Below are 52,870 nucleotides of genomic sequence, written 5' to 3'. Positions count from 1 at the left end.
CGCGACGCGGCCGAGGCGGCGGGCGGGTAGGGATTGTCATGCGTGCGCTCGAATTCGCGGTTCTTCAGCTGCAACCAGCCGCGCCAGCCCGCCAGACCGGCGGTGACGATCATCGCCAGGCCCGCCAGGCCGGCGGTCGCGATCACGATGTAGAGATTGGTGTCGGTCATGATCCGGGCTCCCTGTCCGTATCAATGGTGATTTAACGGTCGCGCAGCCGCTCGATCTCGCGGTCGAGATCGATGCTCTTGCGTTCGTCGGTGATGACGCGCTCCAGGACCTGGATGCGCTCCTTCAACTGCTGCACTTCGGCGCGTAGTGCCTGGGTGTCGCGCGAGGCGTCGCCGCGAAGGTGCTCGACCATGTCGAGGCCGGGCGAACGGCGATGCTTGGCCTTGAAGATGCTGGCGATCATCACGATCGCGACGATCAGAACGGTCATGAACTGTCCGCCGGACATAGCGGTAACTCCCCTTTATTCTATTGTCAGTGGTCGATGCGGGCGGGCGTCTCGCCGGGGACCCGCAGACCGTCGATCTCGTCACTCAGCGCCAGGCCGCGATCGGTGATGATCCGCTCCAGCACCCGCACCCGCTGTTCGAGCCGTTCGGTCTGGGCGGCGTACTGCGCTGCCTTTTCCGCGACCATCGAGGCTTCGGTGGCCAGCCGCTTTTCGCGATAGGTGAACCAGGGGCGGACGAAGACGCCGCCGATGATCGCGACCATGCCGCAGCTGATACCGAAGAGTGGGACCAGGATGCCGATATCATTCATCGCCCTTCTCCCTCAGCGATCGCGCAGCGCGTCGATTTCGCGCGCGGTCCGCTCGGCGGGATCGGTGGCGATGCGCTCCAGCACCGCGATCCGCTCTTCCAGTCGAGAGATCTGGCCGACCAGCTTCTGGTTCTCGGCGGTCAGCAGTTCGACCTTGCGGCTCTCTCCAAGGTCGCCCTTGTGGGTCATGCCGCCCCATTCATTTTCCAGGCTGTAGCCGTGCTTCGCACGGATCCAGGTGGTGACCACCCACGCGATCATCGAGATCGAGATGATCGCCAGGACGAAACCGGGTCCTCCCGAAGACATAATCCATACTCCCATAGGATAGTTGATGTGTCAGCGCGGTCTCAGCGCAGGCTGTCGATCTCGTCGGCCAGTTGGCGGTTGCGGCTGGTATAGTGCAGTTCGATATCGGCGAGGCGACGGTCGAGATCGCGGAACTTCGAGCGGACCTCGGCGGTCGAGCGGCGCGGGTTGCTGCGCACGCCCTGCCAGAACTTGGCATCCTCGTCCGACTGGTAGAGGCCCAGCGGCTTGGCCGTCGCCATCCACGCGATCAGCATATAGGCGAGCGGGACCCAGGGCATGCCGACCCCGGTTAGGGTGAGCAGGACCGCGGCGACGCGGACCCACATTACATCGACGCCGGTATAGTCGGCGATGCCCGAGCAGACGCCCTTGAACTTGGCATTCTGCTTGTCGAGGTAGAAATTGGTGCGGCTGGCGGTCATCTCAATTCCTCCGATCGAGGCTGTAGTCGGTCTGGCCGAGGCGCGGTTCGGGGCGCCATTCGGACTGGAGACCGGGTTTGAAGTTGGGATTGTCGGCGGCGACGATCCGTTCGACGGTGTTCACCCGGTCCTCCAGGCGGCGCGCGAGCAGGTGAAGCTCGTCGAGCAGCTGCTCGTCCTCATGGGTGATCTTGGGTGCCTGCTTCCACTTCGTCATATAGTGCAGGATCAGCCAGGGCAGCGCGATGAAGATCGTGGTGATCGCGATGCCGGGGGTGATGATATCCTCCATCTCACTCTCCCTTGTTCAGGCGCGCCTTGAGCGCGGCGAGTTCGGCATCGACCCGGTCCGAGGCGCGCAGTTCGGCGATCTCGTCCTCGAGCGTCTTGGGGTTCGCGCCCAGGCCCAGCGCTTCGGCACGGCCCTCGGCCTCGTCCACCTTGCGCTCCAGCACGTCGAAGCGGCTGAATGCGTCGTGCGTCTTCGGCCCGTTCCACATCTCGCGCAGGCGATAGCGGTTGTTGGCGCTTTCCAGACGGGTCTGGACCGCATTCTGCTTGGTCCGCGCCTCGCGCAGCTTGTTCTGCAGCTTGGCGATGTCCTCTTCTGACGCGCGCAGCGCATCGTCGAGCACCTGGACTTCGGCCTTCAGCTGGTCGGCCATGTCGGCGGCCTTCTGGCGTTCGATCAGCGCGGCCTTCGCCAGGTCCTCGCGGTCCTTCGACAGCGCCAGCTCGGCCTTTTCGGTCCAGCTGTCCTGAAGCTGGTCCAGCTTCATGATGTGGCGGCGGATTTCCTTCTGGTCGGCGATCGTGCGGGCAGCGGAGGCGCGCACCTCGACAAGCGTTTCCTCCATTTCGAGGATGATCATGCGGATCATCTTCGCGGGGTCTTCCGCCTTGTCCAGCAGGTCGGCGAAATTGGCGGCGACGATGTCGCGGGTGCGGGAGAAAATGCCCATCGGATACTCCTTGATGGCGGCTATTCGGGGATTATGCGGTCGGTGCCTCGATCGCCGCAACCGAAGTCTGTGCGGTGGCGACATGCGCAGGGGCGAGGGCGCCCATCAGGCAGGTGGCGCTCATCACGACGGTGCAGGCGATGGCGGCGATCTGGCGGCTGAAGGTGGTGGCGAACATGGTGGAAACTCCCTGATTATCTTATCTCGGTCCGCTCATCGGCGGGATGCCATGTGCTTTGCAGGGAGCGTGCCAGTTTCAAAAACGGCGGAAATCCGCCATTTCCCGATTTGGTTGCGATGCGATAACGATTGCCCTCTTGCCAAGCCTTGGGAAAATCCGCCACCTGTTGGGAATGGAGCGAACGAGTCAGGTCATCGGCCAGTCGGGGGCCTTTCTGGACGCGCTGGAACGGGCCAGCCGCGCCGCTGCGCTCGACCGTCCGGTCTTGGTTATCGGCGAGCGCGGGACCGGCAAGGAACTGGTCGCCGAGCGTCTGCACCGCCTGAGCGGGCGATGGGACCAACCCCTGGTTATCATGAATTGCGCCGCGCTGCCCGAGACGCTGATCGAGGCCGAGCTTTTCGGCCATGAGGCAGGGGCCTTCACCGGCGCGACCAAGGCGCGGGCGGGGCGGTTCGAGGAGGCGAGCGGGGGCACACTGTTCCTCGACGAACTCGGCACCTTGTCGATGGCGGCGCAGGACCGGCTTTTGCGTGCGGTCGAATATGGCGAGGTCACGCGGATCGGTTCTTCGCGGCCCTTGCGGGTCGATGTGCGCATCGTGGCGGCGACCAACGAGCATCTGCCCGACAAGGTCGCCGCGCATCAGTTTCGCGCCGACCTGCTCGACCGGCTGTGCTTCGAGGTCGTGACGCTGCCTCCCTTACGGGCGCGCAAGAGCGACATCATGGTGCTGGCCAATCATTTCGGGCGGCGCATGGCCGCCGAGATCGGCTGGAATGAGTGGCCCGGCTTCGGGGCGGCGGCGACGGATGCACTGATGGAGCATCGCTGGCCCGGCAATGTCCGCGAGCTTCGCAACGTCGTCGAGCGCGCCGTCTATCGCTGGGACCGCGAAGGGCCGGTCGATGCGATTGAGATCGACCCGTTCCGCTCTCCCTATCGCCCGCAGGGCCAGTCACCCGCCGCCGCCCGCAGCGATCAGGGGAGCGCGCCCGCCTCCGCCGATCCGGTGAGCGACGGCGACGAGGTGGCGGCCTGCGACGTCGGTCCGTCCGACTTCAAGTCGCGCGTCGCCCGGTTCGAGCGCGAACTGCTGACCAAGGCGCTGGCCGACAACCGCTTCAATCAGCGCACGACCGCCGAGGCGCTGGGCCTGTCCTACGACCAGCTTCGTCATGCGCTTCGTCGTCATGATCTGATCGGAACGGTTGCGTAACCGCGTCGGGGGAGCCATTTGAGGCGCCCGGCGTTGCCACAGGCAAACCCCAAAGGAGCAATCACAATGGCTTTCGAACTGCCGCCCCTTCCGTACGACTATGACACGCTGGAGCCGGTCATCTCCAAGGAGACGATGACCTTCCACCATGACAAGCATCATGCCGCCTACACCAACAAGCTGAACGAGGCGGTTGCCGCCGATACGTCGCTTCAGGGCAAGTCGATCGAGGATATCCTGGCGAACATCTCGTCGGCCCCGGCGGCCGTCCGCAACAATGGCGGCGGCTTCTGGAACCATGACTTCTTCTGGAAGATCATGACCAAGCCCGGCACGACTCAGCCCTCGGGCAAGCTGGCCGAGGCGATCGAGGCGTTCGGCGGTCTCGACAAGCTGAAGGACGAGTTCAACACCAAGGGCGCGGGCCAGTTCGGTTCGGGCTGGGCCTGGGTGATCGCGGATGCCGAGGGCAAGCTGAAGGTCACCTCGACCCCGAACCAAGACAACCCCCTGATGGACGTCGTGGCTGAAAAGGGCACGCCGATTCTGGGTAACGACGTGTGGGAGCACGCTTATTACCTGACCTACATGAACGACCGTCCGGGTTATCTGAAGGCCTGGTGGGACGTCGTGAACTGGGACGAGGCCGGTCGCCGGTACGAGGCGGCGGTCGCGTAATTTCGCGGCGATCCGTCGCGGATAAGGGAAAGGGCGGCTCCGATGGGGCCGCCCTTTTCTCTTGCTCCCAAAACCTTCTTTGACCCCGGCGAAGGCCGGGGCCCAGATGCCGCCAAGCCGGTGGCGCGCCGGACGGATGAGGGGGAGGCCATTGGCACCGTTCGATATTGCCTCCCACGCAAAAGCCGGTTCGCTCCCCCCAACTTCACTGAAACTGGGCCCCGGCCTTCGCCGGGGTCGAGCTATGATTCCGTCTGGGGGGACTATTCCACCGGCGGTTCGTCGACCTTCGCGCCTTCGGCATTCAACCCATGCTGCAACAGCATCGGGATATTCGCGATGGCGAAACCCAGCGTCAGCGGCATCGCGCCCCACAGCTTGAAGCCGACCCAGAAATCCCAGGTCGAATTGCGCCATACCGCTTCGTTTAGCACCGCCATGAAGGCGAAGAAACAAGCCCAGTTGCGGGTCAGCTTGCGCCAGCCCAGCTCGGTCAGCCCCGGATAGACATTGCCCAGCACCATCTGGATCAGCGGTCGCCCGGTCGCCAGCCCGAAGAACAGCAGCGCGGAGAACATCGCATAGACGATGGTCGGCTTCATCTTGATGAAGCGTTCGTCGTGGAAATAGAGGGTCAGGCCGCCGAACACGACGACCAGGATGCCCGACATCCAAAGCATCGGCGAGATGCGGCCCAGCTTCACCTTGCTGACGATCATCGCCACGACGGTCGCCGCCATGAACACGCCCGTCGCGACCAGCACGCGGGTCAGCGGGCCGATCGGCGCGAGGAAATTGACCGCGAAGAACAGGACCAGCGGGCCGTATTCGATGCCCGCCTTCAGGCCGGGACCGGCTTCGCTCTTGGGAGAAGTGCTCACTTTCGACCTCCCTCGATGCCTGCGATGATGCGGCTGACTTCGTTGGCGTCGAAGGGGCGCAGGTCGGTCATGCCCTCGCCGACGCCGATGGCGTGGATGGGCAGGCCGTATTTCTCGGCGGCGGCGACCAGCACGCCGCCGCGCGCGGTGCCGTCCAGCTTGGTCATGACCAGCCCGGTGACGCCCGCCACGTCCTTGAACACCTCGATCTGGTTGAGCGCGTTCTGGCCGGTGGTCGCGTCGAGGACCAGCAGGATGTCGTGCGGCGCTTCCGGGTTCAGGCGACCGAGCACGCGGCGAATCTTGGACAGCTCGTCCATCAGCTCGCGCTTGTTCTGAAGGCGTCCGGCGGTGTCGACGATCAGCACGTCGATGCCCGTCGCGGTCGCCTGTTTCACCGCCTCATAGACGATGCCCGCCGCATCGCCGCCTTCCTTGCCCGACACGATCGGCACGCCGACCCGCTCGGCCCAGGTGGCGAGCTGTCCGATGGCGGCAGCGCGGAAGGTGTCGCCCGCCGCCAGCATCACGCCATAATCCTGCTCCATGAACAGATGTGCCAGCTTGGCGATGGTCGTGGTCTTGCCCGACCCGTTGACGCCGATGACCAGGATCACCTGCGGCCGGGGAAAGGCGTCGATCTCCAGCGGGGTGGCGACCTTGGCGAGCGCCTTCTCGACCTCCTCGGCGACGACCAGGCGGATGCCGAGGTCCTCCATGTTCCGCTCGAAACTGCCCTCGGCCAGCCGGGTGCGGATATGGCCCGCCGTTTCGGGGCCGAGGTCGGAGGCGATCAGCGCTTCCTCGATCTCGTCCAGCGTGCCCTCGTCGAGCCGCGCGGTGCCCAGGCCCGCCAGATTGCCGACCAGCCGGTCCGAGGTGCGACGGAAACCGCCGAGCAGCTTGTCGTGCCAGGAGGAGGAAGAACTCATGCCAATTGTCCGATCAGATGGGTTTCGGTCGCCGCCGTGATCCGAACGCGGGCGATGCGGCCCGGTTCGGTGGCGGGGGTAAAATGAATGTCGGCGAAGTCGGGGGCATGGCCGCGCGTGCCCGGCCGCTCGACCAGCACGTCGCGGGTCTGGCCGACTTGGGCGGCCAGCCAGTCACGGCGACGACGCGCGGCGGCCTCGCGGAGACGGGCGGCCCGTTCGCGGCGGATCGGATGCGGCACTTGCGGCATCCGCGCGGCGGGCGTGCCGTCACGCGCCGAATAGGGAAAGATATGGGCGTGGACGATATGGGCATCGTCGATCAGCGCCAGCGTGTCGGCCGCCATGGCGTCATCCTCGGTCGGGAAGCCCGCGATCAGGTCCGCACCGATCGCGATCTCCGGCCGGGCGGTCAGCAGCCGCTCGACGATGGCGACCGATTGCGCGCGGCTGTGGCGGCGCTTCATGCGCTTCAGGATCAGGTCGTTGCCTGCCTGCAGCGAAAGGTGGAGATGCGGCATCACCCGTGCCTCGCCCGTCACCAGCTCGAACAGCCGGTCGTCGATCTCGATCGAGTCGAGCGACGACAGCCGCAGGCGGGGCAGGGTGGGGACATGGGTCAGGATACGCTCGACCAGCAGGCCCAAACTTGGCTGGCCGGGCAGGTCGTGGCCATAGCTGGTCAGGTCGACGCCGGTGAGGACGACTTCCTGGTGACCGAGTTCGACCGCGCGTGCTATCCGGTCGATCACCAGCCCGGCGGGTACCGATCGGCTGGGGCCTCGCCCGGTGGGGATGATGCAGAAGGTGCATGAATGGTCGCAGCCATTCTGAACCTCGACGAACGCCCGCGCATGGCCCGCAAAGGCCGACACCAGATGCGGCGCGGTTTCGACCACGCGCGACATGTCGGTGACCAGCATCGGTTCGGCCGAAGCCCAGCTCTCGGGGCGCAGCTTGTCGGCATTGCCCAGCACGCGCGCGACCTCGGGCATGGCCGCGAAGCTGGCCGGATCGATCTGCGCGGCGCATCCCGTCACCACGATCTGCGCATCGGGCCGCGCCTTGGCCGCGCGGCGGATGGCGACGCGGGTCTGTTTCACCGCCTCGTTGGTCACGGCACAACTGTTGACGACGACCAAGTCCTCCCGCCCGACGGCAAGCGCACGGATCGTTTCGCTCTCGGCGATGTTGAGGCGGCAGCCCAGACTGATGATCTCGGGCCCGGATGGGGACGACATGGCTGCTGATCTAGGGATGGATGAACGACGTGTCCACGCGAAGGCGCGGGACATAGTCGACTTCTGGTTCGCCCTGCCACCTGAAAAGCATTTTGCCAAGGACGATGCGCTCGACCGCGAACTCGCCGAGCGGTTCGGCGTTCTGCGCGATCAGGTGCTGGCGACCGGGGCGATCGGCTGGCGGGATGATCCCGACACGCTGCTGGCGGCGATCCTGCTGCTCGACCAGTTTTCGCGTAACCTGCACCGGGGATCGGCGCAGGCCTATGCCGCCGATCCGCTGGCGCTGAACCTTTGCCTGGCCGCGATCGATGCGGGGTGGGAGGATCGCTATCCGCCTGAAAGATTGGCCTTCGTCTATATGCCGCTGATGCACGCGGAGTCCCGTGCGATGCAGGATTTGAGCGTCGCCAAGTTTGCCGAACTGGGGCGGGAGGAGAATCTTTCCTTCGCCCGCGATCATCGCGATGTCATCCGGCGTTATGGCCGTTATCCCAGTCGCAACGCGGCGCTGGGCCGGGCATCGACCGAGGCGGAGCGCGACTATCTCAGCCAGCCAGACGCGGGATGGTGAGCGAGGAGGGGGAGATGCCCGCCAGCAGCCGCTTTTCCGCCAGCATCTGACGCACCTGCGCCAGATCGAGCGGCGGGCCATAGAGCGAGCCCTGCCCATGGGCGCAGCCGATATCGCGCAGCCGCATCTCGATATCCAGATCGCGCACGCCCTTGGCGGCGATCGGCAGGTGCAGGCTGTCGCCCAGATGGACGATCGCGGTGACGATGGCGCAGCAATCGGGGTCAGCGGCCATGTTGCGGATGAAGTTCGGGTCGATCCGTACCCGGTCGAAGGGCAGGGCACGCAGATGCGCCAGGCTGGAATAGCCGCGCCCGAACGCATCGAGCGCCAGGGCGATGCCCTGGTTCTTCAGGCTGATGACGATCGACTGCGCCAGCGCCAGATTGGCGAACAGCGCATTCTCGGTAATCTCGATCTCCAGCCGGTGCGCGGGGAAACCGCATTCGGTCAGCGTCTTGATGACCTTCTGCGCCAGCCACGCGTCCTGGAATTGCGAGGCGGCGAGCGGGATCGACAGGGTGATCGACGGGTCCCAGTCGCGTGCGGCCGCCATCGCCTGCCGCATCAGCAACAAGGAGACTTCGCCCGACAGGCCGCAGGCTTCGGCGACGGGCATGAAGCGTTCGGCGGTCATCGGGCCCAGGCTGGGATGATCCCAATAGCCCGACACCTCGAACCCGGTCAGGCGCGCGGTGCCCAGATCGACCTGCGCCTCGAAGCGGGGCTGGATATCGCCATTCGCTAGGGCGGCGCGCAGGTCGGTGATGATGGCGTTGCGCTCGGCCATCGCCTCTTCCATCGCGGGGGCGAACCAGAGCGGCTTGCCGTCGCTGCGCGCCTTGGCGGCGATCAGCGCCAGATCGGCCTGGCGGACCAGCCGGTCGACCGTCGCGGCCCCGTCATCGATGCGGGTCAGCGCGATGGCGGCGCGCGGCGTCAGTTCCTGATCGACCAGCTTGACCGGCTGGCTGAGTCGCACCGCCAGCCGATCCGCCAGCCGCTCGACCCGATTACGGCCACGCGGGTCGAAGGGGATCAGGCAGCCGAAGCAATCGCTTTCGAACCGCGCGACGATCGCCTCGGACGGCGCTTCGTCGCGGATGGTCTTGGCGACATGGCGGAGCAGCAGGTCACCCGCTTCATGGCCCAGCGACCCGGCAATGGCACGGAAACGGTCGATATCGACGAGCATCAGTGCAATGCCGCGCTGGCGGCGCTGGACATTCTCGATCATCGCCTGCCCGACATCATGGAAATAGCGGCGATTGGTCAGCCCGGTCAGCGGATCGATCTGCTCGACATCGGGGGAACGGACCGACGATGCGGGAAGGCACCAGTGGACAAGGATGGCGGCAATGGCCGTCGCGGACAGCAGAAGTTTCGCGGGAAGGACCAGGCCCAATTGGATCAGGGCGATCGCCACGGCGAGCAACGCGATGCCAACCGCCACCGCCGCGCGCATAAGGCCCGCGGAAGCAGGGATATTGGCAACAGGCTGGCGCGACCCGGACATGGCATAGCGGTCGCATGCCAGGAGTGTACAAGAGGTTAACGTCCACGCCGCACCGAGTCCGGTCGCGTGTGACTTGCGCCCATCACCATTTTCCCATAAGAGCCTGCTCAAGTTCCGTTTCGGAATGTGAAAGTGAAGCGCCCAAGGGTGCACGCTGGCCGGCGAGGTTTCGCCCGCCGGCGCTTTTGCGTTTGGCGGTGCGACACGGGTTTTTGAGCCGGGCTCTCCGGCTCGGGTTTGACGAGGTGAGGCGATGTTCGACAGCTTGAGCGATCGGCTTGGCGGCGTATTCGACCGCCTTCGCGGCCGTGGCGCGCTGACCGAGGCGGATGTCCGCACCGCGATGCGCGAAGTGCGCGTGGCCCTGCTGGAAGCCGACGTCGCGCTGCCCGTCGCGCGCGATTTCGTCGACAAGGTCACCGAACAGGCGATCGGCCAGAACGTCCTGCGCTCGATCACGCCGGGCCAGCAGGTCGTCAAGATCGTCCACGACGCGCTGGTCGCGATGCTGGGCGCCGATGCCAGCGAGCTGCTGCTCGACGTCACGCCGCCTGCCGTCGTCATGATGGTCGGTCTTCAGGGCTCGGGTAAGACCACGACCACCGCCAAGATCGCCCGCCGCCTGTCGAGCGGGGCGATGGGCCGTGATCGCAAGAAGGTGCTGATGGCGTCGCTCGACGTCAATCGTCCGGCCGCGCAGGAGCAGCTGGCGACGCTGGGCACCCAGGTCGAGGTGTCGACCCTGCCGATCATCGCGGGCCAGCAACCGGTCGAGATCGCGCGCCGCGCGATGCAGGCCGCCAAGCTGCAGGGCTATGACGTCCTGATGCTCGACACCGCCGGTCGTCTGCACGTCGACCAGGCGCTGATGGACGAGATGAAGGCCGTGGCGGAAATCGCCCAGCCGCAGGAAATCCTGCTCGTCGTCGACTCGCTGACCGGCCAGGACGCGGTGAACGTCGCGACCAGCTTCTCGGAGCAGGTGCCGCTGACCGGCGTGGTGCTGACCCGTATGGACGGCGATGCGCGCGGTGGTGCGGCGCTGTCGATGCGCGCCGTCACGGGCAAGCCCATCAAGTTCGCCGGCGTCGGCGAGAAGATGGACGCGCTGGAGGCCTTCCACCCGGAACGCGTGGCGGGCCGCATCCTCGGCATGGGCGACGTCGTGTCGCTGGTCGAGCGCGCCGCCGAGACGATCCAGCAGGAAGATGCCGAGCGCATGGCCATGAAGATGGCCAAGGGTCAGTTCGATCTGAACGACCTGCGCGGCCAGCTGACCCAGATGCGCCGCATGGGCGGGCTGGGTGCGCTGGCGGGTATGATGCCGGGCATGAAGAAGGCGCAGAACGCGCTCAATGATGCCGGTGGCGACAAGATCCTGCTCCGCATGGACGCGATCATCACCTCGATGACCGTCAAGGAGCGGGCCAAGCCCGAACTGGTCAACGCCAAGCGCAAGATCCGCATCGCCAAGGGTTCCGGCACCACGGTGCAGGACGTGAACAAGCTCCTGAAGATGCATCAGGAAATGGCCACGGCGATGAAGAAGATCAAGAAGATGGGTGGCATCAAGGGCATGATGGCCATGCTCGGCAAGGGCGGCCTCGGCGGCCTGGGCAATGCGCTGGGCGGTCCGCAGATGGGCGATATGCTCAACAAGGCGGGCGGCGGTGGCGGCCTGCCGGGCATCGGCGGCATGGGCGCGGGCGGCGGCAAGCTGCCCGAGGGCATGCCGAAACTGCCCCCCGGCTTCGAAAATCTTCTGAAGAAGAAATAACCCCCGCGCCGGACGGAATGCCGGTGGATTTGAACGTTTTAACTCAAGGACTGAAATATGGCTCTCAGCATTCGTCTGTCGCGTGGTGGCTCGAAGAAGCGCCCTTACTACCGCATCGTGGTGGCAGACGCTCGTGCACCGCGCGACGGCAAGTTCATCGAGAAGATCGGCAACTACAACCCGCTCCTCGCCAAGGACAATGACCAGCGCGTGCAGCTCGACGCCGAGCGCGCCAAGCACTGGCTGGCCAATGGCGCGCAGCCGACCGACCGTGTCGCCCGCTTCCTGGACGCCGCCGGCGTTCGTGAGCGCGCCGCTCGCAACAACCCGAACAAGGCGAAGCCGGGCGAAAAGGCCACCGAGCGCGCCGAAGAGCGCGCCGAGAAGCTGAAGGCCGCGCAGGAAGCCGCCAACGCTCCGGCCGAAGAGACCGCCGAGGCCTAATGGCTTTCGGCTTTGCGCTGCCTCGGTCGATCGCGATCGGGGCAGCGCAAGGCACCGGATACGGGGTCATGCGTTTCTTCAGGTCTAATGGCTTCAGGAGATATGCGCATGACCCCGCCGACCGAACCCGATCCCCGGACCGCACCCGACGATCATGACGACGCGACCAACCAAGGCGTCTCCGCGCCAGACCCCGCCGAAGGCGGAGACGACGCCCCCAACGGGGACGGCAACTCGCCCAACGGGTGAGCCGAGCGTCACGCTGGCCGTCATCATCGGCGCGCACGGCATTACGGGCGAGGTTCGGCTCAAGGTCTTCGCCGACGACCTGTCGGACTATCGCTCGTTCAATGACGGCGCGCTGACGCTGAAGTCGGCGCGCGATGGCTCGAACGGCGTCATTGCACGCTTTGCCGAAGTTACAGACCGCAACGCCGCCGAGGCGCTTCGCGGCACGGAACTGACAGTGCCGCGCTCCGCCCTGCCTCCGCTGGAGGAGGGCGAATATTATCATGCCGACATTATCGGGCTGTCCGCCATTGCCAGCGATGGCGAGGAACTGGGCCATGTCGCGTTGATCGAGAATTTCGGCGCTGGCGATGTGCTGGAAATCGAACGCCCCGATGGCCGCCGGTTCATGGTGCCGATGAATGCGCAGGCCGTACCCGAATGGGATCAGGACCGCCTGATCGTGGACCGCGCCTTTATCGCCTGATCGTCGACTGCTCGTTCAGCAGATTGCGGATCGTCGTGGCCGCGACCCCGGCCTCACCCATGGCGTGGCTGATTTGATCCAGCCCTTTTACCACATCCCCTGCCGCGAACAGGCCGGGCACCGACGTCCGCTGATGGTCGTCGACTTCCAGGCATCCGCTCGGGTCCGCTTTCGCACCCGCCGACACCGCCAGTTCCGACCGGATGCGCGAGCCCATCGCCGGATAGACGCTGTCGAAGCGCATCCGCCCATTCGCCGTATCAAGCGCGATTTGATCGCCTTCGATGGCCCAGCCGCCGCAGGGGCCGTCGATGCGCGCCACGCCAGCTTCGTCCAAAGCCTTGGCGCATTGGGGGTCGAGCTCATGTGCGGCATCGGGCGCGATCAGCGTTACGTCTTGGGTAAACCCGCGCAGGAACAGCGCCTCGCGCATGCCATGGTCGCTGGTGCCGATGACGCCGACACGCTTGTCGGTGACCTCATAGCCGTCACAGACCGGGCAATAGCGGATCAGTCCCCGCTCCAGCGCCGGGTCGTGCACCTCGGGCAGGAGCTTGCGGGGGCGGTGATTGACCACGCCCGTGGCGAGGAGGACGGTTCGGGTGCGATACTCCGCCTCATCGGTGACAACGCGGAAATGGCCGTTTTCGGGTTGGATCGCCGAAACCCGGTGCGGCGTGCAATGCGCGCCGTAGCGGCGGGCCTGATCGTGCATCCGCGCCAGGAGCGCCTTGCCGCTGATGCCTTCGGGGAAACCGGCATGATTATGGGTACAGGGGATCATCGCCGCCCGGCTCGATCCGCTGTCGAACATATGGATGCGCAGGTGATAGCGCGCCAGATAAATCGCGGCCGTCAGCCCGGCGGGGCCCGCCCCGATGATGATGCAATCGTCCATGGCGGGGGCAAAGCTCCAGACGGCGCAACGTTCCTTGGCATTTTCCGGTGCGTGATGTATATACATGGCGTATATACGGAGTCGTTATGGGCAAGGATTATCAGGCAAAGGTCTTCCGATCGGGCAACTCACTGGCGCTTCGCCTGCCCGCCGCCTTGGGCTTGGCCGAAGGAACGGAGATGACCCTGCGCGAGGAACAGGGGCGCTATGTGTTCGAGCCCGTCCAGGCCCCGCGCAAGACGATCGATCTGACCGGCATCGCAGGCTCTATGCCGTGGCTGAAGCCGATCGATAGGGACGAGCGAGAATTTGACGATCCTGAACGGCCTTGGCACCTGCTGAACGACAAGAACGCATAAGGTCGTGCGTTATCTGATCGACACCAACTGCTGCATTTTCCTGTTTGCCGGAGAGTATCCGGCACTGCTGCAACGTGTCGCCGCGACACCGGTGGGCGAGATCGGCTTGTCCAGCATCGTCTTTGCCGAACTGGCACTGGGTGTTCGGAACGGTAAGCCGCCGTTAGAGCGGCAATTGGAGCAGTTGGCGACGCAGATGCCGATCCTGCCATTCGACGAAGCGGCGGCGCGCTGCTATGCGACCCTTCCGTTTCGACGCGGACGGTTCGACCGGCTGCTCGGTGCCCATGCGCTGAGCCTGGGCAGCACCGTCATCACCGATAACGAAGCCGACTTCGCCGACATTCCCGGCCTGACTATCGAGAACTGGACGCTGTGACCTTTCGCGCAACGATATTGACGCTCTATCCGGAGATGTTTCCCGGACCTTTGGGCCATTCGCTGGCGGGGCGAGCGCTGCGCGAGGATCGCTGGGCGCTGGAGACAGTGCAGATCCGCGATTTCGCCAACGACAAGCATCGCTCGGTCGACGATACCCCGGCGGGCGGCGGCGCGGGCATGGTGCTGCGTGCCGATGTGCTGGCGGCGGCGGTCGATTCGGTCGCCGACGACCGGCCCGTGCTGGCGATGACGCCGCGTGGGTCTCCGCTCACCCAGCCGCGTGTTCGCGAAATCGCGGCGGGACCGGGCGTCACCGTGCTGTGCGGCCGGTTCGAGGGCTTTGACGAACGCCTGTTCGAGGCGCGCGGCATCGAACAGGTGTCGATCGGCGACTATATCCTGTCGGGCGGCGAGATGGGCGCGCTGGTGCTGCTCGACGCTTGCGTTCGGCTGCTTCCCGGCGTAATGGGCGCGGCTTCCAGTGGAGTCGAGGAAAGCTTCGAAAGCGGCCTCCTCGAATATCCGCAATATACCCGACCTGCTGAGTGGGAAGGGCGCACGATCCCTGAAGTGCTGCGATCGGGGGATCATGCGAAAATCGCAAGATGGCGTCATGCCAGGGCTTGCGAGGATACACGGTCAAGGCGGCCAGACCTTTGGGAACGTCATGAGGGCGTTCGGGTCGGTCGCCCTCTGGCGCGCGGCGACGATTGAGGAATGAAGTCATGAACGTGATCCAGCAGATCGAAGCTGAGCAGATCGCCAAGTTCAACGAGACGAAGAAGATCCCGGAATTCCGCCCCGGCGACACGCTGAAGGTCGGTGTGAAGGTCGTCGAAGGCGAGCGCACCCGCGTCCAGTTCTATGAGGGCGTCTGCATCGCCCGCTCGAACAAGGGCATGGGCTCGTCGTTCACCGTCCGCAAGATCTCCTTCGGTGAGGGCGTGGAGCGCGTTTTCCCGCTCTACTCGCCGAACGTCGACTCGATCGAAGTGGTTCGTCGCGGCGCCGTGCGTCGTGCGAAGCTCTATTACCTGCGTGGTCGCACCGGCAAGTCGGCGCGTATCGCCGAGCGTCGCGATCCGCGTCCGGCCAAGGGCACCGCAGCCGCCGAGTAATCGGTGCAGCGGACCGTCCAGCGGTTCGACAGGGAAGGGGCGGTGGCATCAAGTGGTGCCGCCGCCCTTTTTCTTTTCCGATCCTCCGGCCTGCCGGGCCAGAATGACTGTTCCCCCGTTCAGCCTGAGCGAAGTGCGGAAAGAAGCGATCACCCCCCGAAATTGTACAGCCACATCTTGGGCTCCTTGGTCGGCTGCGGCTTGCCGTCCAGTCGCTTGGCGTTGATCAAGGTGACGGGCTTGAAGATCATCTGCCCCTTCATCGCGTCTTGTCCACCGCCCGAGGGTTTGGCGAGAATCTTCTTCACCGTGTCCATCCCTGCGATCACGCGTCCGAATGCGGCATAGCCGTCATAGCCCGGCCGCGCGTCCATGCCGGGGGTCGGCCCGACGGTGATGAAGAAATTGCCGCCCGCCGAGGACGGTGTCGTCCCCCGCGCCATCGAGATGGTGGCGTCGAGATGCTTGATCCCGGTCTGGCTCGTCTTCTCCAGCGGGAAGGGAGGCAGGATGCGCCGCGCATCGGTGCGGATGCCGCCCTGCACGAAGCCCTTTTTTGGGTCGCGCTTGTCCCGCGCCGCGCGGTAGAAGCTGGTGCCGTCGAACCGCCCGTCATCGACATAGGCAAGGAAATTCCGGCTCGTCGCAGGCGCATGGCGCGTGTCGAGCGCGACGACGATGGGGCCTTCGGACGTATTGAGCCGCACCCGGACGGTGCCGGGGCGGGGAACGTTCTGATTGGCGGGCGTAGCGGCGGTCAGCAGGGCGAGCAGCGGGAGCAGGCGGTTCATCCGGTGGCAAATATCGCCCTTGAGCGCGATTGTGGAGCCCAAAGCCATCGGATGCGCCGAGCGGGAGCACCGATCAGGTGGTCAGATCGCGCGTGAAGAACTGATTATATGGGCTCGGCTCATAATCGGCAAAGGCGTCGCAGGATCGGAAGCCCGCGCTGCGATAGAGCGAAATGGCGGGCTGGTATGGCGGCGTGGTTCCCGTTTCCAGGCTGATTCGATGATAATCGCGGCGCTGCGCCTCCGCGATGACATGGTTGAGCAGCGCACGGCCGATACCCAGACCCAGAAAGCCGGGCGCGATCCGCATCGATTTTACCTCGCCATGTCGGGCGTCCAATTGCTTCAGCGCGCCGAAACCGGCCAGTGCGGGGCCGTGCCAGATCGTCCAGAACGAAATGCAGGGATCGGCCAGCGCGGAGGCGTCAAGCGCGAAAGAAAATTCCTCCGCCCCGCTGCGCATATCGCGCAGGTGATAGGCGAGCAGGTCTGCGACATGTGGCGCAGTCGGATCGTCGAGGCGAATATCCATGACACTCCCTTGGCCCCCGACGCACGAATGGCGAGTGGCAGTGCAGCCTATCGCGGTTCAGGCGGGCGCAACATGGCCTATTCGACAAAAAGCCGTCGACCTGGCGGTCGACGGCTTTGCGCATTCGTTTCGAAATGACCCTTACTGGTCGAGGAAGCTGCGCATCTTGCGGCTGCGGCTGGGGTGCTTCAGCTTGCGGAGCGCCTTGGCCTCGATCTGGCGGATGCGTTCGCGGGTGACCGAGAATTGCTGGCCCACCTCTTCCAGCGTGTGATCGGTGTTCATGCCGATACCGAAGCGCATGCGCAGCACGCGCTCTTCGCGCGGCGTCAGGCTGGCCAGGACGCGAGTGACCGTTTCCTTCAGGTTCGCCTGGATCGCCGCGTCCACCGGGATGACCGCGTTCTTGTCCTCGATGAAGTCGCCGAGGTGGCTGTCTTCCTCGTCGCCGATCGGCGTTTCGAGCGAGATCGGTTCCTTGGCGATCTTCATCACCTTACGGACCTTCTCCAGCGGCATGGAGAGGCGCTCGGCCATCTCTTCCGGGGTCGGTTCGCGGCCCTGCTCGTGCAGGAACTGGCGGCTGGTGCGGACCAGCTTGTTGATCGTTTCGATCATATGGACCGGGATGCGGATGGTCCGCGCCTGGTCCGCGATCGAGCGGGTGATCGCCTGACGAATCCACCAGGTGGCGTAGGTCGAGAATTTGTAACCGCGGCGATATTCGAACTTATCGACCGCCTTCATCAGGCCGATATTGCCCTCCTGGATCAAATCCAGGAACTGCAGGCCGCGATTGGTGTATTTCTTGGCGATCGAGATGACGAGGCGGAGATTCGCCTCGACCATTTCCTTCTTGGCGATCCGCGCCTCGCGCTCGCCCTTCTGCACCATGTTCACGATGCGGCGGAATTCGGTCAGCGCCATGCCGGTCTGCTGCGAGATGTCGGCAATCTCGCTGCGGATGCGGTCGACGGTGGCGGCTTCGTTGGTGGCGAAGTTGCCCCACTTCTTGTCGACGCCGCGCACGGTATCAAGCCAGTTCTCGTCCAGCTCGTGACCCAGATAGCGGTCGAGGAAGTCCTTGCGGTTGACCTTGTGGCGCTCGGCCAGGCGCAGCATCTGGCCGCCCAGCGCGGTCAGGCGGCGGTTATAGGCATAGAGCTGGTCGACCAGGAACTCGATCTTGGCGTTGTGGAACTGAACGCTCTCGACCTCGGCGGTCAGCTCTTCGCGCAACTTGTGATACTTGCGCTCCTCGGCCGCCGACAGCTCGCCGCCCAGCGCCATGGACTCCAGGCGCTGCTGCTGAATCTTCGAGAATTTCTTGTAGATCGCGGTGATATTGGCGAACTTCTCCAGCGCCTGCGGCTTGAGCGTCTCCTCCATCTGGGCGAGGCTGAGGGTGTTGTCCTCTTCCTCATCCTCGGCGCGGGGCCCGCGACGTTCGCCGCCCTCGCCGTCCTCGTCATCGACGGACGGCTCTTCGGGCTCTTCTTCTTCCTTGAACTGCGGACCGGCGTTCTTGGCGCTGATCTCGCCATTGTCGTCCTCGTCCTCCTCGCCCAGATTTTCCGGGCCGGCGTCCTTGGACAGCATGGCGTCGAGATCGAGGATCTCGCGCAGCTGCATCGTGCCTTCGTTCAGCGCGGTCGACCAGTCGATGATCGCGTTGAAGGTGATCGGGCTTTCGCACAGCCCCAGGATCATCGTGTCGCGACCCGCCTCGATCCGCTTGGCGATGGCGATTTCGCCCTCGCGGCTCAGCAGTTCGACCGCGCCCATCTCGCGCAGGTACATGCGGACCGGATCGTCGGTGCGATCGACGGTTTCCTTCTTCTTGGCCTCAGGCTGCGGGCCGCCATCGGAATCGCTGTCCGTGGCCTCGGCGTCGTCGGCCTCTTCCTCGGACTCGCCGTCCTCGCCCTGCTCTTCATTTTCGACGATATTGACGCCCATCTCGTTGAGGGCGGCCATGATATCCTCAAGCTGGTCGGAGGACATCTGGTCCTGCGGCAGCGCTTCGTTCAGCTGGTCGTATGTGATGTAGCCGCGCTTCTTGGCGCGCGCGATCAGCTTCTTGATCGACGCCTCGTTCAGGTCGATCAGCGGCGCATCGCCCGTTTCCGTGGTATCGGTCGTATCCGCCGCCATATTCGCCTTCGCCATCAAATGCCCTCAGGGTTCCGTGCCCGGCCTCTGTCACACCGCTCGCAGGTGATGCAAGCGGGTGAGGGGGCCATGCGTAATTTTCCAGTGCGGGCGTGGGTCGCCCAATATGCCCCAGATATGGGGCGGGAGAGGTGCTGTATCAAGCGGCCTCCCCGGCTTGCTTTTCCGCCAGATCTCGTGCCGCCTCCAGCCAGCGATAGAGTTCGTCCAGCGATTGCGCGTGCGCCGCATGGCACCGCGTCTGTTCGGCGAAGCGATCCTCGGTCATGTCGGTCTGGAACGCCTGCACCGCGCGCTCACGATTGGCGCGGGTCTCGCTTTCCTCCAGCATGACCTCGATGATCTTTTCCAGATCTCGGACCGCAATGGCGGGATCGCTGGCCTTGCTGAAGAAACTGAACGCCAGGTCGCGGGTATAGTCGCGCGCGTCGATCGGGTGGACGTCGGTGGTCGCCATGATCTGTTCGATCAGGCTTTCGGCCTCCGCCGCATCCTTGCGGGACAGATGCGGATCGTTGACCGCCGCGTCGAGCAAATGGTGCCGCCAGTCGTTGAGATAGCGGTCGCCCATGTCCAACCGGCTGATCTCGTCCATATAGCGGCACAGGACATGCGGATAGCGCATCAGGCCGAGCAGGACCGCCCGCTTCAGGCTGTATTCAACCCCGCGCCCGACATGGCGATTGGCCTCGGCCACCGCCTGGTGCACCGCCGCCGCATTGACCCGGCGGATGCCGAAGATGTCGAAATAGCGCGACATCATCGCGCGCTTGTACTCGTAGGCGAGATCCTTGTGCGGGATCTGCTGCGCCAGTTCCTCCAGCCGCTGCTTCAGCGCGGCGCGGCCCTCGGGCGTGTCGGTCTGGGCCTGGGCGATCTCCGACTGCCAGAGCAGGTCACTAAGCGGCGTCGCCCGGGTCAGCACCGCCTCGAATCCCGCCGCGCCCTTTTCCTGGACCAGATCGTCGGGGTCCTGCCCCTGGGGCAGCGTGACGAAGGACAGGCTCTTACCCGGCTGGAGCAGGGGCAGCGCGCGGTGCGCGGCACGGATCGCGGCCTTCTGCCCCGCCGCATCGCCGTCAAAGCACAGCGTCGGCACATCGACCATCCGCCACAGCCGCTCCAGCTGATGCTCGGTCAGCGCGGTCCCGAGCGGCGCGACCGCTTCCTCGATCCCGGCCTGGGCGAGGGCGATCACGTCCATATAGCCCTCGACCACCAGCACGCGGCTGGACTTGCGCACGGCGGGTGCCGCGCGGTCGAGATTGTAGAGCGTGCGCCCCTTGTCGAAGAGCGGGGTATCGGGGGAGTTGAGATATTTCGGCTCGCCCTCGCCGATGATCCGGCCGCCGAACGCGATCACCCGGCCGCGTGCGTCGCGGATCGGGATCATCAACCGGCCGCGGAACCGGTCATACGGGTCCTTGCCGTCGACCTTGATGAGCAGCCCGCACTCGATCAGTGCCGGGTCGCCATAGTCCTTGAGGGCGGCCTTCAGCTTGCCCCGGCTGTCGGGCGCGAAGCCCAGGCCGAAGGCGCGGGCCGTCTCCGGCGTGACCCGGCGGCGGTTCAGCAACTCGCGTGCGTCACCGCCCGACAGGCCGCCCAGCTGCTCGGCGAACCACGCGGCGGCATCGGCCATCGCGTCATGCAGGCCCTTGGCGCGCTCGGCCTTCTGCGCGGCGCGGCGATCCTGCGCGGGCATGTCGAGCCCGGCTACCTGCGCCAGTTCCTTCACTGCATCGATAAAGGGCAGCCCACGCTGGTCGGTCATCCAGCGAATGGCATCGCCATGCGCCGAACAGCCGAAGCAATGGTAAAAGCCCTTATCGTCGTTGACGTAGAAGCTGGGCGTCTTTTCGTTATGGAAAGGGCAGCAGCCCTTATATTCCCGGCCCGCCTTTTGCAGCTTCACCGTCTTGCCGACCAGGGCCGACAGACTGGTGCGAGCACGAAGCTCGTCAAGGAATTGCGGGGTCAGGCTCATGGCGTCCGCGCGATTATAATGGGTAGCGGAGCAGGGGGTTTTTGGCAAGGGGTGGGGGCTGTGCCGCGGGTCCGGGTTTGCCCTCCCCTCGGTCCCCTCCCGCCTGCGGGAGGGGATGCGTTTGTGGCGGAGGGCAATCCTCTCCGTCGAGCGCTACAGGCTCCCCTCCCGCAGGCGGGAGGGGCTGGGGGAGGGCTTCTCCGCGAGCGCACGCTCGATGGTCGCGACGACGCCTTCCAGATTGCCCAAGACGTCGTTGTTCCAGAAGCGGATGACGCGCCAGCCTTGTTTTTCGAGGTGGCGGGTGCGGGCATCGTCATAAGCGGCTCGGCCGTTGTGTTGGCCGCCGTCCACTTCGACGATCAGCCTTTCCGATCGCGCGGCGAAGTCGGCGATGTATGGGCCGATCGGCACTTGCCGGTTGAAGCGGACGCCCGTGATCTGGCGTCTCGAAAGCGCCCGCCATAATCTTCGCTCGGCATCGGTCGGGTTGAGGCGCAATTCCCGCGCTTTTCTCGTCGGGCGGTTTTCGCGGAAAGGCCGCGGGCTCTCCCCTCGGTCCCCTCCCGCTTGCGGGAGGGGATGCGCTTGTGGCGGAGGGCAATCCTCTACACCAAGCGTGACAGGCTCCCCTCCCGCAGGCGGGAGGGGCTGGGGGAGGGGACACCGCTCGCGATCTTGCCGATCCACCAGCCCCACTTCCCCCACTCAAATCACGCCAGCGCCGCCTTCACCAACCCGCTCGCCTTGCTCATATCCAGCACCGCCGCATGCCGCGCCTTGAGCTCGGCCATGACGCGCCCCATGTCCTTCATGCCCGACGCCCCGATCTCGGCTTTGATCGCCTCGATCGCGGCCTTGGTCTCCTCCTCGGTCAACGTCTGCGGCAGGAAGCGCTCGATCACCGCGACCTCCGCCTTTTCGGCATCGGCCAGTTCCTGGCGGCCGCCCTGTTCGTACATCGCGATCGATTCGCGGCGCTGCTTGACCATCTTTTGCAGCACTTCGATCACGACCATGTCGTCATCGGCGGGCGCGTCGCCGGTGCGGAGTTCGATGTCGCGGTTCTTGATGGCGGCCTGGATCAGGCTGATCGCCGCGCGGCTTTCCTTGTCGCCCGCTTTCATGGCGGCCACCTGCGCGGCCTTGATGTCGTCGCGAATCATGTTTTTTCCGTCTTGTCTGAAAGGCGGGGACGATAGCCGATGGAACCAATTCCGTGAACCGGTTGACGCGAACGCCCGATGGCCCTAGCGGACGCCACTTAGCGACATTGCAGACATTTTAGCAGGAGTGCCCGCCGATCATGGCCGACGCCAAGCCATTCGCCATGCCCGAAAAGCCTGAAGGCGCCACGGGCGTTCTCGTTCTGGCGAACGGAGACGTGTTATGGGGGCGCGGTTTCGGCGTCGAGGGTGATGCCGTCGGAGAGGTGTGTTTCCACACCGCGATGACCGGCTATCAGGAGATCATGACCGACCCGTCCTTCGCGGGCCAGATCATCACCTTCACCTTCCCGCATATCGGCAATGTCGGGGCGAACCCCGACGATATCGAAGCGGACGCGCCGCACGCGCTGGGCATGATCGTCCGTGAGGACCCGACCGCCCCGTCCAACTTCCGCGCGATGGAGAACCTCGCCGGATGGATGGCGCGGCACAACCGCATCGGCCTGGCGGGCATCGACACCCGCGCGCTGACCCGCCGTATTCGTGCGGCAGGGGCTCCGAACGGCGTGATCGCGTATTCGGCCGCCGGTGAGTTCGACATCGCCGCCCTGCTCGAAAAGGCGAAGGCCTGGCCGGGGCTGGAAGGCATGGACCTCGCCAAGGACGTGTCGACCGAGCTGCATTATGGCTGGGGCGAGACGCGCGAAGGCGGGTTGTGGCGGTTGGGCTTCGGCTATGCCGGTGCCGAGGGCGAAGATCGCCCGCACGTCGTCGCGATCGATTATGGCAGCAAGCACAACATCTTCCGCAACCTGGTTCAGGCAGGCGCGAAGGTGTCGGTGGTCCCCGCCACCGCTTCTTACGAGGACGTGATGGCGCTGAACCCGGACGGCATCTTCCTGTCCAACGGCCCCGGCGATCCGGCGGCGACGGGCGAATATGCGGTGCCGGTGATCCGCCAGTTGCTCGACACGGGCAAGCCGCTGTTCGGTATCTGCCTGGGCCACCAGCTTCTCGGTCTGGCGGTCGGTGCCAAGACCACCAAGATGCACCAGGGCCATCGCGGCGCGAACCACCCGGTCAAGCGCCTGTCCGACGGTCTGGTCGAGATCACCAGCATGAACCACGGCTTCGCGGTCGAGCGCGAGACGCTGCCCGCGAACGCGCGCGAGACGCATGTGTCGCTGTTCGACGGGTCGAATGCGGGTCTGGAACTGACCGACCGCCCGGCCTTCTCGGTCCAGTATCACCCCGAAGCCTCGCCGGGCCCGCAGGACAGCTTCTATCTGTTCGAGCGGTTCGTGGGGTCGCTTCGGAAATGAGGTTCGTGGCTTCCGCCGTTGCCCTGATCGCGTCTGCCATGCTGGCCGGATGCGCAGGGCAATCAGGAGGAATGCCGCTTCTTACTCCAAAGGTATTTGCCCGTGCCGCTGCGAAATGTGGGGTCGTCACGACCCATGTCTCCCGCAGGCGGAAGGGCAGGATCCCTTACGCGTCCTATAAAATCCTCGGCCCTGCCGGGGAGGTGCGCTCGGATGACGGAAAAAGCCGAGCCTGCCTGACGGACGCACTTCGCGGCTATCGATACGATTATCTGGGTGAGCAGTTTCCAGACACCTAGCACTGTGACGACAGCCCTATCCTGCATTCCTTTTAAATGGTCATCGCCCAATGCCAAAACGCACCGACATCTCCTCCATCCTCGTCATCGGCGCTGGTCCGATCGTCATCGGTCAGGCGTGTGAGTTCGACTATTCGGGCACGCAGGCGATCAAGGCCCTGAAGGAAGAGGGCTATCGCATCGTCCTGGTCAATTCCAACCCGGCGACGATCATGACCGATCCCGAGCTGGCCGACGCGACCTATGTCGAGCCGATCACGCCCGCCGTCGTCGCCAAGATCATCGAGAAGGAGCGCCCCGACGCGGTCCTGCCGACCATGGGTGGCCAGACCGCGTTGAACACCGCGCTGGCGCTGTTCCATGACGGCACGCTGGAGAAGTTCGGCGTCCAGATGATCGGCGCCGATGCCGAGGCGATCGACAAGGCCGAGGACCGTCAGAAGTTCAAGGTCGCGATGGAAAAGATCGGGCTGGAATCGGCCCGCTCGGCGATCGCGCATTCCGAGAAGGAAGCGCTGGAGGGGCTGGAGAAGGTCGGCCTGCCCGCCATCATCCGCCCCAGCTTCACGCTGGGCGGCACCGGCGGCGGCGTCGCGTACAACCGCGAGGAATTCATCGCGATCGTCCGCGCCGGGCTCGACGCTTCGCCGACGACCGAGGTGCTGATCGAGGAATCGCTCCTCGGTTGGAAGGAATATGAGATGGAGGTCGTGCGCGATCGCAACGACAATTCCATCATCATCTGCTCGATCGAGAATATCGATCCGATGGGCGTCCATACCGGCGACTCGATCACCGTCGCGCCCGCGCTGACCCTGACCGACAAGGAATATCAGATCATGCGCAACGCCAGCCTGGCGGTGCTGCGTGAGATCGGCGTGGAGACGGGCGGCTCGAACGTGCAGTTCGCGGTCAATCCGAAGGACGGCCGCCTGATCGTCATCGAGATGAACCCACGCGTGTCGCGTTCCTCGGCGCTGGCGTCGAAGGCGACCGGCTTCCCGATCGCCAAGGTCGCGGCCAAGCTGGCGGTCGGCTATACGCTGGACGAGATTGAGAACGACATCACCGGCGCGACCCCGGCCTCGTTCGAGCCGACGATCGACTATGTCGTCACCAAGATCCCGCGCTTCGCCTTCGAGAAGTTCAAGGGTTCCGAGCCCGTCCTGTCGACCGCGATGAAGTCCGTCGGCGAGGTGATGGCGATCGGCCGCAACATCCACGAGTCCATGCAAAAGGCGTTGCGCGGTCTGGAGACGGGCCTGAGCGGCTTCAACGATGTCGAGCATCTGGTCGGCGCGCCTCGTGCCGAGATCGAGGCGGCGCTGGCCAAGGCGACCCCCGACCGGCTGCTGGTCGCGGCGCAGGCGCTGCGCGAAGGTTTCACCGTCGCCGAGGTCCATGCGATCGCCAAATACGATCCCTGGTTCCTGGAGCGGATCGCGGAGATCGTCGCGGCCGAGGCCGAGGTCATGCAGAACGGCCTGCCGCAGGATGCGGCGGGGATGCGCCGCCTGAAGGCGATGGGCTTCTCCGACAAGCGGCTGGCCTATCTGGCGCTCCAGTCGGCGAACCTGCGCGGCATGGATCGCGGCATCGCGCGTGGCTCGGGCCTGATCCACGAGGTCGTCAAGATGATGACCGGCGGCGTCACCGAGCAGGAGGTGCGCGAGCATCGCCAGAAGCTGGGCGTGCGTCCGGTCTTCAAGCGGATCGACACCTGCGCGGCCGAGTTCGACGCCAAGACGCCCTATATGTACTCGACCTACGAAGCCCCGACCTTCGGCGAGCCCGAGGACGAGGCGGTGCCGAGCGACCGTAAGAAAATCGTGATCTTGGGCGGCGGTCCGAATCGGATCGGGCAGGGCATCGAGTTCGACTATTGCTGCTGCCACGCCTGCTTCGCGCTGGCGGATGCGGGCTATGAGACGATCATGGTCAACTGCAACCCGGAGACGGTCAGCACCGACTATGACACCTCGGACCGGCTGTATTTCGAGCCGCTGACCGCCGAGGACGTGCTCGCCATTCTCGATGTCGAGAAGTCGAAGGGCGAGCTGGTCGGCGTGATCGTGCAGTTCGGCGGCCAGACTCCGCTGAACCTCGCCCGCGCGCTGGAATCGGCGGGTATCCCGATCCTGGGCACCAGCCCCGACGCGATCGACCTGGCCGAGGACCGCGAGCAGTTCGCGGCGCTGGTCGACAAGCTGAAGCTGCACCAGCCGCGGAACGGCATCGCGCGCAGCCGCGAGGAAGCGCTGGTCGTCGCCGAGCGTGTCGGCTATCCGGTGCTGATGCGCCCCAGCTTCGTGCTGGGCGGTCGCGCCATGGAGATCGTCGACGGCCCGCAGCAGCTGGAGGATTATATCCAGACGGCGGTGAAGGTGTCGGGCGACGCCCCGGTCCTGATCGACCAGTATCTGCGCGACGCGATCGAGGTGGACGTGGACGCGATCTGCGACGGCGACCAGGTCGTCGTGGCGGGCGTGCTCCAGCATATCGAGGAAGCCGGCGTCCATTCGGGCGACTCCGCCTGCTCGCTGCCGCCCTATAGCCTGTCGGCCGAGATCATCGCCGAGATCGAGCGTCAGGCCGAAGCGCTCGCGCGCGGCCTGAACGTGCGCGGCCTGATGAACATCCAGTTCGCGGTGAAGGACGGCACGGTCTACCTCATCGAGGTCAACCCGCGCGCCAGCCGCACCGTACCCTTCGTCGCCAAGGCGATCGGCACGCCCATCGCCAAGATCGCCGCGCGCGTCATGGCGGGCGAGAAGCTGGCCGACCTGCCGCAGATCGACCGCCACATCAATTATTACGCGGTCAAGGAAGCGGTCTTCCCGTTCGCGCGCTTCCCCGGCGTCGATCCGGTACTGTCGCCGGAAATGAAGTCGACCGGCGAAGTCATGGGCATCGACCCCGACTTCACCACGGCCTTCGCCAAGTCGCAGCTGGGGGCGGGCACCGTCCTGCCGACCGAGGGTGCGGTCTTCATCAGCGTGAAGGACGGCGACAAGGAACAGATCGTTCCCGCCGCCCGGATGCTGTCGGAGGCGGGCTTCGCCATCGTCGCCACGGGGGGCACCGCCGATTATCTCGACCGCGCAGGCGTGACGGTCGAGAAGATCAACAAGGTGGCGCAGGGACGGCCGCATATCGTCGACCGGATCAAGGACGGCGGCATCACCCTGATCTTCAACACGACCGAGGGGTGGCAGAGCCTGAAGGACTCCAAGCCGATCCGCGAGGCCGCGCTGGGTCAGAAGATTCCGTACTTCACCACGGCGCCCGCCAGCGTCGAGGCGGCGAAGGCGATTGCGGCGTCGGCGACCCGTGGTCTTGAAGTACGTCCCCTGCAATCCTACTATTCGCGTTCGCACAACTGATCCCGACATGAGAACATGATGTGCTGGCGGACCGCTCTCCCGGTTTGGGAGGGCGGTCCGTACCGGGAATGCGTAAGAATTGGGGACTAGGAATATGGCGACCGTCGAAAAGATGCCGATGCTCCAGGAGGGCTATGACAAGCTCACCCAGGACCTGCGGCGTCTGAAAGAAGAGCGGCCGCTGATCGTCGACGCGATCGAGGAAGCGCGTGCACACGGCGACCTGTCCGAAAACGCCGAATATCATGCGGCCAAGGAACGGCAGGGTCAGGTGGAGGCGACGATCGCCGACATCGAGGACAAGCTGAGCCGTGCGCAGATCATCGATCCGAAGGATCTGTCGGGCGACAAGATCGTGTTCGGCGCGACCGTCACGCTGCTCGACGAGGACGACAAGCCGGTCAAGTATCAGATCGTCGGCCAGACCGAGGCGGATGCCAAGACCGGCCGCATCAGCTACAACTCGCCGCTCGGCCGTGCGCTGATCGGGCGCAAGCTGGACGAAGAGGTCGAGGTGACGGTGCCGTCGGGCGACCGTTATTACGTCGTCAGCAAGATCGAGTTCATCTGATCCGATGAACTGGGCAGCGGCACGGGCCACGACGGCCATCGCGGTCGTCACGGCGGCCGTGTCGCTGATCCTCATCCTCACCGGCATGGTGCCGGATGCGGCGGTGGCGGGCGGCTTCATACCGCTGCGCTTCGAAGGTGCGGTGCTGCCGCCCGATTTCGGCTTTGCGGTGCCGACGCTGCTGACCCCGCTCAGCGCGACGCTGATCCATGGCGGGTTCGCGCATATCGCCTTCAATCTGGTGATGCTGGTCTATTGCGGCGCGCAGACCGAACGCGCGCTGGGGCCGCGTGGCATCGCCATCCTGTATGTCGTGGGCGCCTATGCCGCCGCGATGGCGCAATATTTCCCCGATCCTGCCTCGCCCATGCCGATGATCGGCGCGAGCGGTGCGATCTCGGCCATTGTTGGCGCCTATGCGCTGCTGTTCGGGCGGCGGCGTGCGACCAAGGGTATCGCCGGGCTGTCGGCGGAGTTCACCCATGTCCTGTGGCTGGCGGCGGGCTGGATCGGTATCCAACTGCTGCTCGGCTATGCGGGCATGGGGATGGGCGCGATCGCGGTCGCCGCGCATATCGGCGGGTTCATCGCCGGGCTGGTCTTTGCCAAGCCGTTGCTGCTGTGGCGTTATCGTAACGCCTGAAGCGAAGGCTACTCCACCCTCCGTTCCGCCTGAGCGAAGTCGAAGCCCATGCCCCGACCTCGCCCAAAGTCCGATCAGTCGAGCGTCGGTTCCAGCAGGCGGTGCAGGTGCACGACCACGAACTTCATCTCGGCATCGTCGACGGTGCGCTGCGCGGCGGCGCGCCAGGCTTTTTCGGCGCTGGCATAGTCGGGAAATACGCCGACCACTTCCAGCCCGGCGGGATCGACGAAATCGAGGGTCTGCGGGTCGCTGACGCGGCCGCCGAACACGAGGTGCAGCTTGCTCATGGTGTCTCCTGAGGATTTGCGCTTTCCCCTAGCGGCAAGTGCGCCACGATTGAAGACGCTCTTTCGCAGCTGCAACGCTTTGTCATGGTCATTGGCAGCCGCCGTCGATCCATCCTAGGGGATAGGCCATGACCGATATGCACCATTCCTCTTACGACATCGTTATCGTCGGCACCGGCCATGCGGGTGCGCAAGCCGCCATCGCGCTGCGTCAGGAAGGGTTTGGGGGCACGATCGCGATGATCGGCGAAGAGGCTTGGCCGCCCTATGAACGCCCGCCGCTGTCCAAGGAGTATCTGGCCGGGGACAAGCCGTTCGAGCGTATCCTAATCCGTCCCGAGCGTTTCTGGGATGAGCGCGCGATCACGCTGCGGCTGGGCGAGCAGGTCGTCGCGGTCGATGCCGAGGCACGGTGCCTGACCACCGCGGCGGGCGCGCTGATCGACTATGGAACGCTGATCTGGGCGGCGGGCGGCCATGCCCGGCGACTGAACTGCGGCGGCCATGACCTGACCGGCGTGCACGGTGTCCGCACCCGCGCCGATGTCGATCGGCTGATTGCCGAACTGCCCGACGTGGCGGAGGTGGTGGTGATCGGCGGCGGCTATATCGGTCTGGAGGCCGCCGCCGTGCTGACCAAGTTCGGCAAGGCCGTCACCATCGTCGAGGCGCAGGACCGCGTGCTCGCGCGCGTGGCAGGCGAGGCCCTGTCGCGCTTCTACGAAGCCGAACACCGCGCGCATGGCGTGACGGTGCGGCTCAACGAGAGCGTGGCCTGTATCGAGGGGGATGGCCGGATCGGCGGCGTCCGACTGGCCGATGGCACGATGCTGACCGCACAGATGGCGATCGTCGGCATCGGTATCGTGCCTGCGGTCCAGCCCCTGATCGCGGCCGGAGCGGCGGGCGACAATGGCGTCGCGGTCGATGCGCAGGGACGCACCAGCCTGCCCCATATCTATGCGATCGGCGATTGCGCGGCCCATACCAACGCCTTTGCCGACGGTGCCGTCATCCGGTTGGAATCGGTGCAGAACGCCCATGATCAGGCGACGGTGGTGGCGCGCACGATCATGGGGCGCGAGGTCGCCTATCACGCGGTGCCCTGGTTCTGGTCGAACCAATATGACCTGAAGCTGCAAACGGTCGGCCTGTCGATCGGACATGACCAGGCGATCCTGCGGGGGGACCCGGCCACGCGCAGTTTCTCGGTCGTCTATCTGCGGCGGGGCCGGGTGATCGCGCTCGATTGCGTCAATGCGATGCGCGAATTCGTGCAGGGCAAGGCGCTGGTCGCCGATGGCGCCACGGTGCCGGTTGAGGCGCTGGCCGATGCCAGTCGCCCGCTCAAGACACTTTGGCCGCCCGTCGTCCCTTAAGCTTCCGAAACAAGCGCTTGCATCACGACCCTGCGCTATGTCAGACTTAATGCAAAGGTTTGCAGGAGAGGTGTGATGCGCTGGCGGAATGCGGTTCTGGCAGGGGTGGGTCTGGCTGCGCTGGCGGCGCCCGTCTCGGCGAAGGTGACGGCCCCGGCGGGCGCGAAGGTGTTCCGGCTCGACGGCGGCGGCGTCACCTATGCGATGGGGGTGGACGAAAAGGGGTACCTCCAGCCGCTTTACTGGGGATCGGTGCTGGCGGCGGGCGATCCGCTGATCTCGGGCGATCCGGTCAAGACGGGGGACCCGATCGTCCTGAAAGCGCCGGGCGAACTGTCGGGCTTCGACCCTGCGGGATCGGTTACGCTTCAGGAATATCCGGGGCAGGGCGAGGGGGTAGTCAGCGAGCCGGGCGTCAAGGCGCTGTTCGCCGACGGCAATCGCGATCTCGTCCTGAAATATCGCAGCCACAAGGCCAACGGGGAGACGCTGACCGTCGAGCTGGCCGATATTCGCCGGCCTCTGTTCGTCACCCTGACCTATACGATCGACCCTGCCACGGGCATCGTCGCCCGCTCGGCCAGGGTGCGCAACGGCGATGCGAAGCCGGTGCGGGTCGACCAGCTGGCGGCGGCGGTCCTGTCGCTGCCGGTCGGCGACGATTACCGCCTTCATTACCTGACCGGCCGCCACGCCGCCGAATGGACGCAGAAGACGGTGCCGGTCGAGGCCGCCGCGACCATATTGGAGAGCCGTCGCGGATCGACCGGCCATGGCAACAACCCCTGGTTCGCGATCGGCCGCGAAGGCCTGACCAGCGAGGAACATGGCCCCGTCTGGTACGGCGCGCTCGCCTGGTCGGGGTCGTTCCGGATCACCGTGGCGTCGGACAATCTAGGCCGGGTGCGGATCGCGGGCGGCTATAATCCCTACGACTTTTCCTGGACGCTGAAGCCGGGCGAGACGCTCGACACACCGATCTTCTATGCGGGCTATTCCGGCGACGGGCTGGGCGGGGCCTCGCGCACCTTCCACAAGTTCGAGGTCGCCAATATCCTGCCGCACGGGACCAAGGCCCGGCTCCGCCCGGTCCTCTACAACAGCTGGGAGGCAACCGCCTTCGACGTCACCGAGGCGGGGCAGATGGCGCTGGCCGAAAAGGCGGCGAAGATCGGCGTCGAGCGCTTCGTCGTCGATGACGGCTGGTTCGGCGCACGCAACAACGACAAGGCGGGCCTGGGCGACTGGACGGTCAACCCGACCAAGTTCCCCAATGGCCTGAAGCCCCTGATCGACCGAGTGAAGGGGCTGGGCATGGACTTCGGCCTGTGGGTCGAGCCCGAGATGGTCAATGTCGACAGCAACCTTTATCGCGCGCATCCCGACTGGGTGCTGAACTCCCCCGATCGGCCGCGTACCGAGGGGCGCAACCAACTGGTCCTGAACCTCGCGCGTACCGATGTCCGCGATCACCTGCTGAGCGTGCTCGACAAGCTGGTGAGCGAGAACGACATCGCCTTCCTGAAGTGGGACTATAACCGCAACTGGACCGAGGCGGGCTGGCCCGAACAGCCGGTCGCCGACCAGCAGCGCGTCTATGTCGAATATGTCCGCAATCTCTATTATATCCTGTCCGAGTTGCGGCGGCGGCATCCCAAGCTGGAGATCGAGGCTTGTTCGGGCGGCGGCGGTCGGGTGGACCTGGGCATCATCGGGCTGAACGATGAGGTCTGGCCCTCGGACAATACCGATCCCGCCGACCGGCTGACCATCCAGGACGGCTTCACCCGCGCCTATCCGGTGGCGGTCATGATGGCCTGGGTCACGGACAGCCCCAATTGGGCGAACACCCGGGTGACCAGCCTGGACTACCGGTTCCTGTCGTCGATGCAGGGCGGGCTGGGGATCGGCGCGAACCTCGACAAATGGGCCGACGCCGACTTCGCCACCGCACGCAAATGGGTCGCGGCGTACAAGACGATCCGCGAGACGGTGCAGCGCGGCGCACTCTATCGCCTGGAATCGCCCAGCGGCGACAACGCGACCTCGGCGACCATGTATGTCGGGCAGGACAAAAGGCAGGCGGTACTGTTCCAGATGCTCCACTCGTCGATGTGGCGCGACAATCCCGCCGCCATCCATGCCCAGGGGCTGGACCCGGCGCGGGTCTATACGGTGCGGATGCTCGACGGATCTTCGCGGCCAGCGGGTGTGCCCGAGCGGGCATCGGGGGCCTATTGGATGAACCGAGGCTTGCGCGCGCCGCTGAAAGGGGATTTCGTCGGCACGGCCTTCGTGTTCGAGGCGGTGGGATAGGCTTGACGGTCGCTGGGCAATCGGGTGACCCTGACTTCGGGTTAACGGGGGGTGAGTCATGAGGCGAACGATCGCGGCGGTGCTGGCGGCGGCATGTCTGGTGTCGTGCGATCAGTCGTCCGTCCGCAAGACAACCGAGAAGCTCGAGGCTTTCGATGTCCAAGAGCCAGACCCGGCTCCCGCCCCTGCGGCTGCCGGAGCGCAGATCGCCTATAGCTATACCGTTTCCTATGTTTTCGATCGGCCGACGGTCGCGCAGGTGCAGGGCGAGCAGCTCGCTTTGTGTCGTGGCCTCGGCAATGCCCGTTGTATGGTGGTGCGCTCGACCCTGCACGCGCCCGGCATCGGCGGCGGTACCAATGCCGGTGTCGCTGCCGATGTCGCTGCCGATGTCGCCGCAGGTGCCGCCGACGACGTGGCGATGCTGCTGGTCGATGCGCGCCTGGTGACGGGTTTCAACCAGCGCCTCGACGCGCTGGCCAGGGCGGGCGGTGCGCATCTGTCCGAGCGCCAGTCGACGGCCGAGGACGTGACGCGGCAGGTGATCGACGCGAATGCCAAGGTCCGCGCCAAACAGGCGCTGGCCGATCGATTGCTGACCATCATCCGCTCGGCCAAGGGCAATGTCGGCGAGCTGGTGCAGGCCGAACGCGCCTATGCGACCACGCAGGAAGAGCTGGATGCGGCGCGGCAGGAACAGGCCAGCCTGGCGCAGCGTGTCGCCATGTCGCCCGTAACGATCAACTATCGCTATGACGATCCGTCGGCGTCGCGAGGCGTGATCGCGAACAGTCTTCGGTCGGCAGGCGATACGCTGGCGAACAGCCTGGCGGCGATGATCGATGTCATCGTGGCCGCGCTGCCCTGGCTGGTCTTGGGCGGGGGGTTATGGCTGCTTATGCGTCGTATCGCGCGCAAGCGGGGCTGGCGTCGTCCGCGATGGGGGCGGAAGGCGTCCGGGGACATTTCACCGCCCACGGACGGCTGAGACCGTCTTTACGGCGTTAGCGCGCGTTCCGTATCCTCTCGGGCCTGTTCGACCAGGACGATGGTCGCGGCGCGTGCCGCCGACGCATCGGCGTCGGCGATGGCGGCGAACAGCTGGCGGTGTTCAGGCATGGAGTCGCGGGGCAGTTTGGCGCTGCGATGCTTGTAGAGCGTGGTCCAGCGGACGGCCGCCCCGATGCTGCCCGATAGGCTGATCAGCAGTTCGTTGCCCGTCGCCTCCAGGATGATGTTGTGAAACAGCTGGTCGGCGGCGCGACCCTGTTCGGTGTGGAGGCCATGGTCACCCATCGCCTCCAGCGCGGCCCCCATGCGCGACAGCTGGCGCGTGTCACGCTTGAGCGCGGCCAGTTCGGCGGCGGCGGGTTCGACGATCAGGCGGAGCTGGAACAGGCTGGTGACGAAACCGGCGGGCGGCTCTCCCTCGAACATCCAGGCGAGCAGTTCGGGATCGAGCAGGTTCCATTCCAGCCGCTCACGCACCCGCGTGCCCGCCTTGGGCTTGCTGACCACCAGCCCCTTGGCCGACAGCATCCGCAAGGCCTCTCGCACCACGGAGCGCGACATGCCGCGCTGTTCGGCGATCTCGACTTCGCCGGGCAGGGTCGATCCGGTGGGGATGCGGCCGGTCACGATGGCGACACCGATATCCCGCGCCAAGGCACTATGGGCGGGGCCGCGCCGCTTCAAGGTCGTCACTCGGTAGGGTCCTCCCCGGATCGCGGGGCCGCACCCCGTTGTTGTCAGACCATATTATGGAGAGACACGCCGAAAGGGAAGCGCAAGGCGTGGCATACATCCCGGTTGCGTCTGAAATGATACGATGTATCATGAAAGCCGCCAGTTGCCCCCGACCCCATGTCGCGGCACGATGCGGCATCCACCGATCCATGAGGGGGTCCGTTTTTCCATGCGTTTTCACTCATTTCTGCTCGCCGCCAGCGCGCTCGCCGTCCTGACGCCCGCCACCGCGCAACAGGGGCCCGCGACCGGCGCATCGCCGGTCAAGGTCGTCACCGACTCCACGGTCAGCGACATTCCCGCCCGCTTCACGCCGCCGACCAATGTCGCGGAGCGTGATTACGACAAGCGCGAGATCATGATCCCGATGCGCGACGGGACGAAGCTCTACACCGTCATCGTCGTGCCCAAGGGCGCGGTGAACGCCCCGATCGTCCTGACCCGCACGCCCTATAACGCGGCGGGCCGGGCCAAGCGGTCGGACAGCACGAAGATGATCGAGGCACTGCCGCTGGCCGACGAGGCGTTCGTCAAGGCGGGCTATATCCGCGTCTATCAGGATATTCGTGGCAAATACGGCTCGGAAGGCGACTATGTCGTGACGCGCCCCGTCATCGGCCCGCTGAACGCGACCAAGGTCGATCATGTCACCGACGCCTATGACACGATCGACTGGCTGGTAAACAAGGCGAACCTGCCCGAATCCAATGGCCGCGTCGGGATGATCGGGTCGTCCTATGAGGGCTTCACCGTCGTCATGGCGCTGTTGAACCCGCACCCCGCGCTGAAGGTCGCCGCGCCCGAAAGCCCGATGATCGACGGCTGGATGGGCGATGACTGGTTCCATTACGGCGCGTTCCGCCTCGCCAATATCGGGTGGATCGGGTCGCAGACCGGCTACAAGGGCGAGGGCAAGGCGCCACCCAGCGGCGGTTACGACGATTATGAGAATTTCCGCTACGGCTCGGCGAACGACTGGGCGAAGAAGTCGGGTTATGACCAGCTGCCCATGTGGCAGCGCGTGGTGCAGCACCCGGCCTATGACTTCTACTGGCAGGGCCAGGCGCTGGACAAGCTGCTGGCGGCCAACCCCTCCAACGTGCCGACCATCTGGGAACAGGGACTGTGGGACCAGGAGGATATGTACGGCGCCATCACCGCCTGGGAAGCGCTGAAGGCCAAGGGCAAGCTGGGCAACAACTTCCTGGTGATGGGCCCGTGGCGGCACAGCCAGATCAACCGCACCGGCACCAGCCTGGGGCCGTTCCAGTGGAATGGCGACACCGCCAGGCAGTTCCGCGAGGACATGGTCCTGCCGCTGTTCAATCAGTATCTGAAGGACGGCGCGCCCGCCAACCTGCCCAGCGCCGCCATCTACAATACCGGCGAAAATCATTGGGACAAGCTGACCCAATGGCCGCTCGCCTGCCAGAGCGGGTGCGCCGCGCCGCTGACCCCGCTCTATCTGGCAGATGACAAGGGCCTCAGCTTCGACAAGCCAGGGGTGGGCCAGGACGCCTATGTCTCCGATCCGGCCAACCCGGTGCCGCATCTGTCGCGTCCGGTGAACTTCAATGACGGCCGCTGGGGCGACTGGCTGGTCAGTGACCAGCGGCATGTCGATGGCCGCACCGATGTCGTGACCTATACCACCCCCGTCCTGACCAAGGCGGTGCGGGTGTCCGGCGCGCCGATCGCCGACCTGTTCGCGCGGACGACCGGGACGGACGGCGATTTCGTCGTGAAGATCATCGACGTCTTCCCATCCGAAAACGCGATCGACGAAAAGATGGGCGGCTATGAACTGCCGATCAGCCTCGACATCTTCCGCGGCCGCTATCGCAACAGCTTCTCCAATCCCACGGCCATTCCGGCGGGCAAGGTGCAGGAATACAAGTTCCGCCTGCCGACCGTGAACCATGTGTTCCAGCCGGGGCACCGGATCATGGTCCAGGTCCAGTCCAGCCTGTTCCCGCTTTACGATCGCAATCCGCAGACCTTCGTGCCCAATATCTTCACGGCCAAGGCGGGCGATTACCGGAAGGCGACGATCACGCTGGAACGCGGCGGCGCCAATGCCAGCCGCGTCTGGCTGCCGGTCGTACCGCTTGACCAGTCGGCGGTCGCGGCGCGCTGACCCGCCCGGGGCGGGATGACCTCCCGCTCCATGGATTTATCTGAAACGACCCTTGGAGCCACGGGCCGTTGGCGTTACGCTGACGCCCGTGGCTCTCCCCCCACCTTCATTCCCGCCTTTACCGCTGTCCGGCGAAGCGAACGGGGCGGCAGCCGCCGACCCCGCCGATGCGCAGCGTTATCTGTCGCTGGTGGTGGCGGCGACCGACCGGCTGATGGCGGCGGATGATCCCGCCGCCATGATCGACTCGCTGTTCGCGCTGATCCGCGACGAATTGCGCCTCGACGTCTTTTTCCACTTCCGCCGCGATGGTGAAGCCATCCGGCTGGAGACCGCAGGCGGCCTGACCCGGGCCGAGTGGCAGGCGGCGGCCGGTCTGGACATCGGCCCCTCCGTCTGCGGCCAGGCGATGCGTGAGCGACGCACGCTGCACCTGACCGATATCCAGACCAGTGGCGAGGAACGGACGGAGTTCGTTCGGTCGCTGGGCGTCCAGGTCTATCTGTGCATGCCGCTGCTGCACGGGGACGAGTTGTTGGGTACGCTCGGCTTCGGGCGGCGCGCGGCGCGGCCGTTCGACGAGGAGGAGCGGCGGCTGTTATTGTTGCTCTGTCATTATGCCGCGTTGGCGCAGCATCGGTTGCGGATCGAGGAGGCGCTGCGGCGCGGGCTCGATACCCAGGCGCGGTTGCTGGCCGAGCTGAACCACCGGGTCCGCAACGCGCTGCAGGTGGCGATCGGTCTTGTCTCGCATGAGGGGCGTCAGGCTCCCGATACCGGCACGCGCCGCGCGCTGATGCGGGCGGCCGAACGGTTGCAGGTGCTGGCCAGCGCGCACCGGCCGCTCTACGCCACCGCCGATCCGGGGCTGGTCGACTTGCCCGCGCTGTTCGGCGACGTGATCGTGCAGCTGCGCGGCGAAACCGGGGACATGCCGATCACGGTCGACGGCCCGGTTGCCGTGTCGATCGAGCGGGCGGTGGCGGCCGCGTTGCTGCTCGATGCGCTGATGGCGCAAGCGGCGGGGGTGCCGCACATCGGCTTTACGGTGAACGGAGCGCCGGGGAACGAAATGCTCCGTATCTCGTTTCAGGCGACCGGATGGGGACGTATCGCCGATGTGGTCGACCGGGATCGATTGGTGGTGAGGCTCTGCCATCAGTTGCGCGCGACGTTGACGAACGAGGATGATGGGTGCCTGATCTTGGTCATGCCGCATGACGGCGGCGCATACGGGGCTCGCTCCGCATCCTGACGAATGGGTCGGTGACGATCGCGACGACGAGACCCCGCTCAACCTCCTCGTTATCGAGGACGAGGCGCTGGTCGCGATGCTGGTCGAGGACGCGCTGACGCTGCACGGCCACCGCGTCATCGGCATTGCCGATACCGTCTCCGCCGCCCTGGCGATCGCGGATCAGGAGCGGCCCGACCTTGCGCTTTGCGATGTGAAGCTGGCCGATGGCGATAGCGGGCTGACGGCCGCGCAATTGCTCGCCGATCGCGGCATTCCCTGCATCTTCCTGAGCGGCAATTGTCCGGAGCGCGGCGGCCATCCGCTCGTCATCGGCTGCATCGCCAAGCCGTTTCGCGCCGGCAGCCTCGGCGCCGCCGTCCGTGCCGCGCATGTGGTGGCACAGGGCGGGCGGCCCAGCGATCCGCCCGCCGCGCTGCGTTTCTATGGCGAGCGGATCTGATCGCGGTTTTGATCGCCGGGCGAACCCTCGATCGCCTGTTCCATCTTGTCGAGGACTCGCGCGAACTGCCCGACCTCCTCGTCGTTCAGCAAGCCGAAGGCCTGGGCGATCAACGTCCGCCGCAGCGGCTCGGTCTGGCGCAGGACTTGCCGCCCGTGATCGGTGATGTCGAGCCGCTTCGCCCGCCGGTCGTCCGGGTCGGGCACGCGCACCACCAGCGAGTCGCGCTCCATCGTGTCGATCGCCTGCGTCACCGTGCGCGGCGCCAGATCGAACCAGTCGGCGACATCGGCGGCACGAACCGGCGCGTTGTTCGCAATGAAGTGGAGCATCTTGGTCCGCGCCAGCGAAGCGCCCTGCGCGGCCATCTGCCGGTCGAGAAGGCGGTGGAAACGCAGATAGATGCGGCTGTAGCGAAGCGCCAGGGTTTCATAATCGCACATAATATGAGGTAGCTCAATAAATGGTCTTGCCTTATTGTGCAAGTGCGAGCAAATGCACCATCCAGTTCTTTTGATTCCATCGACAGGGAGGCCGGTGTGGCCGACGCAAACCAAGTGAATGAGGGGCAGGACGCCGAGCGCCAGGATGCGGACGCGGCGGAGGACAAGACCCCCGTATCGCCCGCCAAGAAGCGGCGCATCCGCGTCATCCTGCTGGTCGTCGCGGCCGTCGCCGTGATCGGCGGCGTATTCTGGTACGCCAATTACAAAAGCGTCGGCCAATATATGCAGACGACCAACGACGCCTTCATCCAGGCGGATGCGGTGACGGTCGCGCCCAAGGTCTCGGGCTATGTCGACAAGGTGTTCGTCGGCGAAAACCAGAATGTCCAGGCGGGCCAGCCGCTGCTCCAGATCGATACCCGCGACTATCAGGCGCAGACCGCGCAGATTCAGGCGCAGATCGGTGTCGCCCGCGCCAATGCCGAGGGCGTTCAGGCGCAGATCAAGGAACAGCAGGCCGCGATCGACCGCGCCGAGGCCGATCTCCGCGCCGCGCAGAGCGACGCCGCCTTCGCGCAGGCCGAGGTGACGCGCTACACGCCGCTCGCCGCGTCGGGCGCCGAAAGCCGTGAGCGTCTGTCGCAGCTTCAGAACCAGGCGCGTCAGGCCAATGCCAAAGTCGCCGCCGCTTCCGCCGCGCTGGCCGCGTCGCGTCGCCGCATCGGCACGCTCGACGCGCAGGTGCAGCAGGCGCGTTCGCAGGGGCAGGCTGCCAAGGCGCAGCTGGACGCCGCGGAGGTCAATCTGGGCTCGACCACGATCCGCGCCTCGATCGGCGGTCGCGTGGGCAACAAGACGGTGCGCGTCGGCCAGTTCCTGCAGGCGGGCACGCGAACCATGTCGATCGTGCCGGTCAGCCAGCTGTACATCAATGCGAACTTCAAGGAGACGCAGCTGGGCCTGATGCGTCCCGGCCAGCCGGTGAAGATCGATGTCGATGCGCTGCCGGGCGTCGAGATCAAGGGCCATGTCGAGAGCGTGGCACCGGGCACCGGGGCGCAATTCTCGCTGCTGCCGCCGCAGAACGCGACCGGCAACTTCACCAAGATCGTGCAGCGCGTGCCCGTCCGCATCGCGGTCGACGCCGATGCGCAGACCCGCGCGCTGATGGTGCCGGGCATGTCGGTCGAGGTGACCATCGACACCCGTTCGGCCAAGGGCGCGCTGAAGCACATCGCCGAGCAGCAGGACCAGCATAACGAAGCGCGGCAGGGGGCGCAGGGCCGGTGAGCGCCGCCGCCGCCCCCGCTCGGGGCAATAAGGCCGGTTCGGCCGCCCAGGGGGGCGGCGCACCGGCAAAAGCCGACCTGACCGCCTGGCTCGCTGTCGCGGCGGGCAGCATCGGCGCGCTGATGGCGACGCTCGACATCTCGATCGTCAACTCGGCGCTCCCGACCATCCAGGGTGAGATCGGCGCGAGCGGGACCGAGGGGACGTGGATCGCGACCTCCTATCTGGTCGCCGAGATCATCATCATTCCGCTGTCGGCATGGCTGGAGCGGCTGCTCGGCCTGCGCACCTTCCTGCTGATCGCCTCAATCCTGTTCACCGGATTTTCGGTGGTCTGCGGCCTGTCGACCAACCTGACGATGATGATCATCGGACGCGCGGGGCAGGGCATCACCGGCGGCGCGCTGATCCCGACCGCGCTGACCATCATCGCCACCCGGCTGCCGCGCGAGCAGCAACCGATCGGCACGGCGTTCTTCGGGGTCACCGCCATTCTGGGGCCCGTGATGGGGCCGCTGATCGGCGGCTGGCTGACCGAGAATGTCAGCTGGCACTATGCCTTTTTCCTGAACATCCCGGTCGGCGCGGTGCTCGTCACGCTGCTGCTCGTCGGCTTGCCGCATCAGAAGCCGCATCTGTCCGAGCTGGCCAAGGCCGACTGGCTGGGCATTGCGGGCCTCGCGCTCGGGCTGGGCGGCTTGACCGTCGTGCTGGAAGAGGGACAGCGCGAGCAGTGGTTCGAGTCGCGCGAGATCATCGAGCTGACCGCGCTGTCGATCTTCGGCTTCGGCCTGTTGTTCGCGGGCCAGTTCGTCGCATCGCGCCCGGTCATCCGGCTGAAACTGTTGCTCGACCGTCAGTTCGGCAGCGTGGTCATCATGGGGATCGTGCTGGGCATGGTGCTTTACGGCACCTCATATGTGATCCCGCAGTTCCTCGCCTCGATCGCCGGCTATAACGCGTTCCAGGCGGGCAAGGTCGTGCTGCTCAGCGGCATTCCCAGCCTCCTGATGATGCCCTTCACCCCGATCCTCATCAAGAAGGTCGACATCCGCATCGCGGTCGGCCTGGGGCTGGGCATCATGGCGCTGAGCGCGGGGATCGACACGGTGCTGACCGCCGATTCCACCGGCAGCTCGTTCACCGACAGCCAATTGTTGCGCGGTGTCGGCACAATCCTGGGCATGTTGTTCCTGAACCAGGCGGCGATTTCGTCGGTGCCGCCGTCGCAGGCGGGCGATGCGGCCGGGCTGTTCAGCGCGGCGCGCAACCTGGGCGGCTCGTTCGCGCTGGCGGGCATCGCCACGGTGCAGGACCAGCGCAGCTTCCTGCATGAGCGTCGGCTGGAGGAATCGCTGTCGGCCAATTCGGGTTCGACCCAGGGCTGGATCGACTCGCTGACCCAGCAGTTCGGCAGCGCCGATGCCGCGTTGCGCATGATCGGCAACACGATCCGGCAACAGGCGCTGGTCATGACCTATAACGACCTGTTCTTCATCCTGTGCGTCGGCATCATCATGGTGATGCCGCTTGTCCTGTTCCTCCGCCCGCTGCCCAAGGGCGGCCCCGTGGCGATGCATTGAGACCCATGATGCGCAAGCAGCTTTCCCTCATCCCGCTCCTCCTCCTGGGGGCCTGCACCGTCGGGCCAAACTATGCCGGACCGCCCAAGGCCATCGGCTCGGCCGCGAGCCCGCCCGCCGGGTTCGCGCGCGCCGACACCACGCTGGCGACGACTGCCCCCGCGGTCGCCGACTGGTGGACGACGCTGAACGATCCCATGCTGACCTGGCTGGAGCAGCGGGCACTCGAGTCCAACCCGAACGTCGCGGTGGCGCAGGCCCGGCTGAAGCAGGCGCGTTCGGCGCTGCGGCTGGAGCGGGCCAACCAGGCCCCCAATGCCAATGCCAGCGCGACCTATCTTCACGCCAATCTCCCCGAACTCAACCTTGGCGGTAGTAGCGGGGAGCAGGGCGGCGCCAATGGCGGCGCGTCCGGCGGTTCGGCGAACGGCTCGGGCGGTGGCACCAATGTCGACTTCTTCAACCTGGGCTTCGATGCCAGCTGGGAGATCGACCTGTTCGGCGGACGTCGTCGCACCGTCGAGGCGGCCCGCGCCAGCGCCGAGGCGGCGGAGGCCAATGTCGCCGATGCGCAGGTATCGCTCAGCGCCGATGTCGCCCAGGCCTATATCGGGCTTCGCGACGCGCAGCAGCGGCTGATCCTGGCGCGCGAGGCGTCGAAGATGCAGCGCGATACGCTGAACCTGACGCTCCAGCGCTTCAACAACGGCACCGCCTCGCAGCTGGAGGTCGAGCGGCTGCGCAACCAGGTGGAGAGCACCGATGCGCAGATCCTGCCGCTGTCTTCCTCCGTCGAGACCTATCTCAACGCGCTCGCCATCCTGATCGGGGAAGCGCCGGGCACGCTCGATCAGCGGTTGAGCCAGCCGGGGCAGGTGCCCTTGCCGCCAGCGCAGGTGGCGGTCGGCGATCCGACCGCCCTGCTCCAGCGTCGCCCGGACATCCGTGCCGCCGAGCGCAATCTCGCGGCCCAGACCGCGCGGATCGGCGTGGCGGAAGCGGCGAAGTTTCCGCGCCTCAACCTGATGGGGATCATCGGCATCGGCGGCACCTCGCTCGACGCGCTGACCGATCTCGACAATCTGGTGACGCTGGGCGCGCCGATGCTGCAGTGGAACGTGCTGAACTTCGGCCTCGCCAATGCGCGGGTCGGTCAGGCCGAGGGCGCGCGCGACGAGGCGGAAGCGCGTTATCGCGGTGCGGTCCTGTCGGCGTTGCGCGATGCGGAGGATTCGCTGTCGCGCTTCCGGGCGCGGCGGAACACGGTGGCGACGCTGGCCCGGGCCAAGGCGTCGGCGGATCGCTCGGCGGTGTTGATGCAGCAGCGCTATCGGGCGGGGGCGGCCACGCTGATCGACACGCTGGACGCCGAACGGCAGCGGGTGGCGGCGCAGCAGTCGCTGTCGCAGGCGGTCGCCGGGCTGACGAACGACTATGTGGCGCTGCAAAAGGCGCTCGGCCTGGGCTGGCGCGCGCCGACGGAGGCTTAATTCCTAATTCCTCCCCTGCAAGGGGAGGGGGACCAGCGAAGCTGGTGGAGGGGTGACCCCGCTGATGGTGACACCCCTCCGTCAGTCCTGCGGACTGCCACCTCCCCTTGTAGGGGAGGAATAGGAGGCGGCTACGTCCCCGCCTTCGCGATCCGTTCGCGCGCTTCGCGTTCGATCGTCTCCAGTTCGTCGACCGTCTGGACCAGCGCTGTCATCTGCTGGCGGAGTTCATCGACCCGCTCGCGGCACCGCTCGGCTAGCACGCGCATCTGTTCGACATGCTGCGGATCGGCATCGTACAACCGCAGGAATTCCTCAATCTCGCGGAGGGAAAAACCCAGCCGCTTGCCGCGCAGGATCAATTGCATCCGGCCCGTCTCGCGCTTGGAATAGACGCGCGCCGTGCCGACGCGGCGCGGCTCGATCAGTCCGCGATCCTCATAGAAACGCAGCGTGCGCGTCGTCACGCCCAGGCTGTTCGCGACATCCTGGATGCCGCGAAGCTCCTCATTTTCCCCCACCGTCTATTCCCCCACGGGCCGCACCGCCGCCGCAGCGGCCTTGGCCAATTCTTCCTCAACCAGTTCCTTCTTCGACAATTTGCCGATCAGGGTCTTGGGCAGGCTTTCGCGGATTTCGACCTCGCGGGGAAGTTCGATCTTGCTGACCTTGTCCTGAAGGAACACACGCAGTTCCTCGGGCGTGGCGTGGTGATCGGCGGCGAGCTTGACGAACGCTTTGGGCGACTGGCCGCGATAGGGATCGGGTATGCCGATGACGACGGCTTCGGCGACCGCGGGATGTTCGTACAGCGCCTCCTCGATCATACGCGGATAGACGTTGTAGCCGCCGCACAGGATGACGTCCTTGATCCGGTCGACGATGAACAGATAGCCGTCCTCGTCCAGATAGCCGACATCGCCGGTGCGCAGCGCGCCGTGGATGAAGACCTGCTCGCTCTCGGTCGGCTTATTCCAGTAACCGGACATGACCTGGGGGCCGCGCGCGCAGATTTCGCCGACCTCGCCCGGCGGCATCAACCAGTCGGGATTGTCGCGGTCGCGGATTTCGATGACCGTGCCGGGGAAGGGCTGGCCCGCCGATCCGCCCTTGTTCTCGCCGATGATCGGGTTGCAGGTGATGATCGGCGACGCTTCGGACAGGCCATAGCCCTCGACCAGCTTGCCGCCGGTCGTGTTCTCGAACGCAATACGCACCTCGGCGGGCAGGGGGGCACCGCCCGAGATACAGGCCTTGATCGCCGACAAGTCGACCTTGCGCGCTTCCGCCACGCCCGCGATCGCATTGTAGATGGTGGGGACGGCGGGGAAATAGGTCGGTCGGCTGCGCGCGATGGTCTTGAGCACCTGGTCCAGTTCGAACCGGGGAAGCAGGATCATCTCCGCGCCGACCCGGATCGCGAAGCTGAGCACGGTGGTCAGCGCAAAGACGTGGAAGAGGGGGAGGACGCCCAGGATGCGCTCCTCGCCGATCATCTCCTCGCCGCCGGTATGGATGACCATCGCATCGGCATTGGCGACGAGATTGGCGTGCGACAGCATCGCCGCCTTCGGGCTCCCGGTGGTGCCGCCGGTATATTGCAGCACCGCCACATCGTCGGGGCTGGCCGATACCGGCGTCAGAGCACCGCCGCGCTTCATCAGCTGCCCGAAGGTGAGGTGGCGGGGCGAGGGGCCGGGGGCGGCGATCATCGAATGCTTGAGCAGGCGATAGGCCAGGCCCTTTACGGTCGGCAGCGCACCCGCGACCGGGCAGGAGATGACGTGGCGCAGGCCCAGCTTCTCGGCGACATGAGACACGCGGCCATAGATGTCTGGAATGTCGCAGGTCGCGATGATCTCCGCGCCCGAATCCTCCAGCAGATGGCATAGTTCGCGCTCGACATAGAGCGGGTTGACGTTGACGACGATGCCCCCGGCCTTCAGCGTCGCGAAGTAGAGCACCGGGTAATAGATGATGTTGGGCAGGCAGAGCGCGACGCGGGTGCCCTGTTTCACGCCCAGCGCCTGAAGCCCGGCGGCGGCCTTGTCGACCATCGCACCCAATTCGTCATAGCGGGTGATTCGACCCATGAAGTCGATGGCGGGCCGCGACCCATGCCGCCGTACCGTGGTCTCGAACATGTCGGTCAGCAGCCGCGGCTCGAAGACCAGAGGGCGTCCCGTCGCCTGACCCGGTACACCGCCTGTCGTGGTTTCCCCGATGGCTCCTGCCGTCATCGCGTCGCTCTCCTATATCTTTTTTCGACCATACCCGGTTGTCGATTGCGGTCGAGTTGCTTATTGTGTTGACGTATAGGGTAGGTAACGCACCTTAACGTTAGGCCGCAAGCCCATAAAGAGAGGATTGGATGACCAACATCGTGATCGCAGGCTATGCCCGCTCTCCCTTCACCCAGGCTGGCAAGGGCGCGCTCGCACGGGTTCGTCCCGATGACCTGACCGCGCAGGTGATTCGTGGCCTGATCGACCGGACCGGCGTCGATGCCTCGCAGATCGAGGACATCATCCTGGGCTGCGCCTTTCCCGAGGGCGAGCAGGGGATGAACGTCGCGCGGCTGATCGGTCTGCTGGCGGACCTGCCGCTCTCGGTCGGCGGCATGACGGTGAACCGCTTCTGCGGATCGTCCATGTCGGCCATCCACATCGCCATGGGCCAGATTCAGATCGGCGCGGGCGAGGCTTTCATCTGCGCCGGGATCGAGTCGATGAGCCGGGTGCCGATGGGCGGCTATAACCCGCTTCCCAATCCCGAACTCGCCGCTGCCCGGCCGGGTGCCTATATGGGCATGGGCCAGACCGCCGAGAATGTCGCGGAGAAGTACCAGATCACCCGCGCCGAGCAGGAAAAGTTCGCGGTCGCCAGCCAGAAAAAGGCTGCCGAGGCACGCACCGCAGGCCGTCTGGCCGACGAGATCGTGCCGATCCACACCAAGGCTGGCGATGTGACCGAGGACGGCCTGATCCGCCCCGACACGACCGAGGAAGTTCTGTCCGGCCTGAAGCCCGCCTTCGACAAGGACGGCACCGTGACGGCGGGCACCGCCTCGCCGCTTACCGATGGTGCGGCCGCGGTGCTGGTCACCTCGGAAGAGTTCGCCAAGCGCCACGGCCTGAAGATCCTTGCCCGCATCAAGGCGGTCGGCATTTCGGGCTGCGAGCCGGAGACGATGGGTCTCGGCCCGATCGGTTCGTCGAAGAAAGCGCTGGAGCGCGCGGGCATTTCGGCCGGCGACCTCGATGTCGTCGAGATCAACGAAGCCTTTGCTAGCCAGGCCATCGCCTGCATCCGCGACCTGGGCCTGAAGGACGAGACGATCAACAAGGACGGCGGCGCGATCGCGATCGGCCATCCGCTGGGCGCGACCGGTGCGCGCATCGTCGGCAAGGCGGCGGCGCTGCTGGCGCGTGACGGCGGTCAGTATGCGCTGGCGACCCAGTGCATCGGCGGCGGGCAGGGCATCGCCACGGTTCTGGAGCGTGCATGATGGCTGAGACGATCAACAAGGTTTGCGTGATCGGCGCAGGCGTGATGGGGGCTGGCATTGCGGCGCAGGTCGCCAATGCCGGTGTGCCCGTCCTGCTGCTCGACATCGTGCCCAAGGACGGCGCCGACCGCGATGCGGTGGCCAAGGGGGCCGTGGCGAAGATGCTCAAGACCGAGCCCGCGCCCTTCATGTCGCCCACCGCCGCCAAGCTGGTCGAAACGGGCAATATCGAAGATCACCTCGATAAGGTCGCCGAATGCGACTGGATCGTCGAGGCGGTGGTCGAGCGGCTGGACATCAAGCAGGCGCTCTATGCTCGTCTTGAAGAGCTGAAGCGTCCCGGCACAGCGGTGTCGTCCAACACCTCGACCATTCCGCTCGGCCATCTGGTCGAGGGGCGGTCGGAGCAGTTCAAAAACGACTTCCTGATCACCCACTTCTTCAACCCGCCGCGCTATATGCGGCTGATCGAGATCGTGACCTCCGAGCACACCGATGCCGGTGTCGCCGCCAAGGTCGAGCAGTTCGTCGATCACCGCATGGGCAAGCGAATCGTCCGCGCCAAGGATACGCCGGGCTTCATCGCCAACCGCATCGGCACCTATTGGCTGGCTGTCGCGATCAATGCGGCGATGGACCAGGGGCTGACCGTCGAGGAGGCCGACCAGATCGGCGGCCGTCCGATGGGCGTGCCCAAGACCGGCATTTTCGGGCTGATCGACCTGGTCGGCATCGACCTGATGCCGCTGCTCGCCAAGTCGCTATCCTCGACGCTGCCGGAGGGCGACGCCTATTTCGACACGATCCGCCCGCTGCCGCTGGTCGACAAGATGATCGCGGACGGCTTCACCGGCCGCAAGGGCAAGGGCGGCTTCTACCGCCTCGATCGCAAGCCCGACGGCAGCAAGGCCAAGCAGGCGATCGACCTGAAGACCGGCGAATATCGCGCGGAGAAGAAGCCCGAGCGTCTGCCCGGTCGCGCCGAAAAGGACTTGGCCGCACTGGTCGCGACGCCGGGCAAGGTCGGCGACTATGCCTGGGCGGTGCTGGGCCCGGTGCTGTCCTACGCCGCCGGGCTGGTCGGCGAGGCGGCGGACGATGTGGTCGCGATCGATGACGCGATGAAGCTGGGCTATAACTGGAAGTTCGGCCCGTTCGAGCTGATCGACCGCATGGGTCCGGGCAAGCTGGCCGAGCGGCTGCGCGCCGAGGGTAAGCCGGTGCCCGCGCTGCTGGAGACGGCGGGTGACCGCCCCTTCTACCGCGTGGTCGATGGCAAGCGTCAGTATCTGACCCTAGGCGGCGAATACGCCGATGTCGTCCGCGCCGATGGCGTGCTGCTGCTCGAGGACATCAAGCTGCGCTCCGAACCGTTGCTCAAGAACGGTTCGGCCTCGGCCTGGGATGTCGGTGACGGCGTTGTCGCCTTCGAGTTCACCGGCAAGATGAACGCGCTCGACGAGCAGGTGCTGTCGCTCCTGCAGAAGACCATCGCGCTGGTGAAGAGCCAGTACAAGGCGCTGGTCATCTATAACGAGGGCAGCAACTTCTCGGCGGGTGCGAACCTGGGTCTCGCCATGTTCGCGGTGAACATCGCGGCCTGGGGCGAGGTCGACAAGCTGGTCGTCGCGGGGCAGCAGGCGTACAAGGCGCTAAAATACGCGCCCTTCCCGGTGGTCGCCGCGCCCGCGGGCATGGCGCTGGGTGGCGGGTGCGAAATCCTGCTCCACGCCGATGCGATCCAGGCCCATGCGGAGAGCTATATCGGGCTGGTCGAGACCGGCGTCGGTCTGGTCCCCGGCTGGGGCGGCAATGGCGAGCTGATCGACCGTCTCGCCAAGTCGCCCAAGACGCCGAAGGGGCCGATGCCTGCCGCGATGAAGGCGTTCGAGACCATCTCGACCGCGCAGGTGTCGCGCTCGGCGGCTTTGGCCAAGGACCTGGGCTATCTGCGCAAGGACGATGGCATCACCATGAACCGCGACCGTCTGCTGGCCGATGCCAAGCAGAAGGCGCTGTCGCTCGTCGAGGGCTATCAGCCGCCCGAAAAGCCGGTCTTCCGCCTGCCGGGTGCGGCGGGACGGGTTGCGTTCAACGGCGCGGTCGCCGACTTCGCCAAGAAGGGCGTCGCCACGCCCTATGACGTGGTGGTCGCTGGCCGCCTGGCGAACATCGTCACCGGCGGCGAGGCCGACATCATCGACGAGGTGAGCGAGGATCAGCTGCTCAAGCTGGAACGCGCAGCCTTCATGGAAAGCGTCAAGGACGCGCGGACCCAGGCACGGGTCGAGCATATGCTCGAAACCGGCAAGCCGCTGCGCAATTGATCGGGAGAGGATAATCCCATGCAAGTCTATAACGCACCGCTACGCGACATGCGTTTCGTCCTCCATGAGCTGTTCAAGGAGGACGAGTTCGGCCCCGTCGCGGGGCAGGACGAATTCGGTCCCGAACTGTACGACGCCATCCTCGAAGAGGCGGCGCGCGTCACGCAGGAGGTCCTGCTGCCGCTGAACGCCACGGGCGACATCGAGGGCTGCAAGCTGGAGAACGGCGTCGTCCGCACGCCCGCCGGTTTCAAGGAAGCCTATAGCCAGTTCTGCGAAGGCGGCTGGGCCGCGCTCGCCTCGCCGGTCGAATATGGCGGGCAGGGGCTGCCCGAGGCGGTGAACAAGCTGGTCGAGGAGATGATCTGCGCGACCAACCTCTCGTTCAGCCTCTATCCCGGCCTGACGCACGGCGCGACCACCGCGCTGATGGGCCATGGCTCGGAGGACCTGAAGAGTTTCTACCTGCCCAAGATGATCTCGGGCGAATGGTCGGGGACGATGTGCCTGACCGAGGCGCATTGCGGCACCGATCTGGGTCTGCTCCGTACCCGCGCCGAGCCCCAGGAGGATGGGTCGTACCGTCTCACCGGCGGCAAGATCTTCATCTCGGCGGGTGACCATGACCTGACCGACAATGTCATCCACCTCGTCCTCGCGCGCACGCCCGACGCGCCTAAGGGGGTGAAGGGGATCAGCCTGTTCCTGGTGCCGAAGTATCTGCCCAAGGATGACGGCTCGGTCGGTCCGGCCAATGGCGTCAGCGTCGCGGCGATCGAGCACAAGATGGGCCTGAAGGCGTCGGCCACCTGCCAGCTGGAGTTCAACGATTCCAAGGGCTGGGTCGTGGGCGAGCTGAACAAGGGCCTGGCCGCGATGTTCACCATGATGAACACCGAGCGCGTCTCGGTCGGCATCCAGGGGCTGGGCATCAACGAGGTCGCGTACCAGTCGGCGGTCGCCTATGCGAAGGACCGCTTGCAAGGCCGTGCCCTGGGCGGGGCGGCGCGGCCCGACCTGCCCGCCGATCCGATCATCGTCCACCCGGACGTGCGCCGGATGCTGATGACCATGCGCGCCTATGCGGAAGGCTGCCGTGCGCTGGGTCAGTGGGCGGCACGCGGGTTGGATGCCGAGGCGAATGCCATCGACCCGGCCGACCAGTCGCGGGCGGCGGATTTCGTCGCGCTGCTGACCCCGGTCGTGAAGGCGCTGTTCACCGACCTGGCCTTCGACGCGGCGAACATGGCGGTGCAGGTCCATGGCGGCCACGGCTATATACGCGACCATGGTATCGAGCAGTTCGTCCGCGACGCCCGCATCGCCCAGATCTATGAGGGCACCAACGGCGTCCAGGCGCTCGACCTCGTGGGCCGCAAGATGCCCGCGCATATGGGCCGTTACATGCGTCCCTTCTTCCATGCCGTGTCCGAACAGGTCGAGGCGCTGGTGAAGCATGACGACAAGGCCATCACCGGCTGGGCGGCGGGGATGCAGCAGGCGTTCGGCGCACTGCAACTCAGCACCGGCATGATCGCGCAGAAGGGGATGAAGGACCCCGAGGAGGCGGGTGCGGCGGCGACCGATTACCTCCGCCTGCTGGGCCTGGTCGGCATGGGGCATTGCTTCCTGAAGTCGGCGCGGATCGCGACCGAGCGGCTGGCCGAAGGCACCGACGAGGCGGGATTCTACAAGGCCAAGCTCGCCACCGCCGGGTTCTTCTTCGACCGCATCCTGCCGCAGGCGACGGCGGCGTTCCTGGCGATCAAGTCGGGCAAGCGCTCGACGATGGCGCTGGAACTGGAGGCGTTTTGAGGTGATGTGATGCCGGTTACGCTTGATTGCGGTTAACCGGCATCGTACGCATGACATGTTGTTCTCCTATGCGTCATATTGCGGACGTATAGGGTAATGAAGGCATAAGGGAGCGACCGGCTAAAAAGCCGGCGCTTCGGCCCCGACAAGCGGGTGTGGAGAGGAGAAGAGGCATGTTGTTGACCCTGACGGCGATGGCCCTTGCAGCGGCCGGTGTGAATGCGGACTCGGTGGTCGGCCGCTGGCAGACCCAGACGCGCGGCGGCGTGGTCGAAATCCAGAAATGCGGCAGCTCGGTCTGCGGACGTATCCTTTCGTCCGAGGGGCTGCGCACCAATCCGAATTTGACGGACAAGAACAACCGCGATCCCAAGCTGCGCAACCGTCCGATCAAGAACTTGCTGATCCTGCAGGGCTTTTCGCAGGATGGAGTGGCCTGGGGCGGCGGCACCATCTACAATGCCGAGGATGGCAAGACCTATGGCGCCAAACTGACGCCCGAAGGGGCGGACACGCTGAAGGTGCGCGGCTGCGTCTTCGTGCCGCTCTGCAAGACGCAGACCTGGACCCGCATTCGCTAAATCATAACGCAATCAAAAGAATTTCCGGGGAGTATGCTCATGACCAAGTCCCTCAAGGCACCGCTTCTGGCGACCGCTATCCTGTCCTCGTCCTTCGCCTTTGCGGGGGCGGCGCATGGCCAGGCCTTCTACCTTCAGGAGCAGTCGACCCGTGGCCAGGGTCGCGCCTTTTCGGGTGAGGGTGCCGATACCGGTGCATCGTCGCTCTGGTGGAATCCGGCCGCGATTGCGGGCATGGAGCGCGGCGAGGCGGTTCTGGGCGCATCGGCGATCATCCCCAAGGGTGATGTGGTCGACAATGGTACGCTGATCCGTCGTCCAGGTCAGACGACCTTCCAGCCGGTCGGTGGCGACCGGGTGTCGAGTGATCCCATCAATCGCGGCATCGTGCCGTCGGGCGCGGTCGCCATTCCGCTGAACGATCGGGTCGCCGTCGGCCTGGCCGTCACCTCGCCGTACAGCTTCACCACCGAGTATAATGCGACCAGCTGGGCACGGTACAGCGCACTGAAGACCGAATTGCGCACCATCGATATCCAGCCGTCGGTCGGCGTGGCGCTACTCGACTGGCTGCGTGTCGGCGGCGCGTTGAACGTCCAATATACCAAGGCCGAATTGGGCAACGCGCTGCCCAACCTGTCTTCGGCTTTGCCCGATGGGTTCCAGCGGCTGAAGGGCGATGGCTGGGATCTGGGGTGGACCGCGGGTGTCCAGCTGCACAATGACTGGGCGACAGTCGGCATCAGCTACAAGTCGCGGATCAAGCACAATCTGAAGGGCAGCCTTGAAGTGGGCGGCCTGCTCGGCCCGCTCGCTGGGCAGAACCGGACGATCGATGGCGCCACCGCGACCTTCTACACGCCCGCGCAGATCATCGTCGCCGGTCGCTTCCGCGCCACTGACAAGCTGACCCTGAACGCGCAGGCGGTGCGCTTCACCTGGGCTGATTTCGACGCGATCCGTCTGGGCGCGCCGATCAACACCGCCATTCCGGAAAATTACAAGAACAGCTTCTCGCTGGCGGGCGGCTTCGATTATGCGGCCACGGATCGCCTGACCCTGCGAGCCGGTGCACAACGGGGTATCACCCCGACCCAGAACGGTAATCGCGACGCACGCGTGCCCGATGCGAACCGTTGGAATTACTCGATCGGTGGTTCGTACCAAGTGACCCCGCGCTTCACGCTGGATGCGGCGGGCAGCTATATCGACTTCACCAATGCCAGCATCGACCGCCGCACCGCCGCCTATGCGGGGACGGCCGTTCAGACGCCGATCCTGACCAACGGTCAGGTGCAGAACGCGCGTGCGTTCGTCGCGTCGATCGGCGGCCGCTTCAGCTTCTGATTGAGAGAGTGGACATGAAGATCGTCGTGCCCGTGAAGCGGGTGTTGGACTATAACGTAAAGCCGCGCGTGAAGGCGGATGGGACGGGCGTCGATCTGGCGAACGTAAAGATGTCGATGAACCCGTTCGACGAGATCGCGGTGGAAGAGGCGATCCGGCTGAAGGAGAAGGGGGCGGCGACCGAGGTCGTCGTCGTCTCGATCGGCGAGCCCAAGGCGGCGGACACGCTGCGCACCGCGCTCGCCATGGGCGCGGACCGGGCGGTGCTGATCACCGCCGAACAGGCGGTCGAACCGCTGGGCGTCGCCAAGCTGCTAGCCAAGTTGGTCGAGGAGGAACAGCCGGGCCTCGTCATCCTGGGCAAGCAGGCGATCGACGGCGACAACAACCAGACCGGGCAGATGCTGGCCGGGCTGCTCGGCTGGGCGCAAGGGACGTTCGCGTCCAAGGTCGAGATCGATGGCGAGACCGCCAACGTCACCCGCGAGGTCGATGGCGGGCTGGAGACGGTGGCGCTGACGCTGCCCGCGATCGTGACGACCGACCTGCGCCTCAACGAGCCGCGCTATGCTTCGCTCCCCAACATCATGAAGGCCAAGTCCAAGCCGATGGCGACCAAGACCGCCGCCGATTACGGCGTCGATATCGCCCCGCGCCTGACGATC

Annotated in this window: 51 protein-coding genes and 1 pseudogene; 29 read left to right on the top strand and 23 right to left on the bottom strand. The window is 65.7% G+C overall.

The annotated features are described in order from the left end of the window. Nucleotides 1–202: 202 nt before the first annotated feature. From NS355_RS12945 to NS355_RS19025, 7 genes are read right to left on the bottom strand one after another with little or no spacing between them, the layout of a single operon-like run. On the bottom strand, nucleotides 203–442 hold the full coding sequence (locus NS355_RS12945; RefSeq protein WP_244489674.1) for a hypothetical protein: 240 nt from the start codon (nucleotides 440–442) through the stop codon (nucleotides 203–205). Between the two features lie 44 nt (nucleotides 443–486). Then, on the bottom strand, nucleotides 487–774 hold the full coding sequence (locus NS355_RS12940; protein ID WP_058746090.1) for a hypothetical protein: 288 nt from the start codon (nucleotides 772–774) through the stop codon (nucleotides 487–489). Between the two features lie 12 nt (nucleotides 775–786). Continuing rightward, the gene (locus tag NS355_RS12935; protein ID WP_058746089.1) at nucleotides 787–1,083 is read right to left on the bottom strand and encodes a hypothetical protein; all 297 of its coding nucleotides are present in this window, start codon (nucleotides 1,081–1,083) and stop codon (nucleotides 787–789) included. A 41-nt stretch (nucleotides 1,084–1,124) separates the two neighbouring features. Beyond that, entirely contained in the window at nucleotides 1,125–1,508 is a 384-nt protein-coding gene (pspC, locus tag NS355_RS12930) for an envelope stress response membrane protein PspC (protein ID WP_058746088.1), read from the bottom strand. Nucleotide 1,509: 1 nt separating this feature from the next. Next, nucleotides 1,510–1,800 (bottom strand): envelope stress response membrane protein PspB, encoded by a 291-nt coding sequence (pspB, locus tag NS355_RS12925; RefSeq protein ID WP_056433936.1) that lies wholly within the window; start codon nucleotides 1,798–1,800, stop codon nucleotides 1,510–1,512. A gap of 1 nt (nucleotide 1,801) precedes the next feature. Continuing rightward, on the bottom strand, nucleotides 1,802–2,470 hold the full coding sequence (pspA, locus tag NS355_RS12920; RefSeq protein WP_007404037.1) for a phage shock protein PspA: 669 nt from the start codon (nucleotides 2,468–2,470) through the stop codon (nucleotides 1,802–1,804). A gap of 31 nt (nucleotides 2,471–2,501) precedes the next feature. Continuing rightward, nucleotides 2,502–2,648, bottom strand: coding sequence for a hypothetical protein (locus NS355_RS19025; protein ID WP_167345451.1), 147 nt, complete (start codon nucleotides 2,646–2,648; stop codon nucleotides 2,502–2,504). A 175-nt stretch (nucleotides 2,649–2,823) separates the two neighbouring features. Between NS355_RS19025 and pspF the strand changes: the two genes are divergently transcribed. Further along, nucleotides 2,824–3,870: a phage shock protein operon transcriptional activator gene (gene pspF, locus NS355_RS12915; protein WP_058746087.1), complete on the top strand. Its 1,047-nt coding sequence runs from the start codon at nucleotides 2,824–2,826 to the stop codon at nucleotides 3,868–3,870. A 66-nt stretch (nucleotides 3,871–3,936) separates the two neighbouring features. Then, nucleotides 3,937–4,548 (top strand): superoxide dismutase, encoded by a 612-nt coding sequence (locus NS355_RS12910; RefSeq protein WP_058746086.1) that lies wholly within the window; start codon nucleotides 3,937–3,939, stop codon nucleotides 4,546–4,548. 263 nt (nucleotides 4,549–4,811) lie between these two features. Here the strand turns inward: NS355_RS12910 and NS355_RS12905 are convergent, their stop codons facing one another. The 3 genes from NS355_RS12905 to mtaB are packed head-to-tail and all read right to left on the bottom strand — an operon-like array spanning nucleotide 4,812 to nucleotide 7,602. Next, on the bottom strand, nucleotides 4,812–5,429 hold the full coding sequence (locus tag NS355_RS12905; protein ID WP_058746085.1) for a septation protein A: 618 nt from the start codon (nucleotides 5,427–5,429) through the stop codon (nucleotides 4,812–4,814). Beyond that, nucleotides 5,426–6,361 (bottom strand): signal recognition particle-docking protein FtsY, encoded by a 936-nt coding sequence (ftsY, locus tag NS355_RS12900; protein ID WP_056433924.1) that lies wholly within the window; start codon nucleotides 6,359–6,361, stop codon nucleotides 5,426–5,428. The genes NS355_RS12905 and ftsY overlap by 4 nt, the downstream gene beginning before the upstream one ends. Next, the gene (gene mtaB, locus NS355_RS12895; protein WP_058746084.1) at nucleotides 6,358–7,602 is read right to left on the bottom strand and encodes a tRNA (N(6)-L-threonylcarbamoyladenosine(37)-C(2))-methylthiotransferase MtaB; all 1,245 of its coding nucleotides are present in this window, start codon (nucleotides 7,600–7,602) and stop codon (nucleotides 6,358–6,360) included. Before mtaB ends, ftsY begins: the two co-directional genes overlap by 4 nt. Here mtaB and NS355_RS12890 point away from each other — a divergent pair. Then, nucleotides 7,601–8,176 carry a DUF924 family protein gene (locus tag NS355_RS12890; RefSeq protein WP_058746083.1) on the top strand — a complete coding sequence of 192 codons (576 nt, stop codon included), beginning with the start codon at nucleotides 7,601–7,603 and terminating at the stop codon, nucleotides 8,174–8,176. The two genes, mtaB and NS355_RS12890, sit on opposite strands and share 2 nt — an antisense overlap. Here NS355_RS12890 and NS355_RS12885 read toward each other — a convergent pair. Continuing rightward, nucleotides 8,151–9,629 carry a putative bifunctional diguanylate cyclase/phosphodiesterase gene (locus NS355_RS12885; protein WP_167345450.1) on the bottom strand — a complete coding sequence of 493 codons (1,479 nt, stop codon included), beginning with the start codon at nucleotides 9,627–9,629 and terminating at the stop codon, nucleotides 8,151–8,153. The genes NS355_RS12890 and NS355_RS12885 overlap by 26 nt on opposite strands. Before the next feature lie 316 nt (nucleotides 9,630–9,945). Between NS355_RS12885 and ffh the strand changes: the two genes are divergently transcribed. From ffh to rimM, 3 genes are all read left to right on the top strand, one after another. Beyond that, the gene (gene ffh / locus NS355_RS12880; RefSeq protein ID WP_058746081.1) at nucleotides 9,946–11,469 is read left to right on the top strand and encodes a signal recognition particle protein; all 1,524 of its coding nucleotides are present in this window, start codon (nucleotides 9,946–9,948) and stop codon (nucleotides 11,467–11,469) included. Nucleotides 11,470–11,526: 57 nt separating this feature from the next. After that, entirely contained in the window at nucleotides 11,527–11,913 is a 387-nt protein-coding gene (rpsP, locus tag NS355_RS12875) for a 30S ribosomal protein S16 (protein ID WP_007404083.1), read from the top strand. A gap of 154 nt (nucleotides 11,914–12,067) precedes the next feature. Next, nucleotides 12,068–12,628 (top strand): ribosome maturation factor RimM, encoded by a 561-nt coding sequence (gene rimM / locus NS355_RS12870; RefSeq protein ID WP_244489673.1) that lies wholly within the window; start codon nucleotides 12,068–12,070, stop codon nucleotides 12,626–12,628. On the opposite strand, the gene NS355_RS12865 is transcribed toward rimM, so the two are convergent. Further along, on the bottom strand, nucleotides 12,618–13,526 hold the full coding sequence (locus NS355_RS12865) for an NAD(P)/FAD-dependent oxidoreductase (RefSeq protein WP_058746080.1): 909 nt from the start codon (nucleotides 13,524–13,526) through the stop codon (nucleotides 12,618–12,620). The two genes, rimM and NS355_RS12865, sit on opposite strands and share 11 nt — an antisense overlap. Before the next feature lie 86 nt (nucleotides 13,527–13,612). Between NS355_RS12865 and NS355_RS12860 the strand changes: the two genes are divergently transcribed. The 4 genes and pseudogenes from NS355_RS12860 (at nucleotide 13,613) to rplS (ending at nucleotide 15,384) form a co-directional block, all read left to right on the top strand. Continuing rightward, the gene (locus NS355_RS12860; protein ID WP_058746079.1) at nucleotides 13,613–13,885 is read left to right on the top strand and encodes an AbrB/MazE/SpoVT family DNA-binding domain-containing protein; all 273 of its coding nucleotides are present in this window, start codon (nucleotides 13,613–13,615) and stop codon (nucleotides 13,883–13,885) included. A gap of 4 nt (nucleotides 13,886–13,889) precedes the next feature. Beyond that, nucleotides 13,890–14,264: a type II toxin-antitoxin system VapC family toxin gene (locus NS355_RS12855; protein ID WP_058746078.1), complete on the top strand. Its 375-nt coding sequence runs from the start codon at nucleotides 13,890–13,892 to the stop codon at nucleotides 14,262–14,264. Next, nucleotides 14,261–14,976, top strand: a pseudogene (gene trmD, locus NS355_RS12850) (tRNA (guanosine(37)-N1)-methyltransferase TrmD); the annotation flags it as partial. The gene NS355_RS12855 and the pseudogene trmD, both read left to right, overlap by 4 nt. 15 nt (nucleotides 14,977–14,991) lie before the next feature. Further along, nucleotides 14,992–15,384, top strand: coding sequence for a 50S ribosomal protein L19 (gene rplS / locus NS355_RS12845; RefSeq protein ID WP_042483560.1), 393 nt, complete (start codon nucleotides 14,992–14,994; stop codon nucleotides 15,382–15,384). Nucleotides 15,385–15,533: 149 nt separating this feature from the next. Here the strand turns inward: rplS and NS355_RS12840 are convergent, their stop codons facing one another. The 6 genes from NS355_RS12840 to NS355_RS12815 form a co-directional block, all read right to left on the bottom strand. Next, the gene (locus tag NS355_RS12840; RefSeq protein ID WP_058746098.1) at nucleotides 15,534–16,175 is read right to left on the bottom strand and encodes a peptidylprolyl isomerase; all 642 of its coding nucleotides are present in this window, start codon (nucleotides 16,173–16,175) and stop codon (nucleotides 15,534–15,536) included. Between the two features lie 73 nt (nucleotides 16,176–16,248). Next, nucleotides 16,249–16,707 (bottom strand): GNAT family N-acetyltransferase, encoded by a 459-nt coding sequence (locus tag NS355_RS12835; RefSeq protein WP_058746077.1) that lies wholly within the window; start codon nucleotides 16,705–16,707, stop codon nucleotides 16,249–16,251. A gap of 141 nt (nucleotides 16,708–16,848) precedes the next feature. Beyond that, nucleotides 16,849–18,876, bottom strand: coding sequence for an RNA polymerase sigma factor RpoD (gene rpoD, locus NS355_RS12830; protein WP_058746076.1), 2,028 nt, complete (start codon nucleotides 18,874–18,876; stop codon nucleotides 16,849–16,851). 142 nt (nucleotides 18,877–19,018) lie between these two features. Next, a complete protein-coding gene (dnaG, locus tag NS355_RS12825) occupies nucleotides 19,019–20,866 on the bottom strand; it encodes a DNA primase (RefSeq protein WP_058746075.1) in 1,848 nt (615 codons plus the stop codon). Between the two features lie 153 nt (nucleotides 20,867–21,019). Further along, nucleotides 21,020–21,367: an endonuclease domain-containing protein gene (locus NS355_RS19335; protein ID WP_058746074.1), complete on the bottom strand. Its 348-nt coding sequence runs from the start codon at nucleotides 21,365–21,367 to the stop codon at nucleotides 21,020–21,022. Between the two features lie 212 nt (nucleotides 21,368–21,579). Next, nucleotides 21,580–22,032 carry a GatB/YqeY domain-containing protein gene (locus NS355_RS12815; RefSeq protein WP_058746073.1) on the bottom strand — a complete coding sequence of 151 codons (453 nt, stop codon included), beginning with the start codon at nucleotides 22,030–22,032 and terminating at the stop codon, nucleotides 21,580–21,582. Nucleotides 22,033–22,172: 140 nt separating this feature from the next. On the opposite strand from NS355_RS12815, the gene carA reads away from it, so the two are divergent. From carA to NS355_RS12795, 4 genes are all read left to right on the top strand, one after another. Further along, on the top strand, nucleotides 22,173–23,357 hold the full coding sequence (gene carA / locus NS355_RS12810) for a glutamine-hydrolyzing carbamoyl-phosphate synthase small subunit (RefSeq protein WP_058746072.1): 1,185 nt from the start codon (nucleotides 22,173–22,175) through the stop codon (nucleotides 23,355–23,357). A 349-nt stretch (nucleotides 23,358–23,706) separates the two neighbouring features. Then, nucleotides 23,707–27,039 carry a carbamoyl-phosphate synthase large subunit gene (carB, locus tag NS355_RS12805; protein WP_058746071.1) on the top strand — a complete coding sequence of 1,111 codons (3,333 nt, stop codon included), beginning with the start codon at nucleotides 23,707–23,709 and terminating at the stop codon, nucleotides 27,037–27,039. A 94-nt stretch (nucleotides 27,040–27,133) separates the two neighbouring features. After that, nucleotides 27,134–27,610: a transcription elongation factor GreA gene (gene greA, locus NS355_RS12800; protein WP_042483476.1), complete on the top strand. Its 477-nt coding sequence runs from the start codon at nucleotides 27,134–27,136 to the stop codon at nucleotides 27,608–27,610. Nucleotides 27,611–27,614: 4 nt separating this feature from the next. Beyond that, nucleotides 27,615–28,253, top strand: coding sequence for a rhomboid family intramembrane serine protease (locus tag NS355_RS12795; RefSeq protein ID WP_058746070.1), 639 nt, complete (start codon nucleotides 27,615–27,617; stop codon nucleotides 28,251–28,253). A gap of 74 nt (nucleotides 28,254–28,327) precedes the next feature. Here the strand turns inward: NS355_RS12795 and NS355_RS12790 are convergent, their stop codons facing one another. Next, on the bottom strand, nucleotides 28,328–28,543 hold the full coding sequence (locus NS355_RS12790) for a DUF4170 domain-containing protein (RefSeq protein ID WP_056433879.1): 216 nt from the start codon (nucleotides 28,541–28,543) through the stop codon (nucleotides 28,328–28,330). A gap of 128 nt (nucleotides 28,544–28,671) precedes the next feature. Here NS355_RS12790 and NS355_RS12785 point away from each other — a divergent pair, with 128 nt between their 5' ends. The 3 genes from NS355_RS12785 to NS355_RS12775 all read left to right on the top strand — a co-directional run bounded on the left by NS355_RS12785 (nucleotide 28,672) and on the right by NS355_RS12775 (nucleotide 33,226). Next, nucleotides 28,672–29,922: an NAD(P)/FAD-dependent oxidoreductase gene (locus tag NS355_RS12785; RefSeq protein WP_084787915.1), complete on the top strand. Its 1,251-nt coding sequence runs from the start codon at nucleotides 28,672–28,674 to the stop codon at nucleotides 29,920–29,922. Nucleotides 29,923–29,997: 75 nt separating this feature from the next. Beyond that, nucleotides 29,998–32,238 carry an alpha-galactosidase gene (locus NS355_RS12780; RefSeq protein ID WP_084787913.1) on the top strand — a complete coding sequence of 747 codons (2,241 nt, stop codon included), beginning with the start codon at nucleotides 29,998–30,000 and terminating at the stop codon, nucleotides 32,236–32,238. Between the two features lie 58 nt (nucleotides 32,239–32,296). Beyond that, the gene (locus NS355_RS12775; RefSeq protein ID WP_058746069.1) at nucleotides 32,297–33,226 is read left to right on the top strand and encodes a DUF4349 domain-containing protein; all 930 of its coding nucleotides are present in this window, start codon (nucleotides 32,297–32,299) and stop codon (nucleotides 33,224–33,226) included. 8 nt (nucleotides 33,227–33,234) lie between these two features. On the opposite strand, the gene NS355_RS12770 is transcribed toward NS355_RS12775, so the two are convergent. Next, nucleotides 33,235–33,942: a FadR/GntR family transcriptional regulator gene (locus tag NS355_RS12770; RefSeq protein ID WP_058746068.1), complete on the bottom strand. Its 708-nt coding sequence runs from the start codon at nucleotides 33,940–33,942 to the stop codon at nucleotides 33,235–33,237. A gap of 211 nt (nucleotides 33,943–34,153) precedes the next feature. Here NS355_RS12770 and NS355_RS12765 point away from each other — a divergent pair, with 211 nt between their 5' ends. From NS355_RS12765 to NS355_RS12755, 3 genes are all read left to right on the top strand, one after another. After that, nucleotides 34,154–36,121 carry a CocE/NonD family hydrolase gene (locus NS355_RS12765; RefSeq protein ID WP_058746067.1) on the top strand — a complete coding sequence of 656 codons (1,968 nt, stop codon included), beginning with the start codon at nucleotides 34,154–34,156 and terminating at the stop codon, nucleotides 36,119–36,121. A gap of 88 nt (nucleotides 36,122–36,209) precedes the next feature. After that, nucleotides 36,210–37,376, top strand: a complete 1,167-nt coding sequence (locus tag NS355_RS12760) for a GAF domain-containing protein (RefSeq protein WP_153008214.1) — start codon at nucleotides 36,210–36,212, stop codon at nucleotides 37,374–37,376. Continuing rightward, nucleotides 37,339–37,818 (top strand): response regulator, encoded by a 480-nt coding sequence (locus NS355_RS12755; protein ID WP_058746065.1) that lies wholly within the window; start codon nucleotides 37,339–37,341, stop codon nucleotides 37,816–37,818. Before NS355_RS12760 ends, NS355_RS12755 begins: the two co-directional genes overlap by 38 nt. Here the strand turns inward: NS355_RS12755 and NS355_RS12750 are convergent. Next, nucleotides 37,800–38,261 (bottom strand): MarR family winged helix-turn-helix transcriptional regulator, encoded by a 462-nt coding sequence (locus NS355_RS12750; RefSeq protein WP_058746064.1) that lies wholly within the window; start codon nucleotides 38,259–38,261, stop codon nucleotides 37,800–37,802. The genes NS355_RS12755 and NS355_RS12750 overlap by 19 nt on opposite strands. A 96-nt stretch (nucleotides 38,262–38,357) precedes the next feature. Here NS355_RS12750 and NS355_RS12745 point away from each other — a divergent pair, with 96 nt between their 5' ends. Genes NS355_RS12745 through NS355_RS12735 form a run of 3 tightly spaced genes read left to right on the top strand, consistent with a single transcriptional unit; the run spans nucleotide 38,358 to nucleotide 42,627 of the window. After that, complete coding sequence (locus tag NS355_RS12745) at nucleotides 38,358–39,554, top strand: HlyD family secretion protein (protein ID WP_084787911.1); 1,197 nt, start codon at nucleotides 38,358–38,360, stop codon at nucleotides 39,552–39,554. Next, complete coding sequence (locus NS355_RS12740; protein ID WP_058746063.1) at nucleotides 39,551–41,137, top strand: MDR family MFS transporter; 1,587 nt, start codon at nucleotides 39,551–39,553, stop codon at nucleotides 41,135–41,137. The genes NS355_RS12745 and NS355_RS12740 overlap by 4 nt, the downstream gene beginning before the upstream one ends. 8 nt (nucleotides 41,138–41,145) lie before the next feature. Continuing rightward, entirely contained in the window at nucleotides 41,146–42,627 is a 1,482-nt protein-coding gene (locus NS355_RS12735; RefSeq protein ID WP_058746094.1) for an efflux transporter outer membrane subunit, read from the top strand. A gap of 131 nt (nucleotides 42,628–42,758) precedes the next feature. On the opposite strand, the gene NS355_RS12730 is transcribed toward NS355_RS12735, so the two are convergent. Together NS355_RS12730 and NS355_RS12725 are read right to left on the bottom strand one after the other, a co-directional pair. Beyond that, nucleotides 42,759–43,148, bottom strand: coding sequence for a MerR family transcriptional regulator (locus NS355_RS12730; protein WP_058746062.1), 390 nt, complete (start codon nucleotides 43,146–43,148; stop codon nucleotides 42,759–42,761). A 3-nt stretch (nucleotides 43,149–43,151) separates the two neighbouring features. Then, nucleotides 43,152–44,867 carry a long-chain-fatty-acid--CoA ligase gene (locus tag NS355_RS12725; RefSeq protein WP_058746061.1) on the bottom strand — a complete coding sequence of 572 codons (1,716 nt, stop codon included), beginning with the start codon at nucleotides 44,865–44,867 and terminating at the stop codon, nucleotides 43,152–43,154. 131 nt (nucleotides 44,868–44,998) lie between these two features. Here NS355_RS12725 and NS355_RS12720 point away from each other — a divergent pair, with 131 nt between their 5' ends. The 6 genes from NS355_RS12720 to NS355_RS12695 all read left to right on the top strand — a co-directional run. Beyond that, nucleotides 44,999–46,135: a thiolase family protein gene (locus NS355_RS12720; RefSeq protein ID WP_058746060.1), complete on the top strand. Its 1,137-nt coding sequence runs from the start codon at nucleotides 44,999–45,001 to the stop codon at nucleotides 46,133–46,135. After that, a complete protein-coding gene (locus NS355_RS12715; protein WP_058746093.1) occupies nucleotides 46,135–48,462 on the top strand; it encodes a 3-hydroxyacyl-CoA dehydrogenase/enoyl-CoA hydratase family protein in 2,328 nt (775 codons plus the stop codon). The genes NS355_RS12720 and NS355_RS12715 overlap by 1 nt, the downstream gene beginning before the upstream one ends. 18 nt (nucleotides 48,463–48,480) lie before the next feature. Beyond that, nucleotides 48,481–50,277: an acyl-CoA dehydrogenase C-terminal domain-containing protein gene (locus NS355_RS12710; protein ID WP_058746059.1), complete on the top strand. Its 1,797-nt coding sequence runs from the start codon at nucleotides 48,481–48,483 to the stop codon at nucleotides 50,275–50,277. Nucleotides 50,278–50,450: 173 nt separating this feature from the next. Beyond that, nucleotides 50,451–50,858, top strand: a complete 408-nt coding sequence (locus tag NS355_RS12705) for a DUF2147 domain-containing protein (RefSeq protein ID WP_058746058.1) — start codon at nucleotides 50,451–50,453, stop codon at nucleotides 50,856–50,858. Nucleotides 50,859–50,891: 33 nt separating this feature from the next. Next, entirely contained in the window at nucleotides 50,892–52,205 is a 1,314-nt protein-coding gene (locus NS355_RS12700; RefSeq protein ID WP_209445085.1) for an OmpP1/FadL family transporter, read from the top strand. Between the two features lie 14 nt (nucleotides 52,206–52,219). Then, a partial coding sequence (locus tag NS355_RS12695; RefSeq protein WP_058746057.1) for an electron transfer flavoprotein subunit beta/FixA family protein occupies nucleotides 52,220–52,870 on the top strand: 651 nt, incomplete at its 3' end.

It is taken from the genome of Sphingomonas yabuuchiae, from assembly GCF_001477495.1.
GTDB lineage: Bacteria > Pseudomonadota > Alphaproteobacteria > Sphingomonadales > Sphingomonadaceae > Sphingomonas > Sphingomonas yabuuchiae_A.
The sequence above is the reverse complement of the archived record's forward strand: the minus strand, read 5'-3'. Positions and strand labels throughout refer to the sequence as shown.

Excerpts from the sequence above, each read along its gene's own strand:
- ffh (WP_058746081.1), top strand. The coding sequence starts at position 9,946 with ATGTTCGACAGCTTGAGCGATCGGCTTGGCGGCGTATTCGACCGCCTT.
- NS355_RS12705 (WP_058746058.1), top strand. The coding sequence starts at position 50,451 with ATGTTGTTGACCCTGACGGCGATGGCCCTTGCAGCGGCCGGTGTGAAT.
- NS355_RS19025 (WP_167345451.1), bottom strand. The coding sequence starts at position 2,648 with ATGTTCGCCACCACCTTCAGCCGCCAGATCGCCGCCATCGCCTGCACC.
- NS355_RS12710 (WP_058746059.1), top strand. The coding sequence starts at position 48,481 with ATGCAAGTCTATAACGCACCGCTACGCGACATGCGTTTCGTCCTCCAT.
- NS355_RS12790 (WP_056433879.1), bottom strand. The coding sequence starts at position 28,543 with ATGAGCAAGCTGCACCTCGTGTTCGGCGGCCGCGTCAGCGACCCGCAG.
- NS355_RS12835 (WP_058746077.1), bottom strand. The coding sequence starts at position 16,707 with ATGGATATTCGCCTCGACGATCCGACTGCGCCACATGTCGCAGACCTG.
- NS355_RS12795 (WP_058746070.1), top strand. The coding sequence starts at position 27,615 with ATGAACTGGGCAGCGGCACGGGCCACGACGGCCATCGCGGTCGTCACG.
- NS355_RS12945 (WP_244489674.1), bottom strand. The coding sequence starts at position 442 with ATGACCGTTCTGATCGTCGCGATCGTGATGATCGCCAGCATCTTCAAG.
- NS355_RS12775 (WP_058746069.1), top strand. The coding sequence starts at position 32,297 with ATGAGGCGAACGATCGCGGCGGTGCTGGCGGCGGCATGTCTGGTGTCG.
- NS355_RS12755 (WP_058746065.1), top strand. The coding sequence starts at position 37,339 with ATGACGGCGGCGCATACGGGGCTCGCTCCGCATCCTGACGAATGGGTC.
- NS355_RS12865 (WP_058746080.1), bottom strand. The coding sequence starts at position 13,526 with ATGGACGATTGCATCATCATCGGGGCGGGCCCCGCCGGGCTGACGGCC.
- NS355_RS12840 (WP_058746098.1), bottom strand. The coding sequence starts at position 16,175 with ATGAACCGCCTGCTCCCGCTGCTCGCCCTGCTGACCGCCGCTACGCCC.
- NS355_RS12700 (WP_209445085.1), top strand. The coding sequence starts at position 50,892 with ATGCTCATGACCAAGTCCCTCAAGGCACCGCTTCTGGCGACCGCTATC.
- pspB (WP_056433936.1), bottom strand. The coding sequence starts at position 1,800 with ATGGAGGATATCATCACCCCCGGCATCGCGATCACCACGATCTTCATC.
- NS355_RS12720 (WP_058746060.1), top strand. The coding sequence starts at position 44,999 with ATGACCAACATCGTGATCGCAGGCTATGCCCGCTCTCCCTTCACCCAG.
- NS355_RS12815 (WP_058746073.1), bottom strand. The coding sequence starts at position 22,032 with ATGATTCGCGACGACATCAAGGCCGCGCAGGTGGCCGCCATGAAAGCG.
- NS355_RS12910 (WP_058746086.1), top strand. The coding sequence starts at position 3,937 with ATGGCTTTCGAACTGCCGCCCCTTCCGTACGACTATGACACGCTGGAG.
- carB (WP_058746071.1), top strand. The coding sequence starts at position 23,707 with ATGCCAAAACGCACCGACATCTCCTCCATCCTCGTCATCGGCGCTGGT.
- NS355_RS12765 (WP_058746067.1), top strand. The coding sequence starts at position 34,154 with ATGCGTTTTCACTCATTTCTGCTCGCCGCCAGCGCGCTCGCCGTCCTG.
- NS355_RS12715 (WP_058746093.1), top strand. The coding sequence starts at position 46,135 with ATGGCTGAGACGATCAACAAGGTTTGCGTGATCGGCGCAGGCGTGATG.
- NS355_RS12935 (WP_058746089.1), bottom strand. The coding sequence starts at position 1,083 with ATGTCTTCGGGAGGACCCGGTTTCGTCCTGGCGATCATCTCGATCTCG.
- NS355_RS12860 (WP_058746079.1), top strand. The coding sequence starts at position 13,613 with ATGGGCAAGGATTATCAGGCAAAGGTCTTCCGATCGGGCAACTCACTG.
- NS355_RS12725 (WP_058746061.1), bottom strand. The coding sequence starts at position 44,867 with ATGACGGCAGGAGCCATCGGGGAAACCACGACAGGCGGTGTACCGGGT.
- NS355_RS12785 (WP_084787915.1), top strand. The coding sequence starts at position 28,672 with ATGACCGATATGCACCATTCCTCTTACGACATCGTTATCGTCGGCACC.
- NS355_RS12890 (WP_058746083.1), top strand. The coding sequence starts at position 7,601 with ATGGCTGCTGATCTAGGGATGGATGAACGACGTGTCCACGCGAAGGCG.
- NS355_RS12735 (WP_058746094.1), top strand. The coding sequence starts at position 41,146 with ATGCGCAAGCAGCTTTCCCTCATCCCGCTCCTCCTCCTGGGGGCCTGC.
- greA (WP_042483476.1), top strand. The coding sequence starts at position 27,134 with ATGGCGACCGTCGAAAAGATGCCGATGCTCCAGGAGGGCTATGACAAG.
- rpsP (WP_007404083.1), top strand. The coding sequence starts at position 11,527 with ATGGCTCTCAGCATTCGTCTGTCGCGTGGTGGCTCGAAGAAGCGCCCT.
- mtaB (WP_058746084.1), bottom strand. The coding sequence starts at position 7,602 with ATGTCGTCCCCATCCGGGCCCGAGATCATCAGTCTGGGCTGCCGCCTC.
- rpoD (WP_058746076.1), bottom strand. The coding sequence starts at position 18,876 with ATGGCGAAGGCGAATATGGCGGCGGATACGACCGATACCACGGAAACG.
- pspC (WP_058746088.1), bottom strand. The coding sequence starts at position 1,508 with ATGACCGCCAGCCGCACCAATTTCTACCTCGACAAGCAGAATGCCAAG.
- carA (WP_058746072.1), top strand. The coding sequence starts at position 22,173 with ATGGCCGACGCCAAGCCATTCGCCATGCCCGAAAAGCCTGAAGGCGCC.
- rplS (WP_042483560.1), top strand. The coding sequence starts at position 14,992 with ATGAACGTGATCCAGCAGATCGAAGCTGAGCAGATCGCCAAGTTCAAC.
- NS355_RS12750 (WP_058746064.1), bottom strand. The coding sequence starts at position 38,261 with ATGTGCGATTATGAAACCCTGGCGCTTCGCTACAGCCGCATCTATCTG.
- NS355_RS12940 (WP_058746090.1), bottom strand. The coding sequence starts at position 774 with ATGAATGATATCGGCATCCTGGTCCCACTCTTCGGTATCAGCTGCGGC.
- NS355_RS12780 (WP_084787913.1), top strand. The coding sequence starts at position 29,998 with ATGCGCTGGCGGAATGCGGTTCTGGCAGGGGTGGGTCTGGCTGCGCTG.
- pspA (WP_007404037.1), bottom strand. The coding sequence starts at position 2,470 with ATGGGCATTTTCTCCCGCACCCGCGACATCGTCGCCGCCAATTTCGCC.
- ftsY (WP_056433924.1), bottom strand. The coding sequence starts at position 6,361 with ATGAGTTCTTCCTCCTCCTGGCACGACAAGCTGCTCGGCGGTTTCCGT.
- rimM (WP_244489673.1), top strand. The coding sequence starts at position 12,068 with ATGACGACGCGACCAACCAAGGCGTCTCCGCGCCAGACCCCGCCGAAG.
- dnaG (WP_058746075.1), bottom strand. The coding sequence starts at position 20,866 with ATGAGCCTGACCCCGCAATTCCTTGACGAGCTTCGTGCTCGCACCAGT.
- pspF (WP_058746087.1), top strand. The coding sequence starts at position 2,824 with ATGGAGCGAACGAGTCAGGTCATCGGCCAGTCGGGGGCCTTTCTGGAC.